Genomic DNA, 57,671 nt, shown 5'->3' with positions numbered 1-57,671 from the left:
GCAAGACCCTGTGGCGGCTCTTCGACGGCACGCTCGTCGAGTCCGTCCTGATGCGCTACCCGGACCGGGTCACCATGTGCATCAGCTCGCAGGCGGGCTGCGGAATGAACTGCCCGTTCTGCGCCACGGGACAGGCCGGCCTCGACCGGAACCTGTCGACGGGCGAGATCGTGCACCAGATCGTCGACGGCATGCGCGCGCTGCGCGACGGCGAGATCCCGGGCGGCCCGGCGCGCCTGAGCAACATCGTCTTCATGGGCATGGGCGAGCCCCTGGCCAACTACAAGCGGGTCGTCGGCGCCATCCGCGCGCTCACCGACCCCGAGCCCGACGGCGTCGGCCTCTCGCAGCGCGGGATCACCGTCTCGACCGTCGGTCTGGTCCCCGCCATGCACCGGCTCGCCGACGAGGGCCTCAAGTGCCGTCTCGCCGTCTCGCTGCACGCCCCCGACGACGAGCTGCGCGACACCCTCGTCCCGGTCAACACGCGCTGGAAGGTCCGCGAGGTACTCGACGCGGCGTGGGAGTACTCCGAGAAGTCGGGCCGTCGCATCTCCATCGAGTACGCGCTCATCCGCGACATCAACGACCAGGCCTGGCGCGGTGACCGGCTCGGCCGCCTGCTCAAGGGCAAGCGGGTCCACGTCAACCTGATCCCGCTGAACCCGACGCCGGGCTCGAAGTGGACGGCCTCGCGCCCCGAGGACGAGAAGGCCTTCGTCGAGGCCATCGCGGCCCATGGCGTCCCGGTCACCGTCCGCGACACCCGTGGCCAGGAGATCGACGGGGCGTGCGGCCAGCTCGCCGCCACCGAGCGGTAACCTGACTGGCGTACGTACATCTTCATATTCCGACAGGGGAGCGCCACAGCGCTGAGAGTGCGGCATCGGCCGCAGACCCTCTGAACCTTGCCCAGGTCATTCTGGGTAGGAAGTTCGGTCGCCACTCAAGCTGTTGTGCCCTGCCCGGGAATCGTCCGCGATCCCGGGCAGGGCCGCGTCTCTTCCTGGTCACCCAGGAGGGAACTTAAGTGAGCATCACCATCAAGGCCACGGCCGTCGCCGTGACGGCCGGTCTCGGACTCGTCACGCTCTCCGCGTGCGGGGGATCCGGCTCCGGCAAGGACTCCGCGGACTCCAAGACCGTCACCCTCGTCAGCCATGACTCGTGGGCCGTCTCCAAGAGCGTGCTCAAGGACTTCGAGAAGCGCTCCGGCTACAAGGTCACGGTCCTGAAGGACGGTGACGCGGGCGAGGCCGTCAACAAGGCCATCCTGTCCAAGGACAATCCGCAGGGCGACGTCCTCTTCGGCGTCGACAACACGCTCCTGTCGCGAGCCCTCGGCAACGGCCTCTTCCAGCCGTACGAGGCCAAGGGCCTGGACCAGGTGGGGGCCGAGTACCAGCTCGACAGGGACAAGCACCGGGTCACCCCGATCGACACCGGCGACATCTGCGTCAACTACGACAAGAAGTACTTCGCCGATCACAAGCTGACGCCGCCCGCCTCGTTCGACGACCTCGCCAAGCCGGCGTACAAGAACCTGCTCGTCACGGAGAACGTGTCGACGTCGTCGCCCGGTCTCGGCTTCCTGCTCGGCAGCGCCGCGCAGTACGGCGACGAGGGCTGGCAGGGCTACTGGAAGAAGCTCAAGGCCAACGGCGTGAAGGTCGTCGACGGCTGGGAGCAGGCGTACAACGAGGAGTTCTCGGGCTCCGCCGGTGGCAGGAAGACGGGCGGTGACCGGCCGCTCGTCGTGTCGTACGCGTCGTCGCCGCCGGCCGAGGCCATCTACTCGGACCCGCAGCCGAAGACCGCCCCGACCGGGGTCGCGACCGGCACCTGCTTCCGCCAGACGGAGTTCGCCGGCCTGCTGAGCAACGCGAAGAACGAGAAGGGCGGCAAGGCGCTCCTCGACTTCCTGATCACGAAGGAGTTCCAGCAGGACATGCCGCTGAACATGTTCGTGGACCCGGTGACGAAGGACGCCGCCCTGCCCGCCGACTACGCGAAGTACGACGTCGAGGTCGACGCCCCGAAGACCATGGCGCCGAAGAAGATCGCCGACAACCGTGACGCCTGGGTCAAGTCGTGGACCTCACTCGTACTGAAGTGACGCCGCCCGCAGGGCCTTCGGTGAAGCAACCGGTAAATCCCCCGGTGAAGGCCCCGGTGAAGCCCTCGGCGAAGTCCCTCAAGGGGCGCGGGAGCGCGGCGCGGCTCGGCCTGATGGCTGTGCCCGTCGCGTTCTTCGCGCTGTTCTTCGCCTATCCGGTCGCGGCGATCGTCGCCCGCGGCCTGAAGGCAGGCGGCCACTGGCAGTTGGGGCGGATCGCCGATGTGCTGGGGCAGCCCGACATCCGGCACGTCCTGTGGTTCACGACCTGGCAGGCGCTCGCGTCGACGGCGCTCACGCTGCTGATCGCGCTCCCCGGCGCGTACGTCTTCGCGCGCTTCGAGTTCAGGGGCAAGCAGGTCCTGAAGGCCGCCGTCACCGTGCCGTTCGTGCTGCCGACCGTCGTCGTCGGCACGGCGTTCCTGGCGCTGGTCGGCCGCGGCGGGCTGCTCGACAGCCTGTGGGGCGTACGCCTCGACACCACCGTGTGGGCCATCCTGCTCGCCCATGTCTTCTTCAACTACGCCGTCGTCGTGCGCACCGTCGGCGGACTGTGGTCGCAGCTCGACCCGCGGCAGGAGGAGGCCGCCCGGATGCTGGGCGCCTCCCGCTGGACGGCCTGGCGGAAGGTGACGCTGCCCGCGCTCGGACCGGCCGTCGCGGCCGCCGCGCTGATGGTCTTCCTCTTCACGTTCACGTCGTTCGGCGTGGTCCAGATCCTCGGCGGGCCGACGTTCTCCACCCTCGAAGTGGAGATCTACCGGCAGACCGCGCAGATCTTCGACCTCTCCACGGCGGCCGTCCTCACGATCGTGCAGTTCGCCGCCGTCGGGATCATCCTCGCCGTGCACGCCTGGAGCGTGCGCCGCCGCGAGAGCGGGCTGCGCCTCGTCGACGCGGCGCACACCGCCCGGCGCCCGCGCGGCGCGGGCCAGTGGGCGCTGCTCGCCGGGGTGGTCGCCACGGTCGCGGTGCTGATCCTGCTGCCGCTCGGCGTGCTCGTCCAGCGCTCGTTCGACGGTCCCGACGGCTTCGGGTTCGCCTACTACAAGGCACTGACCTCGTCCGGCAGCGGCGTGTTCCTGGTGCCGCCGATCGAGGCGATCTGGAACTCTCTCGCGTACGCGCTCGCGGCGACCGCCATCGCGGTGGTCATCGGCGGACTCGCCGCCGCGGCCCTGACGTTCCCCCACTCTCGGCTCCGCTCGAGCGGGGGGACCCCCATGGCCGGCCGTCTCGTACGGGGTTTCGACGCGCTCCTCATGCTGCCGCTCGGCGTCTCCGCCGTCACCGTGGGCTTCGGATTCCTGATCACCCTGGACAAGCCGCCCCTCGACCTGCGCGGCGCGTGGATCCTGGTGCCGCTGGCCCAGGCCCTCGTCGGGGTGCCCTTCGTCGTCCGCACCATGCTGCCGGTCCTGCGCGCGGTCGACGGGCGGCTGCGCGAGGCCGCCGCCGTCCTCGGCGCCTCGCCGCTGCGGGCCTGGCGCGAGGTCGATCTGCCGATGGTGCGCAGGGCGCTGCTGATCGCGGCCGGGTTCGCGTTCGCCGTGTCGCTCGGCGAGTTCGGGGCGACCGTGTTCATCGCCCGCCCGGACAACCCGACCCTGCCGGTCGCCGTGGCGCGGCTCCTCGGGCGCGCCGGCGACCTCAACTACGGCCAGGCGATGGCCCTTTCGACGATTCTCATGGTGGTGTGCGCGGTGTCGCTGCTGCTGCTCGAACGCATCCGCACGGACCGTACGACGGGGGAGTTCTGATGGCCCTGCTGACTCTGGACGACGCGACCGTGCGGTTCGGCGGCCCGTCCGAAACGGCGCATGCGGCGCTCGACCGGGTCGGTCTGGAGGTCGCCGAGCACGAGATCGTGTGCGTGCTCGGCCCCAGCGGCAGCGGCAAGTCGACGCTGCTGCGGGTCGTGGCCGGGCTCCAGGGGCTCGACGGGGGCCGCGTGTTCCTCGACGGCCGCGACCAGGCGGGTGTGCCCGCGCACCGGCGGGGCGTCGGCCTCATGTTCCAGGACCACCAGCTGTTCCCGCAGCGCGACGTGGGCGGAAACGTCGCCTTCGGGCTGCGGATGCACGGCGCCTCCCGCTCCGAACGGCAAGACCGTGTACGGGAGTTGCTGGAGCTTGTCGGGCTGCCCGGCGCCGGGCAGCGCCCCGTCGTCTCGCTGTCCGGCGGCGAGCAGCAGCGCGTCGCTCTCGCCAGGGCGCTCGCTCCCCGCCCTCGTCTGCTCATGCTCGACGAGCCGCTCGGCCAGCTCGACCGCTCGCTGCGGGAGCGCCTGGTCGTCGAACTCAGGGAACTCTTCGGCGAGTTGGGTACGACCGTGCTCGCGGTGACGCACGACCAGGGCGAGGCCTTCGCACTCGCCGACCGTGTCGTGGTGATGCGCGACGGGCGGATCGCCCAGTCCGGCACGCCACTTGAGGTGTGGCAGCATCCTGCCGACGAGTTCGTGGCGCGCTTCCTCGGCTTCGACAACGTGGTCGACGCCACGATCGTCGGGGAGGCGGCCGATACTCCCTGGGGCAAGGTTCCCGTGCCCGCGGGGTCCCCGCAGGGCCGCGCCAAGATCCTCGTCAGGCCTCCGGGCGTACGCCTCGTGCCCGCCGCCGAGGCCCAGTTGACGTGCACGGTCACCGCGCGCACCTTCCGCGGCACGCATGTCGCCGTACACCTCCAGGCCGGACAGGCGCCCCGCCTCGAAGCGGCCTGCGCGCTGCGGGACGCGCCGGAGTCGGGGGGTGAGGTCGGGGTGGCGTTCGACGCGGGCGAAATCGTGGTGCTGGACGGTGTTGCTCCCACGTAGGGTCCGGCACATGACCGACACCGCTGCACTCGCGCCCTCACCTGCTCCAGGACTCCTGACGCATGACCGCTACTGCGACGAAATCATCGCCCAGACCGCCCTGTTGACGGACCACCTGACGGGCGCCGACCTCTCGGTGACGGTACCGACGTGTCCTGACTGGACCCTGCGCGACCTCGCCCTCCATGTGGGCCGCGCCCACCGCTGGGTCGAGACGATCGTGCGGACCAGGTCCGCCGGTCCGGTCTCGGAGGAGCAGGTGCCGCACTTCACCGGCGGCGACGACCCGGCCGCCCTCGCCGACTGGCTCACGGAGGGGGCCGCGCTGACCGCCGGCGCGCTGCGCGCCGCGGGTCCGGACACAGCCGTATGGACCTGGGCCTGGGAGCACTCCACCGGATTCTGGGCCCGCCGCATGACCCATGAGACCGTCATCCACCGCGCGGACGCGGCGCTCGCGGCGAAGACCGACTACGACGTGGTGCCCGAGATCGCGGCCGACGCGGTCGACGAATGGCTGCAGATCGTCCAGTACATCCAGCGTGCCGTCCCGTCGGACAATGCGGCGGAGCTGCGCGGCGCCGGCCGCAGCCTGCACCTCCACGCCACCGGCACTCCGGCGGGCCTCGACGCCGAGTGGCTGATCGACCTCGGTGAGGACGGCTTCACGTGGCGCCGCGGCCACGAGAAGGCGACCGTCGCGCTGCGGGGGCCGCTGACCGACGTGCTGCTCGCCTTCTACCGGCGCGCGCCCCTCGACGGCGGACGCGTGGAGGTCCTGGGGGAGCGGGAGCTGCTGGACTTCTGGCTGGAGCGGGCGACCTTCGGATAGGGCCGCCCGACTGACTTCTGCTCAGCCCAGCTTCGCGAGGGCGTCCGCCGCTTCCTCCACCGTGTCCACCAGCGTGATCCGCGCGTCCATCGAGCGTTCCCGGGCCAGGGACGTGAGCAGCGGCCAGGCGGGCAGGCGCTCCGTCCAGTGGGCGCGGCCGACGAGGACCATGGGGGTGGGCTCGCCCCGGGACTCGTAGTAGTTGGGCGTCGCGTTGTCGAATATCTCCTGGACGGTGCCGGCCGCGCCCGGCAGGAAGACCACGCCCGCGTTCGAGCGGGCCAGGAGGCCGTCCTCGCGGGTGGCGTTCGCGAAGTACTTCGCGATGTGCCCGGCGAAGGCGTTCGGCGGCTCGTGGCCGTAGAACCAGGTCGGGATGCCGACCGAGTCGCCGCCGCCGGGCCAGCGCGAGCGCACCGCGAAGGCGGCCGACGCCCACGCCGTGACCGACGGGGTGAACGAGGGTGCGGCGGACAGGAGCTGGAGCGCCTCGGTCAGCATTCCGTCGTCGAACCGTGCCGCGTACGCGCCCAGGTTCGCCGCCTCCATCGCGCCCGGACCGCCGCCCGTGGCGACGGTGACCCCGGACCTGGCGAGCGTCCTGCCGAGCCGTGCCGCGCCCGCGTACCCGTCCGTGCCGCGCGCCATCGCGTGACCGCCCATGACCCCCACCACCCTTGTGCCGGCGAGGAGTTCGTCGAGGGCGTCGGAGACGGAGTCGTCGTGCACGGCCCGCAGCATCGACGCGAAGACGTCGCGGTCGGCCTTGGTCTGCTGGAACCAATCGTACGCGCGGGCGTCCGGCGTCGACTCGTATCCGCCTTCCGCGAGACCCGCGAACAGCTCGTCGGGGGAGTAGAGACGACCCCGGTACGGGTCGAAGGGGAGGCCGGGGACCGGCGGGAAGACGAGGGCGCCGGTGGCGCGGATCCGGGCCGCGGCGTCGGGCCCTATCGGACAGCCGAGGAAGACGGCGCCCTCGGCGTCCAGGGTGAGCAGCTCGTCCGTACGCTCCGTCAGGTCGACGGCCTGCACGCGGCGCCCGGCGAGTGAGCCGTGCGCGGCCACGACCTCGTCGAACTCGTCGAGCGTCTCGATCTCATGGCCGGCGTCCGTGTGCGGGATCGCGGGCCTGCGCGGGGCGGGTTCAGGGGTCTGCACCCGCCCATGCTAGGCGGCGCGGCCGGCGGGGATCAGCCCTGGACGACCGCCGGGTCCATCCACATGATCTCGAACGTGTGGCCGTCCGGGTCGTCGAAGGCACGGCCGTACATGAAGCCGTGGTCCTGCTTCTCGCCGGTCTCGGTGCCGCCCGCCGCGATCGCCTTGTCGACGAGCTCGTCGACCTTCTCGCGGCTCTCGGCGCTCAGACACAGCAGCACCTCGGTGCTCTTGGCCGAGTCGACGATCGTCTTCTTGGTGAAGCCGGCGTACTTCTCCTTGGTGAGCAGCATGATCACGATGTGCTCGCTGACCACCACGGAGGCGGCGGTCTCGTCGGAGAACTGCGGGTTGATCGCGTACCCGAGCTCGGTGAAGAACTTCTTCGACGCGTCGAGGTCGTTCACGGCGAGGTTCGGGAAGATCATCTGCTGGTACATGGCGGGTCCGTCTCTTTCGCTCGCTGGTGTCGGTGCGGCGTCGCTGTGCCGTACGCAGAGTTAGACGGGCCGCCGACCGGTAACTCATCGCCCGCCGCGCACTTTCCTTCGATGTCCGAACGCAAGGCCCTGGAGGTGGTGCGGGCCTTCGGCTCAGGCGGCGAGCGGGAGCGCCGCCAGTTCCGCGACCACCCACGTCAGCGGGCCGAACACGGCGAGCAGTGCCGCCGCGCGCAGCCCGGCCGCACCCCGCAGGAGACTCGCGGGGGCGCCGAGCCGGAGCAGGGCGGCCATGGTGTCGGAGCGGGCGTGCTTGGCCTCGATCGCGGCCGTCAGGAGCGTGGCGACCGTACAGCCCATGACGAGGACGGCGCCGAGCGCGGACAGCGGACCGAGGTCGGGCTGACGTCCCGACCAGAGGGTGAGCCCCGCGTACGCGCCGGAGGCCACGGCGCAGACCACGCCCAGGGGGCGGCCGATGCGGCGGGCCTCTTCCTGGAGCACCCGGCCCGCCAGGAGCCGCGCCGCTCCGGGCCGCACCGCCTGAAGGGCCCGGCCGCACTGGTACGTGAGCCCGGGACCCGCGAGCGCGAGGCCGAGGGCCGTCAGCGTCCAGCCGGCCAGCACGCCTGCCGGGCTGCCGCCCAGACCGCCCGGCATGGGGAACCCCGCGGTGCCGTGCGCGCGGGAGGCGTACGTCTCCACGGCGAGGCCCGCAGCGAGCAGGGCCACGCCCCAGGGCAGACCGGTCGGCGCGGGCACCGGGGCGGCGGGATCGCGCGGATCCGGCTGCGGCTCGCCGGCCTTGACGGCGCGCGGGCGCAGCACGACGGCGGACGCGGCGGACGCGGCGAGCGGGACCAGGGCGAGCAGGGTCAGGGTGGCGCCCACGGGCAGGGGCCGGTCGGCGGCGAGGAGGCCGCGGGCGGCGCCGTCGAAGGGCAGCCCGGAGAGGTCGCCGCGCAGGTGCAGGAAGAACAGCAGCGCCAGCGTCGAGCCGAGCGTGCAGGCGACCGCGGTGGAGATCGCCGAGATGAGGGTGAGGCGCGCAGGCCCCAGGCCGACCGCGGACAGGCCGGGACGCGGCCGGGTGCCCGGGTCGGTGCGGGCGACGGCGACGGCGAGGTGGACGGTCGCGGCGATCGGCACCAGGCACCAGGCGAGGCGCAGTACGGATCCGGTGGAGGCGTCGGGATGGCCCATCGCGTAGCCGAGCGTGCACAGCAGGAGGAAACCGGTGCCGGCCGAGGCGGCCGCGACCAGGAGCCTGCGGAGCTGGACGACGGGCCGGCCCCGGCGGGCTAGACGGAGAGCGAGCACGCGGCCCGGCCTTCCGCGTCGGTGCCGCCGGGTACCCCGGGCAGATGGACCGTGTTCACGCGACGCCCGTCGAGGAGCGACACCGAGCGGTCGGCCAGGGCGGCCACCTCGGTGTCGTGCGTGGCGAGGACGACGGTGATGCCGTGCGAGCGGGCCGCGGCCATCAGGGTGCGCAGGACGTGGGCGCGGTCGGCGCGGTGCAGGGGCGCCGTGGGCTCGTCGGCGAAGAGCAGGGAGGGCGCGGTGACCAGGGCGCGGGCGATGGCTACGCGCTGGCGCTCCGACTGGAGCAGGGCGTGCGGGCGCTTGCGGGCGCACATGCCGATGTCGAGCCGCTCCAGCCACTCCAGGGCGGAGGCCTTGGCGGCGCGGCGGCTGCCGCCGCGCATCATCAGGGCGAGTGCCGTGTTCTCCCAGGCGTTCAGCTCGGGCACGAGGTGCGGCTCGGGGTCGATCCAGGCGAAGCGGTCGCGGCGCAGCCGTTCCCGGACGAGCGGGCCCATGGTGTGCACGGGGGTGCTGTTGAACCAGACCTCGCCCTGCTGCGGCAGGAGCTGGCCGGAGAGGCACTGCAGGAGCGTCGTCTTGCCGCTGCCGCGCGGTCCTGTGACGGCGAGGATCTCGCTCTCGCGGACACCGAGCGAAACGCCGGTCAGCGCGGGCGAGCCGTTGTGGGAGAAGTGCAGGGCGCGTGCCCAGAGCACGTCGTTGTCCGGCGGGGCCACCATGGCGAACACCTCGTTCAGAGACTGCAGATCAGAAATGCCGTAAGACGAGCCGTCCCCCTTACGGGGGAACGAAGGCAGGGCCGATCGGTCACTGGGCACGCTAGGTATTCGCCGGCGCGGGTCGGGAAATGACGCGGCCCGGCCGCCCCCATCTCACTCGGATGGGCGCAGCCGGGCCGCGGGAGCCGTCAGGCTCAGATCTTGCTCCAGGCCTCCGTGAGGACCTGGCGGATGATGCCCTCGATCTCGTCGAACGTGGACTGGTCCGAGATCAGCGGCGGCGACAGCTGGATGACCGGGTCACCACGGTCGTCGGCGCGGCAGTACAGGCCGTACTCGTAGAGCTTCTTGGACACGAAGCCGTAGAGCACGCGCTCCGACTCCTCGTCCGTGAAGGACTCCTTGGTGTCCTTGTCCTTGACGAGCTCGATGCCGTAGAAGAAGCCGTTGCCGCGGACGTCGCCGACGATCGGCAGGTCGTGCAGCTTCTGCAGCGTCTTGAGGAAGCTCGCCTCGTTGTCGAGGACGTGCTGGTTGAGACCCTCGCGCTCGAACAGGTCGAGGTTGGCGAGCGCCACGGCCGAGGAGACCGGGTGGCCACCGAAGGTGTAGCCGTGCAGGAAGGTGTTGTCGCCCTTGTAGAACGGCGCGGCGATCCGGTCGGAGACGATGGTCGCACCGATCGGGGAGTAGCCCGAGGTCATGCCCTTGGCGCAGGTGATGATGTCCGGGATGTAGCCGAACTTGTCACAGGCGAACATCGTGCCGAGGCGGCCGAAGGCGCAGATGACCTCGTCCGACACGAGCAGCACGTCGTACTGGTCGCAGATCTCGCGCACGCGCTGGAAGTAGCCGGGCGGCGGCGGGAAGCAGCCACCGGCGTTCTGCACGGGCTCGAGGAAGACCGCGGCGACGGTCTCGGGGCCCTCGAAGAGGATCTCCTGCTCGATCTGGTCGGCGGCCCAGCGGCCGAAGGCCTCGGGGTCGTCGCCGTGGATCGGGGCGCGGTAGATGTTGGTGTTCGGCACCTTGTGCGCGCCGGGGACCAGCGGCTCGAAGGGGGCCTTCAGGGCCGGCAGGCCGGTGATCGACAGGGCGCCCTGCGGGGTGCCGTGGTAGGCGACCGCGCGGGAGATGACCTTGTACTTGGTGTGGTTGCCGTTGAGCTTGTGGTACTGCTTCGCAAGCTTCCAGGCGGTCTCGACGGCCTCGCCACCACCGGTGGAGAAGAAGACCTTGTTGAGGTCACCCGGGGCGTAGTGGGCGAGGCGCTCGGCCAGCTCCACAGCCTTCGGGTGGGCGTACGACCACACGGGGAAGAAGGCCAGCTCGGTCGCCTGCTTGGCGGCGACCTCGGCGAGCTCCCTGCGTCCGTGGCCGGCCTGCACCACGAACAGGCCGGAGAGCCCGTCGAGGTACTTCTTGCCCTGGTCGTCGTAGATGTAAGTGCCCTCGCCACGCACGATGGTGGGAACGGGCGCGTTCTCGTACGACGACATGCGGGTGAAGTGCATCCACAGGTGGTCGTACGCGGTTCGGCTGAGGTCCTTGCTCACGGCTATCGGGTTCCCCACATATAGGTCTGCTTCTTGAGCTTGAGGTAGACGAAGCTCTCGGTGGAGCGCACGCCGGGAAGGGTCCGGATGCGTTTGTTGATGACGTCCAGGAGCTGGTCGTCGTCCTCACACACGACCTCCGCGAGGAGGTCGAACGAGCCTGCGGTCATGACCACGTACTCGACTTCCGGCATGGCTGTCAGCGCTTCGGCGACGGGATCGAGGTCACCCTCCGCGTTGATGCCGACCATCGCCTGGCGTCGGAAGCCCACGGTGAGCGGGTCCGTGACGGCGACGATCTGCATCACGCCCTGGTCGAGCAGCTTCTGGACGCGCTGTCGCACGGCCGCCTCGGAGAGGCCGACGGCCTTGCCGATAGCTGCGTACGGCCTACGGCCGTCTTCCTGGAGCTGTTCGATGATGGCGAGGGAAACGGCGTCGAGAGGCGGGGTGCCGGTGCCGTTCCTCGATCCTTTTGGGTCTGCGCTGCGACTGGCCACGTCCCCCACCATGCACGAGGAGTCGACAGTTCCGCAAGCCCCGATCGATGAAATCCGTTGTTTGAGGGCTCGAAGTTCACGGATTTCGCAGATCTGGCGCGGTGGGGGGTGTTGAAAGCGTGGGACTACGGATTAGGGTGGTATCTCATCCAATGGACATCCGACCAGGAGGGCCGCCTCAGTGACCAGCGAGCTGCGTCGTCTGCGCAATTACATCGACGGTGAGTTCCGGGACGCCGCCGACGGACGGACCACCGAGGTGGTCAACCCGGCCAACGGTGAGGCGTACGCGACCGCCCCGCTGTCCGGCGACGCCGATGTGGACGCCGCCATGGCCGCCGCCGAGGCCGCGTTCCCGGCCTGGCGCGACCTCACGCCCAGCGAGCGCCAGAAGGCCCTCCTCAAGATCGCGGATGCGTTCGAGGAGCGGGCCGAGGAGCTCATCGCCGCCGAGGTCGAGAACACCGGCAAGCCGACCGGTCTGACCCGGTCCGAGGAAATCCCGCCCATGGTCGACCAGATCCGCTTCTTCGCGGGTGCGGCGCGCATGCTCGAGGGCCGCTCGGCCGGCGAGTACATGGAGGGCCTGACCTCGATCATCCGCCGCGAGCCCATCGGCGTCTGCGCCCAGGTCGCGCCGTGGAACTACCCGATGATGATGGCCGTCTGGAAGTTCGCCCCGGCGCTCGCCGCGGGCAACACGGTCGTCCTGAAGCCGTCGGACACCACCCCGGCGTCCACGGTCCTGATCGCCGAGATCATCGGCTCCATCGTCCCCAAGGGCGTCTTCAACGTCATCTGCGGTGACCGCGAGACCGGCCGCGCGATGGTCGAGCACAAGACCCCGGCGATGGCCTCCATCACCGGCTCCGTGCGCGCCGGCATCTCGGTCGCCGAGTCCGCCGCCAAGGACGTCAAGCGCGTCCACCTGGAGCTCGGCGGCAAGGCCCCGGTCGTCGTGTTCGAGGACACCGACATCGCCAAGGCCGTCGAGGACATCTCGGTGGCGGGCTTCTTCAACGCGGGCCAGGACTGCACCGCCGCCACCCGCGTCCTCGTCCACGAGTCCATCCACGACGAGTTCGTCCAGGCCCTCGCCAAGGCGGCGGCCGACACGAAGACCGGCCAGCCGGACGACGAGGACGTGCTCTACGGGCCCCTCAACAACCCGAACCAGCTCGCCCAGGTCACCGGCTTCATCGAGCGCCTCCCGGCGCACGCCAAGGTCGAGGCCGGCGGCCACCGCGTCGGCGACAAGGGCTACTTCTACGCCCCGACCGTCGTCTCGGGCGTCAAGCAGGACGACGAGATCATCCAGAACGAGGTCTTCGGCCCTGTCATCACCGTCCAGTCCTTCGCGGACGAGGCGCAGGCCGTCGAGTGGGCGAACGGCGTGGAGTACGCGCTGGCCTCCTCGGTCTGGACGAAGGACCACGCGCGCGCGATGCGCATGTCCAAGATCCTCGACTTCGGCTGTGTCTGGATCAACACCCACATCCCGCTGGTCGCAGAGATGCCCCACGGCGGCTTCAAGAAGTCCGGCTACGGCAAGGACCTGTCGGCGTACGGCTTCGACGACTACACGCGCATCAAGCACGTCATGACGTCGATCGAGGGCTGATCAGCGGCACCGATCCGCTCCCACCGCCCCCGCGTGGCTCCGGCCGCGCGGGGGCGGCGGCGTGTCCGGGGGCGCTGCGGCGCGGCGGGCGCCGGGTGATCGACAGTGTGTCGGCTCTCACCCCGTCGGCTCGACGCAGCGTCCATTGTCCGGGTCCGCCGGGCGCGGGCATCCTGCACAGGTGCGAGCGACCCCGAGGAACCCCAAGCCGTCCCTGTCCCGCCGTTCCCTGATGCGTGCCCTGGGCGGTGGCGCCACGGCCGCCGCGGTCGGCGCGCTCGCCTCGGGGTGCGGTGTGCCCGCCGCCTACGTCGCGCCGGGAGACCGCGCCGCGACCGACCGGTCCGGCAGCGACAAGCGGCTCGTCTTCGCCAACTGGCCGCTCTACATCGACGTGGACGACGACGATCCGTCGAAGCGGCCCACGCTCGACGCGTTCCGGAAGCAGACCGGGATCGACGTCAAGTACACCGAAGAGATCAACGACAACGACGAGTTCTTCGGCAAGATCAGCCCGTCCCTGATGAACCATCAGAAGACCGGCCGGGACCTCATCGTCATCAGCGACTGGATGTGCGCCAAGTTCGTGACGCTCGGCTGGGTCCAGGAGATGGACCGCGCCCGTCAGCCCCACGTGACCAAGTACCTCGACCCGCTGCTGCGTTCACCGCACTTCGACCCCGGCCGCAAGTACACCGTGCCGTGGCAGTCCGGCATCACCGGCATCGCGTACAACAAGCGCAGGGTCGGACGCGAGATCAGGCACGTGTCCGATCTGTGGGCGGCCGACCTCAAGGGCAAGGTCACCCTGTTGTCCGGGCTCGACGAGTCGTTCGCGCTGCTCATGCAGGGCAACGGCGTCGACATCACCCGGTGGACCCCGGACGACTTCCACCATGTGTGCGACCAGGTCGAGAAGCTCGTCAAGAGCCACCACATCCGCCGCTTCACCGGCAACGACTACATCAAGGACCTCTCCAGCGGCGACGTCCTCGCCTGCCAGGCCTACAGCGGTGACGTCATCCAGCTCCAGGCCGACGACCCGGACATCGAGTTCGTCGTGCCCCAGGAGGGCGGTGAGCTGTGGGCCGAGTCGCTGATGATCCCCAACCTCGCCGACCACAAGCGCAACGCCGAGCGCCTCATCGACTTCTACTACCGGCCGGAGGTCGCCGCCGAGCTGGCCACCTGGGTCAACTACGTGAGCCCTGTGCCGGCCGCCCGCGAGATCCTCGCCGGCTCCAAGGACAAGGACACCGCGGCCCTCGCCGAGGACCCGCTGATCTTCCCCGACGACACGATGCGCGCGCGGCTCGCCATCGCGCGCGACATCACGTCGAAGGAACGCCCGGAACTCGCCAAGCGGTGGAACGCGATCGCTGGGCTGTGAGAGGGCCGGCCGGTTCCGGCGCCGTCAGTTCCACAGGGGCGTGGTCATGACCCGATGGGACGCGGCCGGGTGGCCCTGCGGGTAGGTGAGCGTGATGCGCGAGTAGTGCCGGCGGTCCTGGTGCTTGGTCCAGTACTCCGGCCGGTCGAGGCGGACCGTGACGCGGTACGAGCGGAACTTGCCCGCCGCGCAGTACGGCTTGCAGTCGTTGACCACGCTCGTACCCGTGGCCATCGCCGTGGACGTGCCCCAATGCGACCACTTGAGCGAGGTGAGGAGGCTGTTGCCGTCCCCGCACGCGAGCATGAAGTCGGTGGGCCGCACCTGTGGGTGCCAGGTGCAGTCGACGAGCACGGTGTCGGTGTTCTTCTGCTGCGGTTTCGGCGCCGCGGTGGACGCTGAGGCCGGAACCATGGCTGCTGCGAGGGTGCCGGCCGCACAGAGTGTGAGTGCCGTCTTCAGTGTTTTGCTCCTCAAAGTACCCTCCCGGCAGATCGGGGGGCCCTGGGCCCCGTGGTGCTCGTTCCGACGCTAAAGGGGTCCCGTGAGATGCGCCACTCGAACGGGTCAGCACCGCACGGACGGGGTACTCGCGGGCCGGTCAGCCCTTGACCGCCGCCATGATGATCCGCTCGGCGACGGGATTCATCGCGTCGCCCTTGGCGTCCGTCGCGCCGACGGAGTAGACCACGGTCCGTGACAGATCGCGGGTCGCGGCGACCCCGGTCACGTACCCGTAGCGGGATCCGGACTTGCCCCAGTACACCGAGCCGCCGGCCACGATGCGCTGGAGGCCCGCGCTCATGGTCGCCCCCGGCACGTCCGACGGCACCGTGAACATCTCCTTGAGCTGGGGCGCGGGCACGAGCCGGCCGCGGAAGAGCGCCCGCAGCAGCCGCTCCAGGTCCGCCGTCGTGGAGATCATGTCGCCGGCCGCCCACCGGTCGGACTGGTTCCACTCGGTCACGTCGACGAACCGGCCGCCGTCCAGCTGGTAGCCGCGGTTGTGCGGGCCGTGGATCACGGGGTCGGCGCCGGGGAACGACGTGGCGCGCATCCCGGCGGGACGCAGGACGCGCCGGGTGGCCTCGTCCGCGTACGTGTGGCCCGTGACCTTCTCGATCAGCATGCCTAGAACCGTGTAGTTGATGTTGAGGTACTGCTGTTGCCCGCCCGGGTCGAACGACGGTCCCTTCGCGAGTGCCGACGCCACGACGGCCTGCGGGGTGAGGGTGTCGAAGCGGTGCGCGCAGGCGTCCTCGAAATCGTCGCCGAAGCCGTCACCGGCCTGGATGCCGCTGGTGTGGTTCAGCAACCGGCGTACGGATATGGGCCGGAAGCCCTTCCCCTTGAAGAGGTCCGGCAGATAGTGCTGCACCGGCGCGTCCAGACTCACGCGGCGCTCGGCGGCGAGCTGGAGCACGACCGCCGCCGTGACGACCTTCGTCGTCGAGCCCGCGCGGAACCGGCCGCCGTCGAGCGCGGCACGGCCCGAGGCCAGGTCACGCACGCCGGAACTGCCGCGCCACGTGCCGTCCGTGCCGCCGACCCGCACGAGCGCGGCAGTCGCGTCCGCATCCGGCAGCCCGGAGATCGCCTCGCGCAGCGCGGCCGCGTCCGGGCGGTCCGCCGCGGCCGACGCGCGGGCGGGTGCGTCCGCCAGGGCCGGTACGGCGAGCGGGCCCGCGGCGAGGCCGAGGACGAGGGCGCAGGCAAGGACGGTACGGCGGGTGCGTGCGGGCATGCGGCGCTCCTGGTGAGGTGAGGCGGTCCTGCGGACACGACCATCCTGCGGGGGCCGAAAGAGCTCCGGATCGTCGGTGAGGAGGGCGCCTCCCCTGGAGTCGGCCAGGGTCAACCGGCCCCGGAGCGAAGGAAGTTGTCGGGGTTCACCCCTAGGGCCGTGGTGCGGGTGGTCAGTTGCCGCGCAGCCCGCACAGCACGTCGATGCGGTTCGTCGTGATCGAGTCGACGCCGAGGTCGAGGAGGCGGCGCATCGCCGACTTCGTGTCCGGGGTCCACGAGGAGACCAGCAGGCCCTGGCGGTGCACATGGGCCGCCAGCTCCCGACTGACCAGCGGGAAACGGTAGTTGAGCCAGGCCGGCCTGACCGCTTCGAGCACCCCGGGCCGCGGCGGGGCCAGCGTCGTCCACGTCAGCGCGATCTCGGCGGCCGGGTCCGCGCGCCGCACCGACAGCATCGTCTCCGTGCCCGCGCAGTAGTAGGCACGCTCGTCGGCGCCGCAGTCCCGGATGACCCCGACGACCGTACGGACCGCGCGCGCGTCCGCGCCCGGCAGGTCCACCATCACCCGCCGCTCGGCCAGTACCTCCATGGCCTGTTCGAGGGTGGGCACGCCGCCCGCGGTGAGGCCGCGCACCTCGTCGTACGAGAGCGCGGAGAGCGGGCGGTCGTGGTCCCACAGCCGCTTGAGAGTGGAGTCGTGCAGCAGCACGGGCACGCCGTCGCGGGTCAGCCGGACGTCGATCTCGACCGCGTCCGCCCCCTGCTCCAGTGCGGAGCGCAGGGAGGCGAGGGTGTTCTCACGGACGCGGTAGGGGTCGCCCCGGTGGGCCACGGCAGTCACGGTATGCATGGCCCCATTGTGGTCAGCCGGTCAGGCCCCGGCGAGCCACGTGTCCGTGTACGTCTCGATCTCCGCGGCGATACGGGCCTTGCCCGGCTCGTCGAGGAACGACGCGTCCACCGCGTTCCTGGCGAGCGCGGCCACGCCCCGCTCGTCGAGGCCGAGGAGGCGGGCGGCGACGGCGTACTCCTTGTTGAGGTCCGTGCCGAACATCGGCGGGTCGTCGGAGTTGACCGTGACGACGACCCCGGCGTCGACGAACTGCTTGATGGGGTGCTCCTCCAGGGTGCTCACGGCGCGCGTCGCGATGTTCGACGTCGGGCAGACCTCGAGCGGGATGCGGTGCTCGGCGAGGTGGGCGAGAAGCTCCGGGTCCTGCGCGGACGTCGTGCCGTGGCCGATGCGTTCGGCGCCGAGGTGGACCAGGGCGTCCCAGACCGTGCCGGGGCCCGTGGTCTCGCCGGCGTGCGGCACGGAGTGCAGGCCCGCGGCGATCGCCCGGTCGAAGTACGGCTTGAACTGGGGCCGAGGCACGCCGATTTCGGGCCCGCCGAGCCCGAAGGAGACGAGGCCCTCCGGACGGATCGTGTCGGTGGTCGCGAGCCGCACGGTCTCCTCGGCGGACTCGAGCCCCGCCTCGCCGGGGACGTCGAAGCACCACCGCAGGATGGTGCCGAACTCGGCCTCGGCCGCCTTGCGGGCGTCCTCGATCGCCTCCATGAAGCCGTACTCGTCGATGCCGCGGCGGACGGAGGAGTACGGGGTGATGGTCAGCTCGGCGTACCGCACGTTCTGACGGGCCATGTCCCGCGCGACCTCGAACGTGAGGAGGCGGACGTCCTCCGGCGTGCGCACGAGGTCGACGACCGAGAGGTACACGTCGATGAAGTGCGCGAAGTCCGTGAACGTGAAGTAGTCGGCCAGCGCCTCGGGGTCCGTCGGGACCTTGGAGTCCGCGTGGCGGGCCGCGAGCGTGGAGACGATCCGGGGGGACGCCGAGCCGACATGGTGCACATGCAGTTCTGCCTTTGGCAGTCCGGCGATAAAGGCATGCAGATCGGTCACGGATTCCTCCCCAGGAACTTGGATGATCGGCTGATCGGGTGGGTCGCAGTCATCGTAGGCGGGCCACGGACGCGACCTGGCGGCGGCCGTAGCATGACGGGACGTCCGGGTGGGAGAAGAAGGGGGACGAGCGAGCGATGTCCGAGGACACAGAGGGCAGAGAGGGCGCCGAGGGCGCTGAGGGTGGCTACGGTTCGGCGGCCGCGCCGGAGCGGGGGCCGGGGGATCAGCCTGGGGGCAGGGTGTCCCTGGGGAAGCGGGAACCGGACCCGTGGGCGGCTCCGGCGGAGACGGGCCCGCGGGACGCCGTGCCGGGGGATGCGGCACAGGAGGCCGGGCCGGTCACTCCGGCGCCGGTGAACCCGTTCGCGCCGCCGTCCCACGCGGAAACGCAGGTGGACCCCTTCGCCGCGCCCTCTGCACCCACGTCGCCCAGCGAGCCGTACAACCCGTTCGCCCCGCCCTCCCCGGGCGCCGCGACGGCCCCCGGCCGCTGGTCACAACAGCCGCACCAGCCATACCAGCCGCAAAGCCCGCACCCGCACGCCCAGCCGCCGGGTGCCGCCTACGGCATGCCCCCCGGCTATCCGGCGGCGCAGGCCGGGGCCCCCTGGGCGCCGGGGGCCAACCCCTTCGCGCCGCCCGGTGAGCCCGTGCCCCCGCCGCCCGTCTCGCCCGACGGGCCGGGGCAGATGCAGTACGGCTACCCGGCCGCCCCGTACGGCTACGGCTACGGCCGGCACGCGGCGACCGGTCCGGGCTCGACGGCCCACGGCGTTCCCGGCTACGGCTGGCCGGGGATGCAGCCGCAACCCGCCAACGGCATGGGCGTCGCCGCTCTGACGCTCGGGATCATCTCGGCCGCCGCCTTCATCCTGTGGCCGATCGCGATCATCGTCGGCATCCTCGCCATCATCTTCGGCGCGATCGGCCGCGCGAAGGCGAGCCGGGGCGAGGCCACCAACCGGGGCCAGGCCCTGGCCGGACTGATCTGCGGCATCGGCGGTCTGGTGCTCGCGCTGGTCATGATGTTCTTCGTCATCGCCTACAGCGACTCGTCGAGCGACAGCGACAGCAGCGACGACAGCGGCTACTCCGCCACTCTGTAGGACACCGCCAACGGGGGCCGGGCCGTCAGGCCCGGTCCGCCAGCCGCTCACGCGCCGCCATCAGCGCGAACCCCAGCAGGTTGAGCCCGCGCCACCGTCTCGGATCGGCGGCCGCCTCCGCGTCGGCCGCGAGCCCGATGCCCCACACGCGGTCGAGCGGGCTTGCCTCGACCAGGACCCTCCCCCAGCCTTCGGCCGGGGGGACCCCCCTCTCGCTTCGCTCGCCCGTCCCGAGCAGGAACTCCCGCAGATCCGCGTGGGCCGCGAACTTGTGCACGCTGCCCTCGACGACGATCCCGAACCGCTCGCGCGCCCAGACGTCCTCGTCGAAGCCGCGCACGAGGCGCCCCGCTTTCTTGGCCTGCGAGGGATGCGCCGCCCCGACGGCTCTGCGCTCGGCCTCCGCGTCCCCGAACAGCCGGGCCTTCGCGGCCATCATCCAGTGCTCGGCCGTCGCGTACTCGACGTCGTCCACCGTGAACGGCGCCGGCCACCACTGACTGAGGCAACTCGCCCCGACCGTGCCGTCCGCCCGCGGTGTGTGCCCCCAGAAGTGCAGGTACTTGACCCGTACACCCGCTTCCACCGCCCTGACCAGCGAGTCCTGATCGTGGATGGTCGCGTTCCCCTCAAGCTTGTCGATCTTCCCCATGCACGCGAGTCTGGCACGCACCACGGACACTCCGTCCTTGGTTTTTCAGGGGGACTCGACACCTGGTCGACAGATTCCGTCGCGTAACCAAAAGGCAACAACGGAATCACTTGTTGCAGTACATCGCCTCTGTCAGGATCGGCACTCAAATCGAGCTGGAGCTACGCCGGCCTCGCGGGACGGGGCTTTGGCGGAGGAGAGCGATAATGCACAACCCTGGCAACAGCACCCGCTTCCAGGCCCAGGACCGGTTCGCCGAAGGCGCCCAGTACATCGCGGGCCGCCTCACCAAGGGCACATCCGGCCGCACCCACGCAGTCGTCGACCCGGCCACCGGCCAGGACGTCTACACGTACGAGCTGGCCGGCACCGAGGACGTCGACGCCGCGGTGGCCGCGGCCCGCGAGGCCTTCCCCGGCTGGGCCGGCGCCACGCCGGGCGAGCGTTCCGACGCGATGCACCGCTTCGCGGGCGTCCTTGCCGAGTGCGCCGAGGACCTCGCGCAGGCCGAGTCTCTGCAGTGCGGCAAGCCCCTCAAGCTGAGCCGCGAGTTCGACGTCCCCGGGACCGTCGACAACACCGCGTTCTTCGCGGGCGCCGCCCGGCACCTCCAGGGCCAGTCCGCCGGCGAGTACAGCGGCGACCACACCTCGTACGTGCGGCGTGAGCCCATCGGTGTCGTCGGGTCCATCGCTCCCTGGAACTACCCGCTCCAGATGGCCGCCTGGAAGGTCCTTCCGGCGATCGCCGCAGGCAACACCATCGTGCTCAAGCCCGCCGAGCTGACCCCGCTCACCTCCCTCCTGTTCGCGCAGGCCGCGACCGAGGCGGGCATCCCCGACGGTGTCGTCAACATCGTCACGGGCGCGGGCAGGGACGCCGGCGAGCACCTCGTCGGACACCCCGACGTCGCCATGACCTCCTTCACCGGGTCGACGGGCGTCGGCAAGCGCGTCGCCGAGATCGCCACCTCCACCGTGAAGCGGCTGCATCTGGAGCTGGGCGGCAAGGCGCCGTTCGTCGTCTTCGACGATGCCGACCTGGAGGCCGCCGTGCACGGCGCGATCGCGGGCGCCCTGATCAACACGGGCCAGGACTGCACAGCCGCCACGCGCGCGTACGTGCAGCGCCCCCTCTACGACGCCTTCGTGCAGGGCGTCGCGGACCTCATGGAGGGCATCCGGGTCGGCGACCCGTTCGCGCCGGACACCGACCTCGGTCCGCTGATCTCGCACGCCCAGCGCGACCGCGTCGCCGGATTCGTCGACCGGGCCCGCTCCTACGCGCGCGTGGTCGCCGGCGGCGTCATCCCCCGGGGCGACCTCAAGCAGGGCGCGTACTACCGGCCGACCCTCGTCGCGGACGCCGCCCAGGACAGCGAGATCGTCCAGGCCGAGATCTTCGGCCCGGTGCTCGTCGTGCTGCCCTTCGACAGCGACGACGAGGGCATCCGCCTCGCCAACGACACCCCCTACGGCCTGGCCGCCTCGGCCTGGACCAGGGACGTGTTCCGGGCGAACCGCGCCACCCGCGAGATCAAGGCGGGCTGTGTCTGGGTCAACGACCACATCCCGATCCTCAGTGAGATGCCGCACGGCGGCTACAAGGCGTCCGGCTTCGGCAAGGACATGTCTGCCTACTCCTTCGAGGAGTACACGCAGATCAAGCACGTCATGTTCGACAACACGGCGGTCGCCCGGAAGCACTGGCACCGCACGATCTTCGGGGACCGATAGTCGTCAGGCCGCCCTCGGGGCGGCCGCACCCTCTCCCGTAAGGGACCCTCCCGAAAGGGCAACCAAGCGCATGGAGCAGTACGAGCCCGACAGCATGTCCCCGGTACAACTCGCCGCCATGCGGCGCAGTTTCCAGAGCGGCAGGGCGGCCATGACCCGCCGTTCCCTGCTGCGCGCCTCCGCGGGCGGCGCGCTGGCCGTCGGCGGGATCGGGGCGCTGAGCGCCTGCGGCATCCCCGCGGCGAGCAAGAGCCAGGGCGGCGTCTCGTCCGAGGACCACTCGGCCGACGAGAAGGTGATCAACTTCTCCAACTGGACCGAGTACATCGACCTCAGCGACGACGAGAAGCACCGGCCCTCCCTGGAGGCGTTCACCAAGCGCACCGGGATCAGGGTCAAGTACACCGAGGACATCAACGACAACGTCGAGTTCTTCGGCAAGATCAAGCCGCAGCTCGCGGCGGGCCAGGACACCGGCCGGGACATCATCGTCCTGACCGACTGGCTGGCCGCCCGGCTGATCCGCTTCGGCTGGGTGCAGAAGCTCGACCCGGCCAACCTGCCCCACGCGTACGCGAATCTGTCCGCCCAGTTCCGCAGCCCCGACTGGGACCCGGGCCGTGCCTACTCGTACCCGTGGCAGGGCATCGCCACGGTCATCGCGTACAACTCCAAGGCCACGAACGGCAAAGAGGTCACCTCCGTCTCGCAGCTGCTCGACGACCCCAAGCTCAAGGGCAAGGTCGGCCTGCTCTCCGAGATGCGCGACAGCGTCGGCATGACCCTGCTCGACATGGGCAAGGACCCGGGCACCTTCACGTCCGACGACTTCGACGCGGCGATGGCCCGGATGCAGAAGGCCGTCGACAGCAAGCAGGTCCGCCGCTTCACCGGCAACGACTACATCGCCGACCTGAGCAAGGGCGACCTCGCGGCCTGTCTCGCCTGGGCGGGCGACATCGTCCAGCTCCAGGCGGACAACCCGGACGTCAAGTTCCATATCCCCGACGCCGGTTACATCTCGTCGACCGACAACATGCTGATCCCCAACAAGGCCCGTCACAAGACGAACGCCGAGAAGCTCATGGACTACTACTACGAGCTGCCGGTCGCCGCCGAAGTCGCCGCCTGGATCAACTACGTGACGCCCGTGGACGGCGTGAAGCCCGAACTGGCCAAGATCGACAAGAGCATCGCGAACGACCCGCTGATCGTTCCCGACAAGACCATGAGTGCCAAGGCGCACGGTTTCCGCTCTCTCACCTCCAAGGAAGAGACGGCGTTCGAACAGAAGTTCGCCCAGCTCACCGGCGCGTGAGACCCGCAGCACCGAGCCCCCCGCCCCCTCGACTCCTTGGACTGCACCATGACGACAGAAAACGGCGGCGACGTCCGCCTTGCCGGGATCAGTAAGACCTACGGCTCCTTCACCGCCGTCCATCCGCTGGACCTGACCGTGCCGCAAGGCTCCTTCTTCGCCCTCCTCGGCGCCTCGGGCTGCGGCAAGACCACGACCCTGCGGATGATCGCCGGGCTCGAGGAGCCCAGCTCCGGGACGGTCATGCTCGGCGACCAGGACGTCACCGCGCTGCCCCCCTACAAGCGCCCCGTGAACACCGTCTTCCAGTCGTACGCGCTCTTCCCGCACCTCGACATCTTCGAGAACGTCGCCTTCGGCCTGCGCCGTCGCGGCATCAAGTCCGTGAAGAAGCAGGTCGGGGAGATGCTCGACCTGGTCCAGCTCGGCGAGCAGGCCCGCAAGAAGCCGCACCAGCTCTCCGGCGGCCAGCAGCAGCGCGTCGCCGTGGCGCGCGCCCTGATCAACCACCCCAAGGTGCTGCTCCTCGACGAGCCGCTCGGCGCCCTCGACCTCAAGCTGCGCCGCCAGATGCAGCTCGAACTCAAGCGCATCCAGACCGAGGTGGGCATCACGTTCATCCACGTCACGCACGATCAGGAGGAGGCCATGACCATGGCCGACACGGTCGCCGTGATGAACGCGGGCCGCGTCGAACAGCTGGGCGCCCCGGCGGACCTGTACGAGAACCCGGGGTCCACGTTCGTCGCCAACTTCCTCGGCACGTCCAACTTCATCGAGGCCGAGGTCGCCGGCCGCAGCGGCGAGGACCTCACCCTGAAGGCCGGCGACGGCAAGCTCGTACTGCCCGCCGCCCGCTGTACGGCCGCCGCCACCACGGGCGGGAAGGTCCTCGTCGGGGTGCGCCCCGAGAAGATCTCCCTCACCCACGCCGATGACGCGGGCTCCATACCCGACGGCCGCAACCGCATCACCGGCCGTGTCGCCGACAGCAGCTTCATCGGCGTCTCCACGCAGTACGTCGTCGACAGCCCGCTCTGCGACGCCTTCGAGGTCTACTCCCAGAACATCGAACGCGACATTCGGCTCACCCCCGGTGCCGAGGTCGTCCTGCACTGGAACCCCGCGCACACCTTTGGCCTCGACGCCGCCCAGTCCATGCTTGCTGGAACAACGGGCTCGGCGGGCGCCGCGAAGGTCGAGGAGGACGCCGCCGCATGACGACCGTCACCAAGACGCCGGAGGCGGCGCTCGACGCCCCGGCCGAAACACCCCGCAGGCCCCGCAAGCGCGGCCGTCTCGTCCCCTACTGGCTGCTGCTGCCGGGACTGCTCTGGCTGGTCGTCTTCTTCGCCCTGCCGATGGTCTACCAGGCGTCCACGTCGATCCAGACGGGTTCCCTGGAGGACGGCTTCAAGGTCACCTGGCACTTCGCGACCTACTGGCACGCACTCGACGACTACTGGCCGCAGTTCCTGCGCTCGGTGCTCTACGCGGGCGCCGCCACGATCCTCTGCCTGGCGCTCGGCTACCCGCTGGCCTACCTCATCGCCTTCCGCGCGGGACGCTGGCGCAACGTCGTCCTCATCCTCGTCATCGCGCCGTTCTTCACCAGCTTCCTGATCCGCACGCTGGCCTGGAAGACGATCCTGTCCGACGGTGGCCCGGTCGTCAGCACGCTGAACACCCTGCACATCCTGGACGTCACGAGCTGGATCGGCATGACGGACGGCGACCGCGTCCTCGCGACCCCGCTCGCCGTGATCTGCGGACTCACGTACAACTTCCTGCCGTTCATGATCCTGCCGCTCTACACCTCGCTGGAGCGCATCGACGGCCGGCTGCACGAGGCGGCGGGCGACCTGTACGCCTCGCCCGCCACCACCTTCCGCAAGGTGACGTTCCCGCTCTCCATGCCGGGTGTCGTCTCCGGCACACTGCTCACCTTCATTCCCGCCGCCGGTGACTACGTCAACGCGGACCTGCTCGGCTCCACCGACACCCGCATGGTCGGCAACGTCATCCAGACGCAGTTCCTGCGCATCCTGGACTACCCGACGGCGGCGGCGCTCTCCTTCATCCTGATGGCCGCGATCCTGATCATGGTCACCGTCTATATCCGCCGGTCTGGAACGGAGGACTTGGTCTGATGCCCTTCGTACGCTGGCTGCGCCGCAATCTCGTCGTCATCGCGGGTCTGGTCACCCTCGGCTATCTGCTCCTGCCCAACGTCATCGTGACGGTGTTCTCCTTCAACAAGCCGAAGGGGCGCTTCAACTACGAGTGGCAGCAGTTCTCCCTCGACGCGTGGACGAACCCGTGCGGCGTCGCCGACATGTGCGGCTCGCTGTCCCTGAGCCTCCAGATCGCCCTGTGGGCGACGATCGGCGCCACCGTCCTCGGCACGATGATCGCCTTCGCCCTGGTCCGCTACCGCTTCCGGGCCCGCGGCGCCGTGAACTCGCTGATCTTCCTGCCGATGGCGATGCCCGAGGTCGTCATGGCCGCCTCGCTGCTCACGCTCTTCCTCAACATGGGCGCGCAGCTGGGCTTCTGGACGATTCTCATCGCCCACATCATGTTCTGCCTCAGCTTCGTCGTGACGGCCGTCAAGGCACGCGTCATGTCGATGGACCCGCGCCTCGAACAGGCCGCCCAGGACCTCTACGCCGGTCCCGTCCAGACCTTCGTACGGGTCACCCTGCCGATCGCCGCGCCGGGCATCGCCGCGGGCGCGCTGCTCGCCTTCGCGCTCTCCTTCGACGACTTCATCATCACCAACTTCAACGCGGGCTCGACCGTGACCTTCCCCATGTTCGTCTGGGGATCGGCGCAGCGCGGTACGCCCGTGCAGATCAATGTCATCGGTACGACGATGTTCATCGTCGCCGTGCTGCTGGTCCTTGCCGCCATGCTGATCGGCAAGCGAAAGAACAAGGCAGTTTGAGGGAGTTGAAATCATGGCCGCACGTGCCATGAACCGTGGTACCGACTGGATCAAGTCACTGGCGGACGCCAAGCCGCTGTCCTACTGGCTGGACGACCCCGGCCGGCCCGGGGCCCAGCCGGCGCTCACCGGCGACGAACACTGCGACCTGCTCGTCGTCGGCGGCGGCTACAGCGGCCTGTGGACCGCGCTCCTCGCCAAGGAGCGCGACCCCGGGCGCGACGTGGTCCTGCTCGAAGGGCAGGAGGTGGGCTGGGCGGCGTCCGGCCGCAACGGAGGATTCTGCGCCGCCTCCCTGACGCACGGCGTCGCGAACGGGCTGGCCCGCTGGCCCGGCGAGATCGCGAAACTGGAGGAGCTCGGCAACCGCAACCTCGACGCGATCGAGGAGGCGGTCGCCCGCTACTCCATCGACTGCGACTTCGAGCGCACCGGCGAGCTGGACGTGGCCACCGAGCCGCACCAGGTCACCGAACTCCGGGAATTCCACCAGGAGCTGACCGAGGCGGGCCTCGCCGGCGGCACCGAGCTCCTCGACGCCGACGCGACCCGCGAACAGGTCGACTCGCCGACCTTTCTCGGCGCCCTGTACGACCGGCGCGGTGTCGCGATGCTGCACCCCGCCAAGCTCGCCTGGGGCCTCAAGCAGGCCTGCCTCGACCTCGGCGTGCGCTTCTACGAGCACACCCCGGCGCTCGAACTCTCCTCGTCCGGCGCCGGGACCGCGGCCCGCACCCCCTACGGGCGCGTCTTCGCCCAGCACGTCGCGCTCGGCACGAACGTCTTCCCGTCCCTGGTCAAGCGCGTGCGCTCGTACACCGTCCCGGTCTACGACTATGCGCTGATGACCGAGCCACTCGACCACGACCAGCTGGCCTCCATCGGCTGGAAGAACCGCCAGGGCCTCGGCGACTCGGCCAACCAGTTCCACTACTTCCGGCTCTCGGCGGACAACCGGATCCTGTGGGGCGGTTACGACGCGATCTATCCGTACGGCGGCCGGGTACGCGCCGAGTACGACCACAGGCCCGAGACGTACGCGAAGCTCGCCGGCCAGTTCTTCACCTGCTTCCCGCAGCTGGAGGGGGTGCGCTTCAGTCACGCGTGGGGCGGCGCCATCGACACGTGCTCCCGCTTCTCGGCGTTCTTCGGCACGGCCCACAAGGGCCGCGTCGCGTACGCCGCCGGGTACACCGGCCTCGGCGTGGGCGCGACCCGCTTCGGCGCGGACGTGATGCTCGACCTGCTCTCCGGTGAGCGCACGGAGCGTACGGAGCTGGAGATGGTCCGCACGAAGCCGCTGCCCTTCCCGCCCGAGCCGTTCGCCTACACCGGGATCGCGCTCACCAAGTGGTCCCTGGCGCGCGCCGACGACAACGGCGGCCGGCGCAACCTGTGGCTGAAGGCGATGGACAAGGCGGGGCTCGGCTTCGACAGCTGACACGTCCCGAACCACCGGTCCGGATCGACAAGCCCGGAACAACTGGTGGGCAGAACCCGCGTAATGCTCGCGGCCCGGCCTCCTCTTCCTGGTGACACGCACAGCTTTCGGCAACTGCGTACCAGGAAGAGGAGGTCCCGCCATGACTGGCTCGGGGGCGAAGTCGGCGGTCGAGTGGCTGGCGTCCGTGGCACCTGACCCGGACGCCTGCCGCTGGGAATGGGAGCGCAACCCCCTCGGGGTCGCGCTCCTTCCCGCGGGCAGGCTCTGGGACGTACTGATCCTTACCGGCGAACTGGGCTATCCGACGCTCGACGTGCTCACCCGTGTCATCGACCGGCCGGGCCCCGTGCTCGCCGACTTCGGTGACGCCCGCATGGGCTTCTTCGTGCCCTCCGGCACGGCCGCCCGCTGGCTCGGCACGGGGGTGCGCGGCGCGGGCCGCGGCACCTGGATCGTCGTGCCGCATCCCCTTCCCGGCCGCGCCGCCGGCGGGGTCCGCTGGCTGATCCCGCCCGACGGCTCGGGCACCCTCACCGACCCGACCGTCCTGGAGCTGGCGATGCACGAGGCGGCCGCGCAGCTCGCCCGGGACGACATCCACGAGTAGCCCGATGGGCCGGGCGGGTCAGCCGCGGGGCGCCCGGCCCGCCCACACCGCGCACATGACGTACAGCAGGACCACCGAGAGGCACCAGCCGCCGACGACGTCCAGCGGCCAGTGGTAGCCGCGCCGCACCAGACCGAGGCCGACGGCCGCGTTCAGGGCCGTGCAGCCGATGACGAGTTCGCGGCGCGCGTAGGCGCCGCGCACGTACGGCAGCAGGAGGAGCAGGCAGGCGCCGTACGCGACCGCCGCCGTCGTCGCGTGGCCCGACGGGTAGAAGCCGGTGCCGGGGCCCATCACGGCCGGGCCCGTCCGGGCGACGGTGTCCTTGACCGGGACGACCAGGAGCGGGACGGCGGCCATCGTCAGCGCGGCGGTGACCGGGGGCTTCCACCAGCGGGGCGCGCCGTCGCGACGTGCGCGCCAGGCGGCGTAGCCGAGGACGGCGGCGAGGACCGGGAGGGCGACGGCGACGCTGCCGAGGTCGGCGAGGAGTTCGGCGGCCCGGTTCGGCAGGCGGCTGGATCCGATCGCGTCACCGAGGCGTTCGTCCGCGCGGCGCAGCGCACCGCCGACGGCGATCTGCCAGGTGAGGAAGAGGAAGAGCAGGGCGCTCAGAACGGCGGCCCAGCGGAAAACGGTCGGCCGCCCCGGAACAGGGGGGGTAGTTCCGAGGCGGCCGATCTGATCGGTTTGCCGCACGCCCCGGGGGGTCTGGGGCGGGCGGCCATCCGATCGGTGAGGAGTTCCGGAGCCGGAAGCTCCGGGTGTGTGCGCGAGGGCACGACCAGGGCGGGGCTGGGGAGGCTCCGTCCCGGTTTCGCCCACAGTCCCCTGTGGGCGGGGTGTTTCTCTCATCTGCAGGAACCGTACGGCAGGGCGTGGGCGTCCGACAGCGGGTACAGCAACCCGTCATCGGCCCCGCACACGTTCTTCACACGCCCTGACCGTTGCCTGGAGTCGCCGTCGCGGCTCAGACGCCCGCGAACGCGGTCTCGATGATGTCCAGGCCCTCGTTGAGCAGGTCGTCACCGATGACGAGCGGGGGAAGGAAGCGCAGCACGTTGCCGTAGGTGCCACAGGTGAGGACCAGCAGACCCTCGGCGTGGCAGGCCTTGGCGAGCGCGGCGGCGGCGGCCGGGTGCGGCTCCTTGGTGGCCTTGTCCTTGACGAGCTCGATGGCGATCATCGCGCCGCGGCCACGGATGTCGCCGATGATGTCGAACTTCTCGGCCATGGTCGCGAGGCGGGCCTTCATGACGGCCTCGATGTTCTTCGCCTTGGCGTTGAGGTCGAGCTCCTTCATGGTCTCGATGGCGCCGAGCGCACCGGCGCAGGCCACCGGGTTGCCGCCGTAGGTGCCGCCGAGGCCGCCCGCGTGCGCGGCGTCCATGATCTCGGCGCGGCCCGTCACGGCGGCGAGCGGCAGGCCGCCCGCGATGCCCTTGGCGGTCGTGATCAGGTCGGGGACGATGCCCTCGTCCTCGCACGCGAACCACTGGCCGGTGCGGCAGAAGCCGGACTGGATCTCGTCCGCGACGAAGACGATGCCGTTGTCCGCGGCGAACTGGCGGATCGCGGGCAGGAAGCCCTTCGCCGGCTCGATGAAGCCGCCCTCGCCGAGGACCGGCTCGATGATGATCGCGGCGACGTTGTCGGCGCCGATCTGCTTGGTGATCTGGTCGATCGCCTGGGCGGAGGCCTCGGCGCCCGCGTTCTCCGCGCCGGTCAGCCAGCGGTAGCCGTAAGCCACCGGCACGCGGTAGACCTCGGGCGCGAACGGGCCGAAGCCGTTCTTGTACGGCATGTTCTTGCTGGTCAGCGCCATCGTCAGGTTCGTACGGCCGTGGTAGCCGTGGTCGAAGACGACGACGGCCTGGCGCTTGGTGTACGCACGGGCGATCTTGACGGCGTTCTCGACGGCCTCGGCGCCCGAGTTGAACAGCGCGGACTTCTTGGCGTGGTCACCCGGCGTGAGCTCGGCCAGCGCCTCGGCGACGGCGACGTATCCCTCGTACGGCGTGACCATGAAACAGGTGTGGGTGAAATCCTGCAGCTGGGCGGAGGCGCGGCGCACGACGGCCTCGGCGGAGGCGCCGACCGAGGTCACGGCGATGCCGGAACCGAAGTCGATCAGGCGGTTGCCGTCGACGTCCTCGATGATGCCGCCGCCGGCGCGGGCGGTGAAGACCGGCAGCGTGGAGCCCACGCCGGCCGCGACCACGGCGGCACGTCGGGCCTGCAGCTCCTGCGACTTCGGACCGGGGATGGCGGTGACGACGCGGCGCTCCTGCGGGACTGCGCTCATGCGGGGCTCCTGGTTCTGTGTTCGGGCCCGGTTTCGCCGGGTTGATGCGGGGGTTCCCTCGCAGGTTAGGTGCGGGGTCGGGGGGCGGTCATGCTCCATCGGGGTGGTGTCCGGGAGGGATGTTGTCCACAGTGGACACTTGGGTGCGCCGCCACCTACGAGCCCGCAGGGCGCGTAGTCGGTGAACTCCCTTGGTCCTGCGACTAGATTGAGGCCGGACCGAGGCGCTGAGCACGGACGGACCGGCAGGTCAGGGGGCACGGGCAGATGGACACCGAGGGAACGCACGAGGCACGCGAGGGACAGCGGGCCCCCACACCGGTGCCGCGCCCCGCCCAGCCTGCGGCCGCAGCGCCCGCCGCCCTGGCCCCGCCGATGCCCCGGCAGCCGCCCGCCGCCCGCGCCGCGTCCGTCGCCGACTGGCTGGCCACCCCCCGGCCCGAGACGGCGCCCGGCATCTGGCGGTTCGGGTACCGGCCGCCGGCGCCCGAGCCGGACCTCGAGGGCGACCGGCGCAGGCGCGTCCTCGGACTCGTTGTCTCGACCGTGCTCGGCCTGCTGTTCTGGTCGCTGTGGCGGCACGGCAGCATCCCCTACCAGTGGGCCCTGCTGAGGCTGTTCACGCCGGGCGACTGGTGGTGGGGCGGCAGCGCCCAGCCCAAGCAGTGGCAGGGCAACGACGCCCTCGCGGTCTACGACGGACTGGTCTTCGGCGCGCTCGTCTACGCCGTAGGCCGGCTCGGCGCCTGGCCGGAGGCGATCCGGCACTTCGTGGTGCGCCGACCGCAGCCGTCCCGCGCTCTGATCGCCTCGTTCGGCGCCGTCGCGGTCCTCGTCTTCGTGTGGCCGGGCTCCCTCGGCCTGGACTGGCGGCCGCTGCCCGTCGTCAATCCGGTCCTCTCCCTGGTGGCGCTCGTCGCGGGCGGCTACGACGTGTTCACCTCCGCGATCGTCACCGACGTCATCTACACCGTGATCACGGTCGCCGTGCTGTGGCCCTTCGCCCGGCTCGGCGGCTGGTGGGGGGCGCTGCGCTCCGCCCGCCGCGGCACGACCCCCGCCCGTCCGCCCCGCAGGCCCACGCCCCCGCCCCCGCCCGCCGCGGAGACCGGCCGGGCGCACTGGCCCGCGCTGCGCGCCGCGGGACAGGACGAGGCGGCCGACCTGCTCTCCGCCGAACTGCTCGGCGGGCGCATGAACGACGTCGACTGCGCCCGCGTCAGCCATGTCTGGCAGGCCGCCACCGGACCGGCCGCCCGCGACTCGTTCGCCGCCACCGTCGCCCGCCACGGCGCCGCCGCCTGGGCCCACCCCTCGGGGCGGCGCGACCTGCCCGCCCGCAGCGCCGCCCACGACCTGCTCGTCGGCCAGGTCAGGATCGGCCGCTACGCCAAGGACAAGCGCAACCCGTACCCGGTCCGCGGCGCCTACGCCGCCCTCGAACCCGCCCTGCTCGGCACGTCGCTGCTGGCCGTCGGCCCCTCCGGGTCCGGCAAGACCGGCCGCCTCATGCGCCCTGTCGTCGAGGCGCTCACCCTGCAGTCCCTCACCGGGCGGGCCGCCGTCGTCGCCGTCTGCGCGGCGGGCACGGACCTCGGACCCGACGACGCGTACGACGTCGTCGTCAGGCCCGGCGACCCGGCATCGGCGTACGACCTGGACCTCTACGCGAGCTGCACCGACCCGGACGAGGCGGCCGCCTTCCTCGCCGAGGGACTGGTCGGCGACCTCGAAGCCGTCGACACCCGGCGCGCGGCGACCGCGCTCGCCCAGCTGCTCGGCCCCTACCGCAGCGCCCACGGCCGCTTCCCCTCCGTCCCCGTGCTGCGCGAACTGCTCGAAGGGGAGCCCGCCGCCCTCGCCGCTCTCAAGGCGGACCTGGCGGAAGGGAACGCCGCCATGCGCCGCGAACTCGACGCCCGGATGCGGCAGTCGGGCACGGCCGGCGACCCTGGGCCCGCGCTCGCCGACCGGCTCGCGGTGCTCGACCGCCCCGCCTTCGCCGAGTTCTTCGACACCAGCGGCGAGGGCCGCCCCTTCTCGCTGCGGGCCGTCGCCCACCATCCGGTCAGCGTCCGCGTCGACCTGCCCGAGCAGGGCCACGAGGAGGCGTCGCGGCTCCTCGCCCGACTGCTGCTCGCCCAGTTCTCGTACGTCGCACGCGGCGGCGCGAGCCGGCAGCACTTCGCCTGCCTGGTCCTCGACGACGCGGCCCGCACCCTGACCGCCGAGAGCGTGCGCGCCGTGCAGCGGCTGCGGTCGCTGAACGCGGGCGTCGTGCTCGGCCTGCGCACGATCGGCGAGGTGCCCGAGCCGCTGCAGGGACCGCTGTACGCGGCGGCCGGCTGCCGGATGGCGTTCGCGGGGGTCACGACATGGGACGGGCGGCGGTTCGCCGAGGCCTGGGGCACCGAGTGGGTGGAGACGACGGAGGTCGCCCGTCACACCGTCTTCGCCGACCAGCCGATGACCCGCGCCCTGCACTCGCTGCGCAAGTTCGTCACCGGCAAGGCCGTCACCACCGACGCCGTCACGGTCCGCAAGGTCGAGCGCGAGCGCTGGTCCGCCTCCGACCTGGCGCACGCCGTGCCGCCCGGCCACGCCGTCCTGTCCGTGACGACGGTGCGGGGCGAGCACGCGCCCCCGCTCCTGGTGGACCTGCGCGACTGAGGCGGTCCGGTGTGCGGGGAGGCCGCAGACGTACGTACGGTGAGGCAGAATCGACACTGGTCGTTCATACGTACCGGCCAAAAGATCCACGGGATCCACCCCTCACCCGAGCATCACCTGTCGCACACCTGAAGGCCTCATGCCGCCCACGCTCGCCTCCCTCGTCCATCACTCCGCGCTCAAGCTGACCGTGCGCGCCGGGGAGGAACGGCTGGACACCGCTGTGCGCTGGGCCCACGTCAGTGAGCTCGCCGACCCCGTGCCGTACATGGAGGGCGGCGAACTGCTCCTGTTCACCGCGCTCAAGCTGGACGCGGAGGACCCGGAGACGATGCGCCGCTATGTGAAGCGGCTCGCGGGCGCCGGAGTCGTCGGGCTCGGCTTCGCCGTCGGCGTCAACTACGACGCCGTCCCGCGGGCGCTCGTCGACGCGGCGCGCGAGGAGGAGTTCCCGCTCCTCGAAGTGCCGCGCCGCACCCCCTTCATCGCCATCAGCAAGGCCGTCTCCGCCGCCATCGCCGCCGACCAGTACCGCGCCGTCACCGCCGGGTTCGCCGCCCAGCGCGAGCTGACCAAGCAGGCGCTGAGCGGCGGGCCCGAGGGGCTGCTCGGCGCGCTCGCCGGCCAGGTCGACGGCTGGGCCGCGCTGTACGACGCCTCGGGCGCCGTGGTCGCGGCCGCGCCGGAGTGGGCCGGGCGCCGGGCGGCCCGGCTGGTCGGCGACGTCGAGCGGCTGCGCGAGCGGCCCGCCCCGGCCAGCGCCGTCGTCGGCGGCAGCGAACAGCACGGCGGCGGGGACGAGGACCGCGTAGAACTGCACTCCCTCGGCACCGGACGCAGGCCCCGCGCCGCCCTCGCCGTGGGCACCGCCGCGGCCCTCGGCACCGCCGAGCGTTACGCGCTGCACTCCGCGATCGCCCTGCTCACCCTCACCACCGAGCGCTCCCGCTCGCTGCACGCGGCCGAGCAGCGGATCGGCGCGGCGGTCCTGCGGATGCTGCTCGCGGGGGAGCCCGAGCACGCCAGGACCGTCGCCGGTGACCTGTACGGAGGGCTGCTCGACGCGCCCTTCCGGATGATCGTCGCCGAGGTCGCGTCCGCGTCGGCGGGCCGCGCGCACGCCGACGGGCACGCGCGCGTGGCCCTCGACAAGCCGGAGCGGCCCGCGCCGGGCACGGGGGCGGCGGCCGTCGGCGCCTGTGGGGACCCGCTCACCGGGCTCGCCGACGTCGTGGAGGCCGCCGCGGCCCGCTCCGGGGAGGCCGTCCTCGTGGTGCCCGACGGTGACCGGCTCGTGCTGCTCGCCGCCGACGGCGGGGCGGCGACGGGCGCCTGCACCCAGTACGCCGAGGCCCTGGAGACGGCCCGCCTGACGCAGCGCGAGCAGGGCTGCGCGGGCGAGGACGACGAACTCGTGGTGGGCCTGTCCGCACCGGCCGGGCCGATCGCCGCCGCGACCGCCTACAAGCAGGCCGAACAGGCCCTCTCCGTCGCCCGGCGGCGCGGGCGCGCCCTCGTCGAGCACGAGGAGGTCGCGGCGGGCTCCGTCCTGCCGCTGCTCGCCGACGACGCCGTACGCGCCTTCGCCGACGGTCTCCTGCGGGCCCTGAAGGACCACGACGCGACCGGCCGCGGCGACCTCGTGGCGTCGCTGCGCGCCTGGCTCTCGCGGCACGGCCAGTGGGACGCGGCCGCCGCCGACCTCGGTGTGCACCGGCACACCCTGCGTTACCGGATGCGGCGCGTCGAGGAGATCCTCGGCCGCTCGCTGGACGATCCGGACGTGCGCATGGAGCTGTGGCTGGCCCTCAAGGCGACGGCCGCGGGCGGCGAATAGGCCCGCCGGGCCCGCCCTTCAGGAGCAGACCCGCGCCCGCCTCTGCCAAAGCGGCGCGCCGCACTCGCGGACTCCGACAGGTCGGACAAACACGGCTCCGCCTCCGCCCGCCTACCGTTGGTCCGGAAAGACCCCCAGTACACACCCACTGCGGAAGGGCCGGGACCGACTATGACCGCCACTCACGCCTTCTGGCTCGCGGGCCGCGAGGCCACCGGTGACGCCACCTTCGACGTCACCAACTCCTACGACGGTCGGCTGGTCGGCAAGGTCAGCGTGCCCACGGACGCGCAGGTCGAGGAGGCCGTCGCCGCCGCGTACGCCGTCCGCGACGAGTTCGCCGCCACCCCCGCCCACGTACGGGCCAAGGCCCTCAACCACGTGGCCGACCGGCTGACCGAGCGCACCGAGGAGATCGCCCAGCTGATCTCCGCCGAGAACGGCAAGCCCATCAAGTGGGCGCGCGGTGAGGTCGGCCGTGCCGTCTCCGTCTTCCGCTTCTCCGCCGAGGAGGCCCGCCGCTTCAACGGCGGCGAGGCCCAGCGCCTCGACACCGACGCGGGCGGCACCGGCCGGCTCGCCCTGACCCGCCGCATTCCGCACGGCGTGGTCCTCGGCATCGCGCCGTTCAACTTCCCGCTGAACCTCAGCGCCCACAAGGTCGCCCCGGCCATCGCCGTCGGTGCCCCGATCATCCTGAAGCCGGCCCCGGCCACGCCGATCTCCTCGCTGATCCTCGGCGAGCTGCTCGCCGAGACCGAGCTCCCGGCCGGCTCCTGGTCCGTCCTCACGGTCCCGAACGACCGCATGCCCGCCCTGGTCCAGGACGAGCGCCTGCCGGTCATCTCCTTCACCGGCTCGGGCCCCGTCGGCTACGCGATCATGGACAGCGTGCCGCGCAAGCACTGCACGCTGGAGCTCGGCGGCAACGGCGCGGCCGTCGTCCTCGGTGACTGGGCCTCGGACGAGGACCTGGACTGGGCGGCGACCCGCATCGCCACCTTCTCCAACTACCAGGGCGGCCAGTCCTGCATCTCCGTGCAGCGCGTCATCGCCGACGCCTCCCTGTACGAGCGGCTCCTGCCGAAGATCGTCGCAGCGGTCGAGGCGCAGGTCACCGGTGACCCCGCGGACGACGCCACCGACGTCGGCCCGCTGGTCAGCGAGGACGCCGCCAAGCGCGTGGAGTCCTGGGTCGACGAGGCCGTCGCCGCGGGCGCCTCGCTGCTCGCGGGCGGCAAGCGCGAGGGCGCCACGTACGCCCCGACCGTCCTCGCCGACGTGCCGGCCGACGTGACGATCTCCTGCGAGGAGGTCTTCGGACCGGTCCTCACGGTGAAGAAGGTCGACGGCGAGGCCGAGGCCTTCGCCGCGGTCAACGACTCCAAGTACGGCCTCCAGGCGGGCGTGTTCACGCACGACCTGCAGACCGCCTTCCGCGCCCACCGCGCCCTCGAGGTCGGCGGCGTGGTCATCGGCGACGTCCCGTCCTACCGCGCGGACCAGATGCCGTACGGCGGCGCCAAGCAGTCCGGCGTGGGCCGCGAGGGCGTGCGCTACGCGATGGACGACTACACGTACGAGCGCGTCCTCGTCCTGACGGGCCTCGCCCTGTAGGACCCGGCAAGACCCCGGCGTACGCCTGATCCGTACGCCGGCCATGGACGGCCGGAGCCCACTGTGCGGGGGCTCCGGCCGTCCGCGTTCCCGTGGCCCGCCATTTGACGGCGGGCCCGCCGGACCCTTGTCCCCCGAATGCCGGTACTGATGACCCGATCGGTGCGCGAGGGGTGGTCGGGTTGCCTGTTTTCGGGTACATACGACCGAGTAGCACCCGTCGGTAGCCGATGCCGAACGGCCCCTACTCGCGTCGAGGTGAGCCCCCATGGCGGCCCCAACTTCCCAGAAGCCATCCGTATCGGAACGCGAGGCCCGGCAGGTCGCCGAGGCCGCGCGCGAACAGGGCTGGCGCAAGCCGAGCTTCGCCAAGGAGCTCTTCCTCGGGCGCTTCAGGCTGGACCTGATCCACCCGCATCCCCAGCCGGCGGGCGAAGACGTCCGGCGCGGCGAGGAGTTCCTCGCCAAGCTGCGCGACTTCTGCGAGACACGCATCGACCCGGCCCGCATCGAGCGCGAGGCGCAGATCCCCGACGAGGTGATCAACGGGCTCAAGGAGCTCGGCGCCCTCGGTATGAAGATCGACACCAAGTACGGCGGCCTCGGCCTCACGCAGGTCTACTACAACAAGGCCCTCGCCCTGGTCGGCTCCGTGAACCCCGCGATCGGCGCCCTCCTGTCGGCCCACCAGTCCATCGGTGTGCCGCAGCCGCTGAAGATCTTCGGGACGCAGGAGCAGAAGGACACCTTCCTGCCGCGCTGCGCCAGCACCGACATCACCGCGTTCCTGCTGACCGAACCCGACGTCGGCTCGGACCCGGCGCGCCTCGCCACGACCGCGGTGCCCGACGGGGACTCGTACATCCTCGACGGCGTGAAGCTGTGGACGACGAACGGCGTCGTCGCCGATCTGCTCGTCGTCATGGCACGGGTGCCGAAGGCGGAGGGGCGCAAGGGCGGCATCACGGCCTTCGTCGTGGAGGCCGGCTCCGAAGGGATCACGGTCGAGAACCGCAACGCCTTCATGGGCCTGCGCGGCCTGGAGAACGGCGTGACCCGCTTCCACCAGGTCAGGGTCCCGGCCGCGAACCGCATCGGCCCCGAGGGTGCCGGCCTCAAGATCGCCCTCACCACCCTCAACACGGGCCGGCTCTCGCTGCCCGCGATGTGCGTGGGCGCGGGCAAGTGGTGCCTGAAGATCGCCCGCGAGTGGTCCGGCGCCCGCGAGCAGTGGGGCAAGCCGGTCGCGTTCCACGAGGCGGTCGGCCAGAAGATCTCGTTCATCGCGGCGACGACCTTCGCGCTCGAAGCCGTCGTCGACCTGTCCTCGCAGATGGCCGACGAGGACCGCAACGACATCCGCATCGAGGCCGCCCTCGCCAAGCTCTTCGGCTCCGAGATGGGCTGTCTGATGGCGGACGAGCTGGTCCAGATCCGCGGCGGCCGCGGCTTCGAGACCGCCGAGTCGCTCGCCGCGCGCGGCGAACGCGCCGTCCCCGCCGAGCAGCTCCTGCGCGATCTGCGCATCAACCGCATCTTCGAGGGCTCGACGGAGATCATGCACCTCCTCATCGCCCGCGAGGCCGTGGACGCGCACCTGTCCGTCGCCGGTGACCTGATCGACCCCGACAAGTCCCTGTCCGACAAGGCGAAGGCGGGCGCGAAGGCCGGCGGCTTCTACGCGCGCTGGCTGCCGAAACTCGTCGCCGGACCCGGCCAACTCCCCAACTCCTACAGCGAGTTCCACCCCGCGGGCCACGCCGACCTCTCCGGCCATCTGCGCTACGCGGAGCGCTCGGCGCGCAAGCTGGCCCGCTCCACCTTCTACGCCATGTCCCGCTGGCAGGGAAAGATGGAGACCAAGCAGGCCTTCCTCGGCCGGATCGTCGACATCGGCGCCGAACTCTTCGCGATGAGCGCGGCCTGCGTACGGGCCGAGCACCTGCGCGGCAGCGGCGAACACGGCCGCGAGGCCTACCAGCTCGCCGACGTGTTCTGCAGCCAGTCCCGCGTCCGCGTCGACGAGCTCTTCGGGCGCCTGTGGCACAACACCGACGGACTGGACCGCAAGGTCACCAAGGGCGTCCTCGGCGGTTCCTACACCTGGCTGGAGGAGGGCGTCATCGACCCCAGCGGCGACGGCGCGTGGATCGCGGACGCGACCCCCGGCCCCTCGAAGCGGGAGAACGTCCGCCGTCCCATCCGCTGAACCGCGCCCCGGGGCCCGCGGGTATCTTGCTCACCGCAAGTCCCAAAGGCCCCGGGGGAGACGGCAGCCATGCGTGACGAGCGCACGTACCGCAACGACCTGGAACGACGGTTCCGCGACCACGCGCTGAAGACGCGCACCCGCGGCTTCTGGCTGCTCGTCCTCGCCGCGCTGCCGTGGCTGTACGTCCTGGCCCGGCTCCTGCTCCCGTCGGGCGTCCTCCTCGCGTCCGGCGGCGAACACGGCGCCGGCTGCGACGACCCGCTCCTGTTCGAGGAGATCCGCAGGAGCTACGACGTCAGCATCTCCGACACCTGCGTCCTTGAGCCCTGGCCGATGATCTTCGCCGTCCTCGCGCTCTCGCTCCCCATCGGGCCGGCCGGCGCGATCCTCTACGTGCGCGGCGTCCTCGGCGCCGACCTCAGTCACTACATCCGGTCCATGACCGGGCAGTGAACGGTCCCGCCTCCTTGCCTCAAAGGGCGACGAGGCGGACATTGGGTACAGGGGGGAGGCTCCTGTGCCGAGTACCGGATTCGACCGCATCACCTCCAGGATCATGCGCGCAGGCGAAGGCAGGATCCTGCACAAGCTCCAGCGCATCGCCGACCAGGTCAACTCGGTCGAGGAAGACTTCGTCGCGCTCACCGACGCCGAGCTCCAGGCCCTCACCGCCGAGTTCCGGCAGCGCCTGACCGAGGGTGAGAGCCTCGACGACCTCATGCCCGAGGCCTTCGCCGCGATCCGCGAGGCCGCGCGCCGCACGCTCGGCATGCGCCACTTCGACGTACAGGTGATGGGCGGCGCCGCGCTCCACCTCGGCAACATCGCCGAGATGCAGACCGGCGAGGGCAAGACCCTGGCCGCGACCCTGCCCGTCTACCTCAACGCGCTGGCCGGGAAGGGCGTCCACCTCGTCACCGTCAACGACTACCTCGCCGAGCGCGACGCCGCCTGGATGGGCCGGGCCTACCGGTTCATGGGCCTCACCGTCGGCGTCGTCAGGACCGACATGGACCCGGCCGCCCGGCGCGCCGCGTACGCCTGCGACATCACGTACGGCACCAACACCGAGTTCGGCTTCGACTACCTGCGCGACAACATGGCGTGGTCGAAGGACGAACTGGTACAGCGCGGCCACCACTTCGCGATCGTCGACGAGGCGGACTCGATCCTCATCGACGAGGCCCGCACACCGCTGATCATCTCCGGCCCGGCCGACCAGCCCACCCACTGGTACGGCGTCTTCGCGGGACTGGTCAGGAACATGAAGGGCGTCCCGGTCCAGGACGAGCATTTCACCACCCAGGCCGACAAGGACCGGCTCGCCGAGCTGCGGGCCACGTACGACTACGAGTACGACCTGAAGAAGCGGACCGTGGCGATCCTGGACCGTGGGGTCGCCTACCTGGAGGACCAGCTCGGCATCGAGAACTTCTACGAGGCGGCCCACACCCCGCTCATCGGGCACCTGAACAACGCGCTCAAGGCCAAGGAGCACTACAGGAACGACAAGGACTACGTCGTCATCGACGGCGAGGTCCTCATCGTCGACGAGCACACCGGCCGCATCCTCATGGGCCGCCGCTACAACGAGGGCCTGCACCAGGCCATCGAGGCCAAGGAAGGGGTGGACATCAAGGACGAGAACCAGACGCTCGCCACGATCACCCTGCAGAACTTCTTCCGCCTCTACGCCAAGCTCGGCGGCATGACCGGCACGGCCATGACCGAGGCCGCCGAGTTCCACCAGATCTACAAGCTGCACGTCGTGCCCATCCCCACCAACCGGCCGATGGTCCGCCGCGACGACCCCGACCTGATCTACCGCACCGAGAGCGCCAAGTTCGACGCGATCGTCGAGGACATCGCCGAGAAGCACGCCGCCGGCCAGCCCGTCCTCGTGGGCACCACCTCCGTGGAGAAGTCCGAGCTCCTGTCCGAACAGCTCCGCAGGCACGGCATCCGGCACGAGGTGCTCAACGCCAAGAACCACCGCCGCGAGGCCCAGATCGTCGCCCAGGCGGGCCGCAAGGGCGCCGTCACCGTCGCCACCAACATGGCGGGCCGCGGCACCGACATCATGCTGGGTGGCAACCCCGAGGCGATGACCGCAGCCGCACTGGAAGAACGCGGCCCCGCCGAGGACGACGACCCCGACCGGCGCCGCGCCGTCGAGGAGCGCGTCGCCGCGTCCGCCGCCGCCGAGCACGACGAGGTGAAGAAGCTCGGCGGGCTCTACGTCCTCGGCACCGAACGGCACGAGTCCCGGCGCATCGACAACCAGCTGCGTGGCCGCTCGGGACGCCAGGGAGACCCCGGGTCGTCCCGCTTCTACCTGTCCCTGGAGGACGACCTGATGCGCCTGTTCCGCGCCCAGGCCGTCGACCGGGTCATGGCCATGGCGAACGTCCCGGCGTCCGTGCCCATCGAGAACAAGATGGTCACCCGCGCCATCGCCTCCGCCCAGTCCCAGGTCGAGCAGCAGCACTTCGAGTCCCGCAAGGACGTCCTCAAGTTCGACGAGGTACTCAACCGGCAGCGCACCCTCATCTACCGCGAACGCCGCCGCGTCCTGGAGGGCGAGGACCTGCGCGCCCAGATCCTCCGCTTCATGGACGACACCGTCGAGGCGTACATCACCCATGAAACCGCCGAGGGCTACCCGGAGGAGTGGGACCTCGACGTGCTCTGGGCCGCCTTCCGCGAGCTCTACCCGTGCGGCATCACCGTCGGCGAGCTCGACGAGGCGGCCGGCGGACGCGCCGAGCTGACCGCCGGCCTCCTCGTCGACGCCGTCACCGAGGACATCCACGCCCGCTACGAGGAGCGCGAGAGCGAGCTCGGCGCCGACGCCCTGCGCGACCTGGAACGCCTCGTCGTCCTCGCCGTCCTCGACCGCAAATGGCGCGAACACCTCTACGAGATGGACTACCTCCGCGACGGCATCGGCCTGCGCTACACCCTGGGCCGCGAGCCGATCTTCGAGTACGAACGCGAGGGGTTCGACCTGTTCGCGGCCATGATGGACGCCATCAAAGAGGAGTCGGTCGGCTACGTCTTCAACCTCGCTACCAATGCCGACGTGCCGCCCTCCGACGCCCTCGACGCGGCCCGGCGCCCCGACCGTCTCCACTTCAGCGCGCCCACCCTGGACACCGCCGGGGGCAGACAGGAAGGCCGCTTCAACGCCGCCCCCGACCAGGACGCACCGCGCGACGCGGAGCCGCCCGGACCCTCCCCGCGGCCGTCCGCCTGAGCGAAGGGCCGCCGCCGGCGCAGGCGATGACGAACCGCCGGGGGACGCGCTGTCCGAGGCGCCCGGCGGCCACGCCACAATGGGAGGCATGAGCGACAGCGCATCCCCCCTCGCGGACCCGCACCTCGTCTACGACCCCTCCGGCACGGACGGCCCGCGGGACGTCGTCATCCTCGGCTCCACGGGCTCGATCGGCACCCAGGCCATCGACCTGGTGCTGCGCAACCCCGACCGCTTCACGGTCACGGCGCTGTCCGCCGCGGGCGGCCGGGTCGGCCTGCTCGCCGAACAGGCCAGGCAGTTGCGCGTACGGACCGTCGCGGTCGCCCGCGAGGACGTCGTGCCCGCCCTGCGCGAGGCCCTGAGCGCGCAGTACGCCGACGGCGAGCCGTTCCCCGAGATCCTTGCCGGACCCGACGCGGCCACCCAGCTCGCCGCCTCCCCCTGCCACACGGTGCTCAACGGCATCACCGGATCCATCGGCCTCGCCCCGACGCTCGCTGCCCTGGAGGCAGGGCGCACCCTCGCCCTCGCCAACAAGGAGTCGCTCATCGTCGGCGGCCCCCTCGTCAAGGCGCTCGCGAAGCCGGGTCAGATCATCCCGGTCGACTCCGAGCACGCGGCGCTCTTCCAGGCCCTCGCGGCCGGCAAGCGCGCGGACGTCCGCAAGCTCGTCGTCACCGCGTCCGGCGGCCCCTTCCGGGGACGGACGAAGGCGGACCTCGCACACGTCACACCCGAGGACGCGCTCGCGCACCCGACCTGGGCGATGGGCCCGGTCATCACCGTCAACTCCGCGACCCTCGTCAACAAGGGCCTGGAGGTGATCGAGGCGCACCTCCTCTACGACATCCCGTTCGAGCGCATCGAGGTCGTCGTGCACCCGCAGTCCTACGTGCACTCCATGGTCGAGTTCACGGACGGCTCTACCCTCGCCCAGGCCACGCCGCCCGACATGCGCGGACCCATCGCCATCGGCCTGGGCTGGCCCCAGCGGATCCCCGACGCGGCGCCCGCGTTCGACTGGACGAAGGCGTCGAGCTGGGAGTTCTTCCCCCTCGACACCGAGGCCTTCCCCTCGGTCGGGCTCGCCCGGCACGTGGGCAAGCTCGCGGGGACGGCCCCGGCAGTGTTCAATGCCGCAAACGAGGAGTGCGTGGACGCGTTCCTGAACGGCGCGCTGCCGTTCAACGGCATCATGGACACCGTTACGAAGGTCGTCGGGGAACACGGCGCGCCTTCGGCAGCGACGGCGGGAACCTCCCTGACCGTCGCGGACGTCCTCGAAGCGGAAACCTGGGCACGCGCCCGGACCCGTGAACTGACGGCACAGGCGACATCGACCGCGGAGGCTCGTGCATGACGACCCTGATGATGATCCTCGGCATAGTCGTCTTCGCGATCGGGCTGCTCGTCTCGATCGCCTGGCACGAGCTGGGACATCTCTCGACCGCGAAGCTCTTCAAGATCCGCGTGCCGCAGTACATGGTCGGCTTCGGCCCGACCGTCTGGTCGCGCAAGAAGGGCGACACGGAGTACGGCGTCAAGGCGATCCCGCTGGGCGGCTACATCCGCATGATCGGCATGTTCCCGCCCGGCCCGGACGGGAAGATCCAGTCCCGCTCCACCTCCCCGTTCCGCAGCATGGTCGAGGACGCCCGGGCGGCGGCCTTCGAGGAGCTCAAGCCCGGCGACGAGACGCGCCTCTTCTACACGCGCAAGCCGTGGAAGAGGGTCATCGTGATGTTCGCGGGCCCCTTCATGAACCTGATCCTCGCGGTCGGCCTGTTCTTCACCGTCCTGATGGGCTTCGGCATCACGCAGCAGACCACCACGGTCAGCTCGGTCCAGCAGTGCGTGGTCAAGCAGAGCGAGAACCGCGACACGTGCAAGAAGTCCGACCCCGCCTCCCCGGCCGCCGCGGCCGGACTGCGGGCCAAGGACAAGATCGTCTCGTTCAACGGCGTGAAGACCGACAAGTGGAACACCCTCTCCGACGAGATCCGCGCCAACCCCGGCAGGACGGTCGACATCGTCGTCCAGCGCGACGGCCAGGAGAAGGTCCTGCATGCCAAGATCGCCACCAACCAGGTGGCGAAGAAGGACGGCAGCGGCCAGATCGTCCAGGGCGAGTACATCAACGCCGGATTCCTCGGCTTCAGCGCCTCGACCGGTGTCGTGCGCCAGGACTTCGGCGACTCCGTGACCTGGATGGGAGACCGGGTCGGCGACGCCGTGCACTCGCTCGCCGCCCTGCCCGGCAAGATCCCGGCCCTGTGGGACGCCGCCTTCGGGGACGGCCCGCGTGAGCCGGACTCGCCGATGGGCGTGGTCGGCGCGGCCCGCGTCGGCGGGGAGATCTTCAACCTGGACATCCCGGCGACCCAGCAGCTCGGCATGGCCCTGATGCTCGTCGCGGGGTTCAACCTGTCGCTGTTCCTCTTCAACATGCTGCCGCTGCTGCCCCTGGACGGCGGGCACATCGCCGGCGCCCTGTGGGAGTCGCTGCGACGGAATGTGGCGAAGGTCTTCAAGCGGCCCGACCCCGGCCCGTTCGACGTGGCGAAGCTGATGCCGGTCGCCTACGTCGTGGCCGGAATCTTCGTCTGCTTCACCGTCCTCGTACTGATCGCGGACGTCGTCAACCCGGTCAAAATCACCTAGTAACCGGCCGTTCATGGTGGCCGGGCATGCTCTGTGCCCGGCCGCCCACCTTTGGGTGGACTTCCGGACGTGATGTGCTCGGCGCCGGGCCGGTGCCGTAATCTCGAAGCCTGGAGCCCGCTCACCACGGGACCCCGATCCGTGTCTTCTTCTCGGGTCTCGATTCCACACCTTGGGGTTGCACAGCAGATGACTGCGATTTCTCTCGGCATGCCGTCCGTTCCGACCAAGCTCGCCGAGCGCCGCAGGAGCCGGCAGATCCAGGTCGGCACCGTGGCGGTCGGCGGAGACGCACCGGTGTCGGTGCAGTCCATGACGACGACCCGTACGTCCGACATCGGCGCCACGCTGCAGCAGATCGCCGAGCTCACCGCGTCCGGCTGCCAGATCGTCCGTGTGGCGTGCCCCACGCAGGACGACGCCGACGCGCTCGCGACGATCGCGAGGAAGTCGCAGATCCCCGTCATCGCGGACATCCACTTCCAGCCGAAGTACGTCTTCGCCGCCATCGAGGCGGGCTGCGCCGCGGTCCGGGTGAACCCGGGCAACATCAAGCAGTTCGACGACAAGGTCAAGGAGATCGCGCAGGCGGCCAAGGACCACGGCACCCCGATCCGCATCGGCGTGAACGCGGGCTCGCTCGACGCCCGGCTCCTGAAGAAGTACGGCAAGGCCACCCCCGAGGCGCTCGTCGAGTCCGCCCTGTGGGAGGCGTCCCTCTTCGAGGAGCACGGCTTCCGCGACATCAAGATCTCGGTCAAGCACAACGACCCGGTCGTGATGGTGAACGCCTACCGCCAGCTCGCCGCCCAGTGCGACTACCCGCTGCACCTCGGCGTCACCGAGGCGGGCCCGGCGTTCCAGGGCACCATCAAGTCCGCCGTCGCCTTCGGCGCGCTGCTCTCCGAGGGCATCGGCGACACCATCCGCGTCTCCCTCTCGGCCCCGCCGGTCGAGGAGATCAAGGTGGGCAACCAGATCCTGGAGTCGCTCAACCTCAAGCCGCGCCGCCTGGAGATCGTCTCCTGCCCGTCCTGCGGCCGCGCCCAGGTCGACGTCTACAAGCTCGCCGAAGAGGTCACCGCGGGCCTCGACGGCATGGAGGTCCCGCTGCGCGTCGCCGTCATGGGCTGCGTGGTGAACGGACCGGGCGAGGCCCGCGAGGCCGACCTCGGCGTCGCGTCGGGCAACGGCAAGGGCCAGATCTTCGTGAAGGGCGAGGTCATCAAGACCGTCCCCGAGTCGAAGATCGTCGAGACCCTCATCGAAGAGGCGCTGAAGATCGCCGAGCAGATGGAACGGGACGGCGTGATGAGCGGTGAGCCCGAGGTCTCCGTCAGCTGACGCACAACGTGGCGCAAGGGACCCGGGTGCCCCTCCGGAGGTGGCGCCCGGGTCCCTTGCGCGCGGTGTGCTGCTCAGATTCTCCGGCTAAAGTACGGAGATCGGCAGACCGTGTGACTCCGCCCCGCGGGGCTTCTCGCCGTGACGCGACGGTCAAGCCCTGACCGGTGCTCGCGAGCGAGCACGCGGCGAAGCTAGCAGGGTGTTCGACGGGTTGTCGTTGCCCGCAAGGAGTGATGGAGCCGCCCCGTTGTTGACTCAGACCACCACCCGGGTCCTCGAACCGAGTGACCTCGACGCCGCGCTCGCCGTGCTCGACCGCGAGCCGGTTGCCAATGCCTTCGTCGCGTCCCGCGTCCAGGTCGCGGGCCTCGACCCGTGGCGCCTGGGCGGCGAGATGTGGGGCTGGTACGAGGACGGGATGCTCGAGTCCCTCTGCTACGCGGGCGCGAACCTGGTCCCGATCTGTGCCACCCCGAGGGCCGTGCGCGGGTTCGCCGACCGCGCCCGCCGGGCCGGGCGCCGCTGCTCCTCCATCGTCGGCCCCGCCGAGCCCACCGCCCAGCTGTGGCGGCTGCTCGAACCGAACTGGGGCCCGGCCAGAGACGTACGCGCCCAGCAGCCCCTCATGGTCACCGACCGGCTCCCCGACGACATCGCCCCCGATCCGTACGTCCGCCGCGTCCGCAAGGACGAGATGGAGACGATCATGCCGGCGTGCGTGGCGATGTTCACTGAGGAGGTCGGCGTCTCGCCGCTGGCCGGTGACGGGGGCCTGCTGTACCAGGCACGGGTGGCCGAGCTGGTCGGCTCGGGGCGCGCGTTCGCCCGGCTCGACGAGCACGGCAAGGTGATCTTCAAGGCGGAGATCGGCGCCGCGACGACGCGGGCCTGCCAGATCCAGGGCGTGTGGATCGCCCCCGAACACCGCGGCCGCGGCCTCGCCGCCCCGGGCATGGCGGCGGTCCTGCGCTATGCGCTCGCGGATTTCGCGCCGCTGGTCAGCCTGTACGTGAACGACTTCAACACCCCGGCGCGGGCCGCGTACCGCCGGGTCGGATTCGAGGAAGTCGGCGCGTTCATGAGCGTCCTGTTCTGAGGCGCTCGCGCGCTCCGTGTGGCACCTGTCTCACATTTCTGGCGCCATTTGACATTAGTGACCCTTATGGAAGATAAAGAAGCTCCTTTGGTTCAAGCTTCACACAGTGTGAACAACCTCCGTGCGCACCGGTGTGGATGCTGACGAGTTTCTACGCGAATGAGTGCCGCCATGTCCGACCGTGCCAGTGCCCCCTCCCAGGCCTGGGAGGAGTGGCGTGCCGGGCGGCACCGCTCCGTCACCGGTCCCACCGGGAACCTCGCCCTCGTCGAGACCCGCTGGTTGCCCGCGGGCGAGCGCCCCGACCTCACGGCGGCCCGCGCCGGACAGCGCGACAGTGTGACCGTCACCACCGTCGAGCGCACCGACCTGGTGACCGGCGAGCCCGAGTACGCGCTGCGGTTCTGGGACGCCGAGTCCCCCGCGATCCAGAACTTCGAGCGCACCGACGCGTTCCCGTTCGACCCGGCCTGGGTCCTGGACGCCACGTACACCCCCGTCGAGGACGGCCGCCGCGTCGCCTTCGAGCACATCCGGGACAACGGCGGCACCCGCGACCTCGCCGTCCCCGGCGACATCGCGCTCACCGTCGACGGCACCGACTACACGCTCAGCGCCTTCGACGACGACGGCACGCTGCTGCTCGTCTTCGGCGACCCGACCAACGGGGCGGCCACCTACGGCGCGGGCCGGTTCCTCTTCGTCGAGCACACCGGTGAGGGGCGGGTGCGGCTCGACTTCAACCGCGCGTTCGTCCCGCCCTGCGGGTTCTCCGATCAGTACAACTGTCCGATGCCGCCGCGGCAGAACCGCTTCCATCTGCCGGTGGAAGCCGGCGAGAAGCTCCCGGTCTTCCGCGCCGGCTTCGCCGACCAGCACTGATCTCCCGCGCGCCCCTCCCGCGCCCACACGAAGGCAGCCTCCATGAACCTCCCCAAGAAGCCCCTGTCCGCCGGTGTGCTCACCGTCGCCCTCGCCGTGACGCTCGCCGCGTGCGGTGGCTCCGGTGACAACAACAGCAACGGCGGCAGTGGCGCGTACGACAAGAACGCCACGGTCAACATCGGCTCCCTGTACGAGCCGCAGAACCTGGACAACACCGGGGGCGGCGGCCAGGGCGTCACCGAGGCGCTCAACGGCAATGTCTACGAGGGCCTGTTCAAGCTCACCGACGACGGCAAGGTCGAGAACCTCCTCGCCAAGGACTACAAGGTCTCCGGCGACGGGCTCACCTACACCTTCACCCTGCGCGACGGCGTGAAGTTCCACAGCGGCAAGGCGCTGACCGGCAAGGACGTCAAGTACAGCCTGGAGAAGGTGATCGCGCCGGACTCGCAGTCCGCGCGCAAGAGCAACCTTGAGGTCATCAAGTCGGTCGACACCCCCGACGCGAAGACCGTGAAAGTCACGCTGAAGCAGAAGTCGATCTCCTTCGTCTACAACCTGTCCTACGTCTGGATCATCAACGACCAGGCGAAGAACCTGAAGACGGCCGAGGACGGCACGGGCCCGTACAAGCTGGGCAAGTGGACGCGCGGTTCCGCGCTCAGCCTCGACCGCTTCTCCGGCTACTGGGGCACCGCCGCCACGAACAAGCAGGTCGTCCTCCACTACTACAAGGACGCGACCGCGCTAAACAACGCGCTCCTGACGAACGCCGTGGACGTCGTCACCAGCGAGCAGTCGCCCGACGCCCTCGACCAGTTCAAGTCCAACCAGAACTACAAGGTCAACGACGGCAACTCGACGACCAAGCTCCTGCTCGCCTTCAACGACAAGGCCAAGCCCTTCACGGACGTCAAGGTCCGCAAGGCCGTCTCGTCCGCGATCGACGACAAGAAGCTCCTCGAGTCCGTCTGGGGCGGCTACGGCAAGGAGATCGGGTCGATGGTGCCGCCCACCGACCCCTGGTACGAGGACCTGACCAAGGTCAACGCCTACGACCCGGCCGAGGCCAAGAAGCTGCTCAAGGAAGCCGGTTACGCCAAGGGCTTCAGCTTCACGCTGGACACCCCGAACTACGACCCGCACCCGACGGCCGCCACCTTCATCAAGTCGCAGCTCGCCAAGGTCGGCATCACCGTCAAGATCAACACGATCACGCCCGACGAGTGGTACACGAAGGTCTACAAGAACCACGACTTCTCGGCCACGCTCCAGGAGCACGTGAACGACCGCGACCTCGTCTGGTACGGCAACCCCGACTTCTACTGGGGCTACGACGACAAGCAGGTCACCAAGTGGGTCGAGGACGCCGAGAAGGCGTCGTCGACGCAAGCGCAGACCGACCTCCTCAAGAAGGTCAACCGCAAGACCGCCGAGGACGCCGCCAGCGACTGGCTGTACCTGTACCCGCAGATCGTGGTGGCGAGCAGCAAGCTGTCCGGCTACCCGGTCAACGGCCTGAACTCGCAGTTCTTCGCGTACGACATCAAGAAGGGCTGATGACCGGCTATCTCCTGCGCCGCCTCGCCTTCCTCGTCGTCTCCCTGGCCCTCGCGAGCGTCGTCCTTTTCGTACTCCTGAGGATGCTGCCCGGCGACCCGGCGAACGCGCTCACCTCCGTGGGCGCCTCGCCGGAGCAGATCGCGGCGGCGCGGCACTCCATAGGCTCCGACAAACCGCTGCCCGAGCAGTTCACCCACTGGATAGGGCAGCTCGCGACCGGCGACCTCGGCACGTCCTTCGTCAGCTCGCTGCCCGTCGGACCCGAGGTCACCCAGCGCCTGAGCGTCACCGTGCCGCTGACCCTGTCCGCGTTCGTGCTCGCCGTGCTGATCGCGGTCCCGGCCGGCTTCGTCGCCGCGTACAGGCGCCGGACCTGGTACGGCGCCCTGCTCAGCGGAGTGTCCCAACTGGGCATCGCCGTCCCGGTGTTCTGGCTCGGCATGATCCTCATCGCCGTGTTCGCGCTCAACGCGGGCTGGCTGCCGTCCGGCGGCTTCCCGCCGGACGGCTGGTCCGACCCCGCACAGGCGATCCGCTCCCTCGTGCTCCCCGTCGTCACCATCGCCCTGGTCATGTCGGCGTCCCTGATCCGCTACGTCAGATCGGCGACGCTCGACGTCCTCGACAGCGACTTCCTGCGCACCTCGCGCGCCCTCGGCTCCTCCTTCGGAGGGGCCATGTGGCGACACGGACTGCGCAACGCCTCCGTGCCGGTCATCTCGATCCTCGGCATCGAACTGGCGTCGACCCTGCTCGGCGCGGTCGTCGTCGAGTCCGTGTTCGCGCTGCCGGGGCTCGGCTCCCTGCTCGCCACCGGCATCGCCCAGCACGACTACCCCGTCATCCAGGGCGTCCTGTTCGTCTCCACCCTCGCCGTGCTGCTCATCGGCTTCGCCGCCGACCTCGTGCAGCGGATCGTCGACCCACGGCTACGCCACCGGCTCTCGGGAGGCGCCCGATGAAGCGTTCCGCGACCCTGTGGACGGGGTGCGTCCTCGCCGGACTCATCGCCCTCATCGCGCTCGTCTCCCTCTTCTGGCTGCCGTACGACCCCTCGGACACCTCCGGCGGACGGCTCGCCGGCCCCGGCGACGGACACCTGATAGGCACCGACAAACTCGGCCGCGACCTGCTGACGCAGCTCATCACCGGGTCCAGGATCGCGATCGCGGCCGGGCTCGGCTCCGTCGTGATCGCGGCCGTCGTGGGCATCACGCTCGGCCTCATGGCCGCGTTCGCGCAGGGCTGGTTCGACGACACCGTCTCGGCCCTGCTCGACATCCTCATCGCGTTCCCCACGCTGCTGCTCGCCATGCTGATCGTCTCCGCCCGCTCGGCGACCCTCACCTCGGCCGTCCTCGCGATCGGAATCGCGCAGAGCGCGATCGTCGCCCGGCTGACCCGTATCCTGGTCAAACGGGTCCTGGCGCAGGACTACATCACCGCGTCCCGCACCTCCGGCAGCTCCTGGCCGCGGATCGTCGGCGCGCACGTCCTGCCCAACATCTGGCCGACGCTCGTGGTCAACCTGGCGCTCCAGTTCGGCCTCGCCGTCCTCGCCGAGGCGAGCCTGTCCTACCTCGGCCTCGGCGCCCCGCCGCCCAACGCCTCATGGGGACGCATGCTCCAGGAGGCCCAGGCGACGTTCACGACCGCGCCGGCGGGAGCGCTCGCGCCCGGCATCCTCCTCGTCCTGCTCGTCATCGGCGTCAACCTCGTCGCCGACGGCCTGCGCGACACCTTCGACCCGGCCCGGCGCAGGAGGACGGCGGCATGAGCCTGCTCGACGTACGCGACCTCACCATCCGCACCGGCGACGGCCGCGACCTCGTCTCCGGCCTCAGCTTCTCCCTCGACCGGGGCGAACGGCTCGGCCTCATCGGCGAGTCGGGGTCCGGCAAGTCACTCACCACCCTCGCCGTGCTCGGCCTGCTCCCCGACGGGATGACCGCCACGGGCAGCGTCGAACTCGACGGCACCCAGATCGTCGGCGCGAGCGAGAAGCGGCTCGTCGGCGTCCGCGGCAGCGCCGCCGCGATCGTCTTCCAGGAGCCGCTGACGGCGCTCGACCCGCTGATGCGCGTGGGCAGACAGCTCGCCGAACCGCTGCGCCACCGCGGCCTCAAGGGCGACGCGCTCCGCAAGGCCGTCGCCGAAGCCCTCGAACAGGTCAGACTGCCCGAACCCGGGCGCATCGCCCGCGCGTTCCCGCACGAGATCTCCGGCGGCCAGCGCCAGCGCGTGGCCCTCGCCATGGCGCTCGCCTGCGACCCGGACGTGCTCATCGCCGACGAGCCGACCACCGCCCTCGACGTCACCGTGCAGTCCGAGATGCTCGTCCTGATCGACACCCTCGTCGGCGAGCGCGGCATGGCCGTCCTCTTCGTCAGCCACGACCTGGCCGTCGTCTCACGCGTCACCGACCGCGTCCTGGTGATGAAGGACGGGCGCGCGGTCGAGGACGGGACGGTACGCGACCTGGTGCGCGCGCCACGGCAGGCGTACACGAAGGCGCTCGTCGACAGCGCGCGGAAGCTCGAATCCGCCCTGGACCTGGGAGGGCCCCGATGACCGCAGTACTCGAACTCGACTCGGTCGGACACACCTACCGGGGGGCCGCGGCGCCGGTCGTCGAGGACGTCTCCCTCACCGTCGACGCGGGCCACAGCCTCGCGCTCGTCGGCGAGTCAGGGGCCGGCAAGACGACCCTGCTCCGCCTGCTCCTCGGCCTCGCCCGCCCCACCACCGGAACCGTCCGCTTCGACGAGGACCCGCTGAAGCTCGGCGACCGCGCGCAGATGCGGCGCTTCCGCCGCTCCGTGCAGTGCGTCTTCCAGGACCCGTACGCCTCCCTCGACCCGCGCCAGCGCGTCAGCCGCATCGTCGCGGAGCCGCTGCGCTCGCTCGGCGTGGCCACCGGCGCCGCCGTGCACGCGAAGGTCGCCGAGGCGCTCGAACAGGTCGGACTCCCGGCGGACGCGGCGGCGCGCTACCCGCACGAGTTCTCCGGCGGCCAGCGCCAGCGCATCGCCATCGCCCGGGCCACCGTGTGCGACCCACGCGTCCTGCTCGCCGACGAACCCGTCAGCGCGCTCGACGTCACCACCCGCGTCAAGGTCGTCGACCTGCTCGGCGAACTCAAGCAGGATCGGGGCCTGACCATCGTCATGGTCTCCCACGACCTGTCCGTGGTGGCCGCCCTGTGCGAACGGACCGCCGTACTCGAACGCGGACGCGTCGTCGAGCAGGGCCAGACCCGTGACGTGCTCGGATCGCCCGAACACCCCTACACACGGCGGCTGCTCGACAGCGTTCCCAGGCTGCCCGTTTGATCAGCTGAGCGCCGCCGGACGGCCCTGTAGTCTCCCCGTCATGACCCAGGACGACGTCGTCACCATCGGGCCTCTCGACCTCGCGGAACACGTGGACGAGGCACTGGCCGTGCAGGCGTACGCCTTCGGCCTGAGCGACGACGAGATCGCCGTGCGCCGCCAGATCGTGCTGCGGCACCTCACCTACCCCGGAGCGCGCGCCCTCGGCGCCCACACCCCGGGCGGCCGACTCGTCGGCTTCGTGTACGGCATGCCGAACGACCGCGCCCACTGGTGGTCCACCGTGGTCGAGCCCTATCTGCGCTCGCGCTCGCTGGACGGATGGCTCGACGACTCCTTCGTGATCACTGAGCTGCACGTCCATCCCCGCTACCAGAACCGCGGCATCGGCCGCTCCCTCATCACGACCATCACGGACAGCGCCGCCGAGCCCAGGTCGATCCTTTCCGCCATCGACTTCGACAGCCCGGCCCGCGGCCTGTACCACTCGCTCGGCTACGAGGACCTCGCCCGGCAGGTCGTCTTCCCCAGCGCTCCCCGGCCCTACGCGGTCATGGGCGCACCGCTCCCGCTGCGCCGCTGAAGGCAGCCGATTTCCGGGCGCGGGACGGACCCGGCTAACCTCCTGCACATCCCTATCTTTCGCAGCAGGAGTCAAAATCATGGCCCAGGTCCAGCGCATGTCCCGGTTGATGGTCAAGACACTGCGTGACGACCCGGCCGACGCCGAGACGCTCAACCACAAGCTGCTCGTCCGGGCCGGGTACGTGCGCCGCACGGCCGCCGGCATCTGGTCCTGGCTGCCGCTGGGCAAGAAGGTCCTCGAGAACGTCGCCCGCGTGGTCCGCGAGGAGATGGACGACATGGGCGGCCAGGAGGTCCTGCTCCCGGCCCTGCTGCCCAAGGAGCCCTACGAGGCGACGGGACGCTGGGAGGAGTACGGCCCCGAGCTGTTCCGCCTCAAGGACCGCAAGGGCGCGGAGTACCTCCTCGGCCCGACCCACGAGGAGATCTTCACGCAGCTGGTCAAGGACCAGTGCTCGTCCTACAAGGACCTGCCCGTGATCCTCTACCAGATCCAGGCGAAGTACCGCGACGAGGCCCGCCCGCGCGCCGGCATCCTGCGCGGCCGCGAGTTCCTCATGAAGGACTCGTACTCCTTCGACACCAGCGACGAGGGCCTGGCCGAGTCGTACGCCCTGCACCGCGAGGCGTACATCAAGATCTTCGAGCGCCTCGGCCTCGACCACCGCATCGTCTCCGCCGTCTCCGGCGCGATGGGCGGCTCGGCCTCCGAGGAGTTCCTCGCCCCGGCCCCGGCCGGCGAGGACACCTTCGTCGACTGCCCGGCCTGCGACTACGCCGCCAACACCGAGGCCGTCACCTTCGCCGCCCCGGCCCCCGTGAGCGCCGAGCACCCGGCCGTCGAGGAGCTCGACACCCCCGATACCCCGACCATCGAGACCCTCGCCGCCCACCTCGGCGTCGAGGCCTCACAGACCCTGAAGAACCTCCTGGTCAAGGTCGACGGCGAGATCGTCGCCGTGGGCGTGCCCGGCGACCGCGAGGTGGACCTCGGCAAGCTCGGCGAGCACCTCTCCCCGGCCGTCGTGGAGCTCGTCACGGCCGAGGACTTCGAGGGCCGCGACGACCTCGTACGCGGCTACGTGGGCCCGCAGGGTCTGGAGAAGGTCCGCTACATCGCCGACCCGCGCATCGCCGCCGGCACCGCGTGGATCACCGGCGCCAACAAGCCCGGCAAGCACGCGAAGAACGTCGTCGCGGGCCGCGACTTCGAGGTCGACGACTACCTCGACGTCGTCGTGGTCGAGGCGGGCGACCCCTGCCCTAAGTGCGGCACCGGCCTGCGCCTCGACCGCGCCATCGAGATCGGCCACATCTTCCAGCTCGGCCGCAAGTACGCGGACGCCTTCCAGCTCGACGTCCTCGGCAACCAGGGCAAGCCGGTCCGCGTGACCATGGGCTCGTACGGCATCGGCGTCTCCCGCGCCGTGGCCGCCCTCGCCGAGCAGACCGCGGACGACAAGGGCCTGTGCTGGCCCAAGGAGATCGCCCCGGCCGACGTCCACGTGGTCGCCGCCGGCAAGGCCCTCCAGACGGAGCTGGCGCTCGACGTCTCCCAGAAGCTGGGCGCCGCCGGCGTCCGCGTCCTGGTCGACGACCGCGCCGGTGTCTCGCCGGGCGTGAAGTTCACCGACGCCGAACTGATCGGCGTCCCGCAGATCCTCGTCGCCGGCCGCCGCTCGGCCGAGGGCATCGTGGAACTGAAGGACCGCAAGACGGGCGAGCGCGAGGAAGTGACGGTCGAAGAGGCCATCGCGCGCCTCACGGCGTAGTCAGATCGCCGGACGGGCTGAAATCTTCAGCCCGTCCGGCGATCGAGGATCGGGGTCCGGGGCGGAGCCCCAGTTCGGGAAGGGGCGGGCTGGGAGTGAAGAAACGCCCCTACGGCCGGGCCGCTACAGCCACCCCGCGAATTCCAGCAAAAGCTCCGCGTCCCGCTCACGCCCCACGCGCAGTGCCCGTACGCCGGACTCCACCGCCCGGAACAGCGTCCACCCGCGCAGCCGCTCCTGGTCCACATCGAGGGACTCCGCGAGCCGCTTCACGCGCCGCCGCGTCGTCGCCGCACCGGACGGTGACGCGATCAGGTCCTCCACCCGGTCCCTGACGAGCCGCGCGAGGTCGAAGGCGCACTCGCCGACCACCGGGTCGGGACCGACCGCGAGCCACGGCGTCCGCTCCCCGGCCAGCACCTTGCTCTGCCGGAACGTCCCGTGCAGCAGCCGTAGTTCAGGCGGTGCCACGAGCAGTTCGTCCCGCGCCGTGAGCGCCGCGTCGACCAGCGGCACGACATCCGGCTCCGCGGCAGCGGTGGCGCGCATCGCCTCGGCCTGACGGCCCGTCCGGTCGGCGACTGTCTCGCAGGAGCGCCACGACGGCGGTTCCACCCAGAGCCTGCGCAGCGTGCCGGCCGCCTCGAGGAGCGCCTTCGCCTCGGGCAGCGAGCGCACCGACACCTCGGGGTGCAGCCGTTCCAGGAGCAGGTCACCGCCATCGCCCAGGAGTTGCACCGCCCCGAACCCGTTCCAGTGTGTGAGAGCCGCGTGCTCGGCCTCCGGACGGAAGCGCTCCGGCGCCAGTTTGAGGACTGCGGGCGTGTGGTCGGCCCGTCGCACCAGGACGACGAGACTGCTGCGCCCGCCCGGCACATGCACCCGCTCGACCGTCAGCTCAAGCCGTTCCACGGCCTCCCGAAGAATCTCCGGCACCCTCGCCAGCCACGCGGACGCCCCGTCGTCCCGCACCTCGCCGAGCGCGTTGACCAGCCGCTTCGGCGGTTCGAAAGACATGTGCGAGTAACTCCCTTCCCCGTGACGGCGGACGGTACGTGTGACCGTGGCGGCTACGCCTGCGGTGTCGCGGACGCCTGGGGCGCCGCGGCCCGCTCGGCGAGACCAGGGAAGGCTACGCTGCCGCCGCGCCACCGCACCGCGCGCACCGCCGCCTCCCGCAGCGCGTCCGCCGCGCCCCTGCGCCGCGCCCCCTCGGAGGCCCGCACCAGGTCCGAGTAGACGCCGGCGACGCGGTCCTCGATGTCCGCCGCGAGCCGCGCCGCCGCCGCCGAGTCCGGCACGGGGAAGGGCAGTGCGTAGGCACCTGCCGACGGCTCGGGCTCGCCGTCGAGGTCGCGGACCGTGCGCCGCAGGTCGTCACGGCGGGCTCGGTGGGAGTCGTACGCGGTGCGCGCCTCGGACCTGCGGCTCTCGCTGATCCGGCCGCCGACGACGCCGTACCCGTACACAGCCGCGTGCTCGGCGGCCAGTGCCGCCTGGACCGCGGAGAGAAGCTGCTTGTCGCTGTCGTCCTTGTCGGCCATGTCAGTCCTTCGTCAGCAGATACGCGTGTCCGGCGCCCGCGGCGGCCACCGAGGCGAGCAGGCGCGCCAGTTCGGCGGGGGCGTCGACCAGGGCCGCCGCACGGCGGTCGGCGAGCTGCCGCTCGGCCTCCGCCAGCGCCCGCACGGTGTCCTTCTCGGAGGCCGGTGAGGCGGACGGCGACGGCGACGCAGACGGGGAGGCCGGTGCGGCCGGGCGCGCCGGCGCACCGAAGCTCTTCGCGTGCCGGGCCACTTCGTCGCGGAGCGGGCCGAGCCGCGCGGCCAGGGCCGGATGGGCCGCGAGCGCGGCCTCGTACCGGTCGAGCAGGTCGCCGCTGTCGCGGGCCGCGCGCGCCTTGATCCGCTGCGCGGCGGACACGCTGCGCGCGCCCCTGGCACCGTCCGAGTCGGGGTCCTCGCCGTCGGAACAGCCCGTCAGGAGCGCGGCCCCGGCCACCGAGGCCAGCAGGCTCCTTCTACGCGGCCCCGCGGGGGCCCCAGTGGTCAACGGCACGGCAGACGTCCTCGGCAGGAAGGATGGCAGGAAGGATTCAGCAGGAGCGGCGGGCGGCAGGCCCGGTGATCACCGTACCTTCGGCCCATGTCGGGTGGACGGCAACACCCCCCTGGACCGGATACCCTTTGACCTGACGCACGACGAGACCACAACAGCACACGCGGCCGAGGAGTCACCCGGATGAGCACCACCCAGAGCGAGAGGCTGCGGTCACTACTGGAACCGCTGGTGAGCTCTCAGGGCCTCGATCTCGAAGAGATCGAAGTGGCATCGGTCGGACGTAAGCGAGTGCTGCGAGTCGTCGTCGACTCCGATTCCGGAGCCGATCTGGACCAGGTCGCCGATGTGAGCCGCGCGCTCTCGGCGAAGCTCGACGAGACGGACGCCATGGGTGAGGGCGAGTACGACCTCGAGGTGGGCACCCCCGGCGCCGAGCGGCCGCTGACCGAGCACCGGCACTACGTGCGCGCGGTCGACCGCCTGGTGAAGTTCCAGCTGGCCGACGGCGCCGACACCGAACTCGT

Annotated in this window: 50 protein-coding genes (2 of these 50 cut by a window edge); 34 read left to right on the top strand and 16 right to left on the bottom strand. The window is 70.9% G+C overall.

Annotated elements, in window-relative coordinates; translation table 11 throughout:
* The 5 genes from rlmN to ACWIGU_RS40715 all read left to right on the top strand — a co-directional run.
* Positions 1-821, top strand: the 3' portion of a protein-coding gene (gene rlmN / locus ACWIGU_RS40735; protein WP_127829924.1) for a 23S rRNA (adenine(2503)-C(2))-methyltransferase RlmN. Its footprint begins 286 nt before the window's first position; the window shows 821 of its 1,107 coding nt (coding positions 287-1,107); its start codon lies beyond the left edge, outside the window; its stop codon occupies positions 819-821.
* A gap of 209 nt (positions 822-1,030) precedes the next feature.
* Complete coding sequence (locus ACWIGU_RS40730) at positions 1,031-2,116, top strand: thiamine ABC transporter substrate-binding protein (protein ID WP_454406873.1); 1,086 nt, start codon at positions 1,031-1,033, stop codon at positions 2,114-2,116.
* A 113-nt stretch (positions 2,117-2,229) separates the two neighbouring features.
* Positions 2,230-3,876, top strand: coding sequence for an ABC transporter permease (locus ACWIGU_RS40725; RefSeq protein ID WP_454406942.1), 1,647 nt, complete (start codon positions 2,230-2,232; stop codon positions 3,874-3,876).
* The gene (locus ACWIGU_RS40720; RefSeq protein WP_454406871.1) at positions 3,876-4,931 is read left to right on the top strand and encodes an ABC transporter ATP-binding protein; all 1,056 of its coding nucleotides are present in this window, start codon (positions 3,876-3,878) and stop codon (positions 4,929-4,931) included. The genes ACWIGU_RS40725 and ACWIGU_RS40720 overlap by 1 nt, the downstream gene beginning before the upstream one ends.
* 10 nt (positions 4,932-4,941) lie before the next feature.
* Positions 4,942-5,763 (top strand): maleylpyruvate isomerase family mycothiol-dependent enzyme, encoded by an 822-nt coding sequence (locus ACWIGU_RS40715; protein WP_454406870.1) that lies wholly within the window; start codon positions 4,942-4,944, stop codon positions 5,761-5,763.
* Positions 5,764-5,784: 21 nt separating this feature from the next.
* On the opposite strand, the gene ACWIGU_RS40710 is transcribed toward ACWIGU_RS40715, so the two are convergent.
* The 6 genes from ACWIGU_RS40710 to ACWIGU_RS40685 all read right to left on the bottom strand — a co-directional run bounded on the left by ACWIGU_RS40710 (position 5,785) and on the right by ACWIGU_RS40685 (position 11,468).
* Entirely contained in the window at positions 5,785-6,924 is a 1,140-nt protein-coding gene (locus ACWIGU_RS40710; protein WP_454406868.1) for an LOG family protein, read from the bottom strand.
* Between the two features lie 32 nt (positions 6,925-6,956).
* Positions 6,957-7,364, bottom strand: coding sequence for a VOC family protein (locus tag ACWIGU_RS40705; protein WP_454406867.1), 408 nt, complete (start codon positions 7,362-7,364; stop codon positions 6,957-6,959).
* A 153-nt stretch (positions 7,365-7,517) separates the two neighbouring features.
* Positions 7,518-8,684 (bottom strand): hypothetical protein, encoded by a 1,167-nt coding sequence (locus ACWIGU_RS40700; RefSeq protein WP_454406865.1) that lies wholly within the window; start codon positions 8,682-8,684, stop codon positions 7,518-7,520.
* The gene (locus tag ACWIGU_RS40695) at positions 8,666-9,412 is read right to left on the bottom strand and encodes an ABC transporter ATP-binding protein (protein WP_454406864.1); all 747 of its coding nucleotides are present in this window, start codon (positions 9,410-9,412) and stop codon (positions 8,666-8,668) included. The genes ACWIGU_RS40700 and ACWIGU_RS40695 overlap by 19 nt, the downstream gene beginning before the upstream one ends.
* A 194-nt stretch (positions 9,413-9,606) precedes the next feature.
* Positions 9,607-10,986: an aspartate aminotransferase family protein gene (locus ACWIGU_RS40690; RefSeq protein WP_329569844.1), complete on the bottom strand. Its 1,380-nt coding sequence runs from the start codon at positions 10,984-10,986 to the stop codon at positions 9,607-9,609.
* Positions 10,971-11,468, bottom strand: coding sequence for an Lrp/AsnC family transcriptional regulator (locus ACWIGU_RS40685; RefSeq protein ID WP_100595184.1), 498 nt, complete (start codon positions 11,466-11,468; stop codon positions 10,971-10,973). The genes ACWIGU_RS40690 and ACWIGU_RS40685 overlap by 16 nt, the downstream gene beginning before the upstream one ends.
* A 181-nt stretch (positions 11,469-11,649) precedes the next feature.
* Between ACWIGU_RS40685 and ACWIGU_RS40680 the strand changes: the two genes are divergently transcribed.
* Together ACWIGU_RS40680 and ACWIGU_RS40675 are read left to right on the top strand one after the other, a co-directional pair.
* Complete coding sequence (locus ACWIGU_RS40680; protein ID WP_453777138.1) at positions 11,650-13,089, top strand: gamma-aminobutyraldehyde dehydrogenase; 1,440 nt, start codon at positions 11,650-11,652, stop codon at positions 13,087-13,089.
* Positions 13,090-13,321: 232 nt separating this feature from the next.
* Positions 13,322-14,479 carry a polyamine ABC transporter substrate-binding protein gene (locus tag ACWIGU_RS40675; RefSeq protein ID WP_454406941.1) on the top strand — a complete coding sequence of 386 codons (1,158 nt, stop codon included), beginning with the start codon at positions 13,322-13,324 and terminating at the stop codon, positions 14,477-14,479.
* Positions 14,480-14,503: 24 nt separating this feature from the next.
* On the opposite strand, the gene ACWIGU_RS40670 is transcribed toward ACWIGU_RS40675, so the two are convergent.
* The 4 genes from ACWIGU_RS40670 to ACWIGU_RS40655 form a co-directional block, all read right to left on the bottom strand.
* Positions 14,504-14,893: a hypothetical protein gene (locus ACWIGU_RS40670; protein ID WP_454406863.1), complete on the bottom strand. Its 390-nt coding sequence runs from the start codon at positions 14,891-14,893 to the stop codon at positions 14,504-14,506.
* Positions 14,894-15,080: 187 nt separating this feature from the next.
* Entirely contained in the window at positions 15,081-16,223 is a 1,143-nt protein-coding gene (locus ACWIGU_RS40665; RefSeq protein WP_454406861.1) for a serine hydrolase domain-containing protein, read from the bottom strand.
* 172 nt (positions 16,224-16,395) lie between these two features.
* Positions 16,396-17,076, bottom strand: coding sequence for a glycerophosphodiester phosphodiesterase (locus ACWIGU_RS40660; RefSeq protein ID WP_454406860.1), 681 nt, complete (start codon positions 17,074-17,076; stop codon positions 16,396-16,398).
* Between the two features lie 21 nt (positions 17,077-17,097).
* Complete coding sequence (locus tag ACWIGU_RS40655) at positions 17,098-18,159, bottom strand: adenosine deaminase (protein WP_454406940.1); 1,062 nt, start codon at positions 18,157-18,159, stop codon at positions 17,098-17,100.
* 110 nt (positions 18,160-18,269) lie between these two features.
* Between ACWIGU_RS40655 and ACWIGU_RS40650 the strand changes: the two genes are divergently transcribed.
* On the top strand, positions 18,270-19,241 hold the full coding sequence (locus ACWIGU_RS40650) for a DUF4190 domain-containing protein (protein ID WP_454406948.1): 972 nt from the start codon (positions 18,270-18,272) through the stop codon (positions 19,239-19,241).
* Between the two features lie 25 nt (positions 19,242-19,266).
* On the opposite strand, the gene ACWIGU_RS40645 is transcribed toward ACWIGU_RS40650, so the two are convergent.
* A complete protein-coding gene (locus ACWIGU_RS40645) occupies positions 19,267-19,893 on the bottom strand; it encodes an NADAR family protein (RefSeq protein ID WP_454406859.1) in 627 nt (208 codons plus the stop codon).
* 206 nt (positions 19,894-20,099) lie between these two features.
* On the opposite strand from ACWIGU_RS40645, the gene ACWIGU_RS40640 reads away from it, so the two are divergent.
* From ACWIGU_RS40640 to ACWIGU_RS40610, 7 genes are all read left to right on the top strand, one after another.
* Positions 20,100-21,629, top strand: coding sequence for a gamma-aminobutyraldehyde dehydrogenase (locus tag ACWIGU_RS40640; protein ID WP_454406858.1), 1,530 nt, complete (start codon positions 20,100-20,102; stop codon positions 21,627-21,629).
* Positions 21,630-21,699: 70 nt separating this feature from the next.
* The gene (locus tag ACWIGU_RS40635) at positions 21,700-22,947 is read left to right on the top strand and encodes an ABC transporter substrate-binding protein (RefSeq protein WP_454406856.1); all 1,248 of its coding nucleotides are present in this window, start codon (positions 21,700-21,702) and stop codon (positions 22,945-22,947) included.
* Between the two features lie 48 nt (positions 22,948-22,995).
* A complete protein-coding gene (locus tag ACWIGU_RS40630; RefSeq protein WP_454406855.1) occupies positions 22,996-24,168 on the top strand; it encodes an ABC transporter ATP-binding protein in 1,173 nt (390 codons plus the stop codon).
* Positions 24,165-25,097 (top strand): ABC transporter permease, encoded by a 933-nt coding sequence (locus ACWIGU_RS40625; RefSeq protein WP_454406854.1) that lies wholly within the window; start codon positions 24,165-24,167, stop codon positions 25,095-25,097. Before ACWIGU_RS40630 ends, ACWIGU_RS40625 begins: the two co-directional genes overlap by 4 nt.
* Positions 25,097-25,894: an ABC transporter permease gene (locus ACWIGU_RS40620; protein ID WP_356282189.1), complete on the top strand. Its 798-nt coding sequence runs from the start codon at positions 25,097-25,099 to the stop codon at positions 25,892-25,894. Before ACWIGU_RS40625 ends, ACWIGU_RS40620 begins: the two co-directional genes overlap by 1 nt.
* A 13-nt stretch (positions 25,895-25,907) precedes the next feature.
* A complete protein-coding gene (locus ACWIGU_RS40615; RefSeq protein ID WP_454406853.1) occupies positions 25,908-27,335 on the top strand; it encodes an NAD(P)/FAD-dependent oxidoreductase in 1,428 nt (475 codons plus the stop codon).
* Positions 27,336-27,477: 142 nt separating this feature from the next.
* Positions 27,478-27,945, top strand: coding sequence for a hypothetical protein (locus ACWIGU_RS40610; protein WP_454406852.1), 468 nt, complete (start codon positions 27,478-27,480; stop codon positions 27,943-27,945).
* Positions 27,946-27,963: 18 nt separating this feature from the next.
* Here the strand turns inward: ACWIGU_RS40610 and ACWIGU_RS40605 are convergent, their stop codons facing one another.
* Entirely contained in the window at positions 27,964-28,644 is a 681-nt protein-coding gene (locus tag ACWIGU_RS40605; protein WP_454406851.1) for a phosphatase PAP2 family protein, read from the bottom strand.
* A gap of 271 nt (positions 28,645-28,915) precedes the next feature.
* Positions 28,916-30,250 (bottom strand): 4-aminobutyrate--2-oxoglutarate transaminase, encoded by a 1,335-nt coding sequence (gene gabT, locus ACWIGU_RS40600; RefSeq protein ID WP_356282200.1) that lies wholly within the window; start codon positions 30,248-30,250, stop codon positions 28,916-28,918.
* Positions 30,251-30,517: 267 nt separating this feature from the next.
* On the opposite strand from gabT, the gene ACWIGU_RS40595 reads away from it, so the two are divergent.
* The 18 genes from ACWIGU_RS40595 (at position 30,518) to ACWIGU_RS40510 (ending at position 55,086) form a co-directional block, all read left to right on the top strand.
* A complete protein-coding gene (locus ACWIGU_RS40595; protein ID WP_454406850.1) occupies positions 30,518-32,920 on the top strand; it encodes an ATP/GTP-binding protein in 2,403 nt (800 codons plus the stop codon).
* A 139-nt stretch (positions 32,921-33,059) separates the two neighbouring features.
* Positions 33,060-34,757, top strand: coding sequence for a PucR family transcriptional regulator (locus ACWIGU_RS40590; RefSeq protein ID WP_454406848.1), 1,698 nt, complete (start codon positions 33,060-33,062; stop codon positions 34,755-34,757).
* Between the two features lie 171 nt (positions 34,758-34,928).
* On the top strand, positions 34,929-36,374 hold the full coding sequence (locus ACWIGU_RS40585) for an aldehyde dehydrogenase family protein (RefSeq protein ID WP_454406847.1): 1,446 nt from the start codon (positions 34,929-34,931) through the stop codon (positions 36,372-36,374).
* A gap of 268 nt (positions 36,375-36,642) precedes the next feature.
* Positions 36,643-38,583 (top strand): acyl-CoA dehydrogenase family protein, encoded by a 1,941-nt coding sequence (locus ACWIGU_RS40580; RefSeq protein ID WP_454406846.1) that lies wholly within the window; start codon positions 36,643-36,645, stop codon positions 38,581-38,583.
* Positions 38,584-38,652: 69 nt separating this feature from the next.
* A complete protein-coding gene (locus ACWIGU_RS40575) occupies positions 38,653-39,039 on the top strand; it encodes a hypothetical protein (RefSeq protein WP_454406845.1) in 387 nt (128 codons plus the stop codon).
* A gap of 103 nt (positions 39,040-39,142) precedes the next feature.
* Positions 39,143-41,842: a preprotein translocase subunit SecA gene (gene secA, locus ACWIGU_RS40570; protein ID WP_454406939.1), complete on the top strand. Its 2,700-nt coding sequence runs from the start codon at positions 39,143-39,145 to the stop codon at positions 41,840-41,842.
* Positions 41,843-41,930: 88 nt separating this feature from the next.
* Complete coding sequence (dxr, locus tag ACWIGU_RS40565) at positions 41,931-43,205, top strand: 1-deoxy-D-xylulose-5-phosphate reductoisomerase (RefSeq protein WP_454406844.1); 1,275 nt, start codon at positions 41,931-41,933, stop codon at positions 43,203-43,205.
* Entirely contained in the window at positions 43,202-44,506 is a 1,305-nt protein-coding gene (locus tag ACWIGU_RS40560) for a M50 family metallopeptidase (protein ID WP_454406843.1), read from the top strand. The genes dxr and ACWIGU_RS40560 overlap by 4 nt, the downstream gene beginning before the upstream one ends.
* Before the next feature lie 189 nt (positions 44,507-44,695).
* Positions 44,696-45,850 carry a flavodoxin-dependent (E)-4-hydroxy-3-methylbut-2-enyl-diphosphate synthase gene (gene ispG, locus ACWIGU_RS40555; RefSeq protein WP_454406842.1) on the top strand — a complete coding sequence of 385 codons (1,155 nt, stop codon included), beginning with the start codon at positions 44,696-44,698 and terminating at the stop codon, positions 45,848-45,850.
* A gap of 250 nt (positions 45,851-46,100) precedes the next feature.
* Positions 46,101-46,949 carry a GNAT family N-acetyltransferase gene (locus ACWIGU_RS40550; RefSeq protein ID WP_454406841.1) on the top strand — a complete coding sequence of 283 codons (849 nt, stop codon included), beginning with the start codon at positions 46,101-46,103 and terminating at the stop codon, positions 46,947-46,949.
* A gap of 171 nt (positions 46,950-47,120) precedes the next feature.
* Positions 47,121-47,831, top strand: a complete 711-nt coding sequence (locus tag ACWIGU_RS40545; RefSeq protein WP_454406839.1) for a DUF1684 domain-containing protein — start codon at positions 47,121-47,123, stop codon at positions 47,829-47,831.
* A 42-nt stretch (positions 47,832-47,873) separates the two neighbouring features.
* Positions 47,874-49,394: an ABC transporter substrate-binding protein gene (locus ACWIGU_RS40540; protein ID WP_454406837.1), complete on the top strand. Its 1,521-nt coding sequence runs from the start codon at positions 47,874-47,876 to the stop codon at positions 49,392-49,394.
* Positions 49,394-50,359, top strand: coding sequence for an ABC transporter permease (locus ACWIGU_RS40535; RefSeq protein WP_454406836.1), 966 nt, complete (start codon positions 49,394-49,396; stop codon positions 50,357-50,359). Before ACWIGU_RS40540 ends, ACWIGU_RS40535 begins: the two co-directional genes overlap by 1 nt.
* Entirely contained in the window at positions 50,356-51,174 is an 819-nt protein-coding gene (locus ACWIGU_RS40530) for an ABC transporter permease (RefSeq protein ID WP_454406835.1), read from the top strand. The genes ACWIGU_RS40535 and ACWIGU_RS40530 overlap by 4 nt, the downstream gene beginning before the upstream one ends.
* The gene (locus ACWIGU_RS40525; protein ID WP_454406834.1) at positions 51,171-51,968 is read left to right on the top strand and encodes an ATP-binding cassette domain-containing protein; all 798 of its coding nucleotides are present in this window, start codon (positions 51,171-51,173) and stop codon (positions 51,966-51,968) included. Before ACWIGU_RS40530 ends, ACWIGU_RS40525 begins: the two co-directional genes overlap by 4 nt.
* Positions 51,965-52,729, top strand: a complete 765-nt coding sequence (locus ACWIGU_RS40520) for an ABC transporter ATP-binding protein (protein WP_454406833.1) — start codon at positions 51,965-51,967, stop codon at positions 52,727-52,729. Before ACWIGU_RS40525 ends, ACWIGU_RS40520 begins: the two co-directional genes overlap by 4 nt.
* Positions 52,730-52,769: 40 nt before the next feature.
* Positions 52,770-53,312: a GNAT family N-acetyltransferase gene (locus ACWIGU_RS40515; RefSeq protein WP_356282244.1), complete on the top strand. Its 543-nt coding sequence runs from the start codon at positions 52,770-52,772 to the stop codon at positions 53,310-53,312.
* A gap of 79 nt (positions 53,313-53,391) precedes the next feature.
* Entirely contained in the window at positions 53,392-55,086 is a 1,695-nt protein-coding gene (locus ACWIGU_RS40510) for a proline--tRNA ligase (protein ID WP_454406832.1), read from the top strand.
* A 123-nt stretch (positions 55,087-55,209) separates the two neighbouring features.
* On the opposite strand, the gene ACWIGU_RS40505 is transcribed toward ACWIGU_RS40510, so the two are convergent.
* Genes ACWIGU_RS40505 through ACWIGU_RS40495 form a run of 3 tightly spaced genes read right to left on the bottom strand, consistent with a single transcriptional unit; the run spans position 55,210 to position 57,144 of the window.
* Complete coding sequence (locus ACWIGU_RS40505) at positions 55,210-56,103, bottom strand: aminoglycoside phosphotransferase family protein (RefSeq protein ID WP_454406831.1); 894 nt, start codon at positions 56,101-56,103, stop codon at positions 55,210-55,212.
* 53 nt (positions 56,104-56,156) lie between these two features.
* Positions 56,157-56,630 (bottom strand): ferritin-like domain-containing protein, encoded by a 474-nt coding sequence (locus tag ACWIGU_RS40500; RefSeq protein ID WP_454406830.1) that lies wholly within the window; start codon positions 56,628-56,630, stop codon positions 56,157-56,159.
* 1 nt (position 56,631) lies between these two features.
* Positions 56,632-57,144 carry a hypothetical protein gene (locus tag ACWIGU_RS40495; RefSeq protein WP_454406829.1) on the bottom strand — a complete coding sequence of 171 codons (513 nt, stop codon included), beginning with the start codon at positions 57,142-57,144 and terminating at the stop codon, positions 56,632-56,634.
* 183 nt (positions 57,145-57,327) lie between these two features.
* Between ACWIGU_RS40495 and rimP the strand changes: the two genes are divergently transcribed.
* On the top strand, positions 57,328-57,671 hold the 5' portion of the coding sequence (gene rimP / locus ACWIGU_RS40490) for a ribosome maturation factor RimP (RefSeq protein WP_227297568.1). 169 nt of this gene lie beyond the right edge of the window; only the first 344 of its 513 coding nucleotides appear in the window; the start codon lies at positions 57,328-57,330; the stop codon falls past the right edge of the window.

This window comes from Streptomyces sp. NPDC055400 (assembly GCF_053644375.1).
This window is presented reverse-complemented; position numbering and strand designations above follow the sequence as displayed.

Bases quoted from the DNA above. Each gene is read 5' to 3' on its own strand.
- ACWIGU_RS40510 (WP_454406832.1), top strand. From the start codon at position 53,392: ATGGCCCAGGTCCAGCGCATGTCCCGGTTGATGGTCAAGACACTGCGT.
- ACWIGU_RS40715 (WP_454406870.1), top strand. From the start codon at position 4,942: ATGACCGACACCGCTGCACTCGCGCCCTCACCTGCTCCAGGACTCCTG.
- ACWIGU_RS40595 (WP_454406850.1), top strand. From the start codon at position 30,518: ATGGACACCGAGGGAACGCACGAGGCACGCGAGGGACAGCGGGCCCCC.
- ACWIGU_RS40630 (WP_454406855.1), top strand. From the start codon at position 22,996: ATGACGACAGAAAACGGCGGCGACGTCCGCCTTGCCGGGATCAGTAAG.
- ACWIGU_RS40615 (WP_454406853.1), top strand. From the start codon at position 25,908: ATGGCCGCACGTGCCATGAACCGTGGTACCGACTGGATCAAGTCACTG.
- ACWIGU_RS40500 (WP_454406830.1), bottom strand. From the start codon at position 56,630: ATGGCCGACAAGGACGACAGCGACAAGCAGCTTCTCTCCGCGGTCCAG.
- ACWIGU_RS40560 (WP_454406843.1), top strand. From the start codon at position 43,202: ATGACGACCCTGATGATGATCCTCGGCATAGTCGTCTTCGCGATCGGG.
- ACWIGU_RS40620 (WP_356282189.1), top strand. From the start codon at position 25,097: ATGCCCTTCGTACGCTGGCTGCGCCGCAATCTCGTCGTCATCGCGGGT.
- ACWIGU_RS40610 (WP_454406852.1), top strand. From the start codon at position 27,478: ATGACTGGCTCGGGGGCGAAGTCGGCGGTCGAGTGGCTGGCGTCCGTG.
- ACWIGU_RS40650 (WP_454406948.1), top strand. From the start codon at position 18,270: ATGTCCGAGGACACAGAGGGCAGAGAGGGCGCCGAGGGCGCTGAGGGT.
- ACWIGU_RS40525 (WP_454406834.1), top strand. From the start codon at position 51,171: ATGAGCCTGCTCGACGTACGCGACCTCACCATCCGCACCGGCGACGGC.
- ACWIGU_RS40635 (WP_454406856.1), top strand. From the start codon at position 21,700: ATGGAGCAGTACGAGCCCGACAGCATGTCCCCGGTACAACTCGCCGCC.
- ACWIGU_RS40575 (WP_454406845.1), top strand. From the start codon at position 38,653: ATGCGTGACGAGCGCACGTACCGCAACGACCTGGAACGACGGTTCCGC.
- ACWIGU_RS40545 (WP_454406839.1), top strand. From the start codon at position 47,121: ATGTCCGACCGTGCCAGTGCCCCCTCCCAGGCCTGGGAGGAGTGGCGT.
- ACWIGU_RS40505 (WP_454406831.1), bottom strand. From the start codon at position 56,103: ATGTCTTTCGAACCGCCGAAGCGGCTGGTCAACGCGCTCGGCGAGGTG.
- ACWIGU_RS40520 (WP_454406833.1), top strand. From the start codon at position 51,965: ATGACCGCAGTACTCGAACTCGACTCGGTCGGACACACCTACCGGGGG.
- ACWIGU_RS40695 (WP_454406864.1), bottom strand. From the start codon at position 9,412: ATGGTGGCCCCGCCGGACAACGACGTGCTCTGGGCACGCGCCCTGCAC.
- ACWIGU_RS40665 (WP_454406861.1), bottom strand. From the start codon at position 16,223: ATGCCCGCACGCACCCGCCGTACCGTCCTTGCCTGCGCCCTCGTCCTC.
- ACWIGU_RS40625 (WP_454406854.1), top strand. From the start codon at position 24,165: ATGACGACCGTCACCAAGACGCCGGAGGCGGCGCTCGACGCCCCGGCC.
- ispG (WP_454406842.1), top strand. From the start codon at position 44,696: ATGACTGCGATTTCTCTCGGCATGCCGTCCGTTCCGACCAAGCTCGCC.
- ACWIGU_RS40590 (WP_454406848.1), top strand. From the start codon at position 33,060: ATGCCGCCCACGCTCGCCTCCCTCGTCCATCACTCCGCGCTCAAGCTG.
- ACWIGU_RS40640 (WP_454406858.1), top strand. From the start codon at position 20,100: ATGCACAACCCTGGCAACAGCACCCGCTTCCAGGCCCAGGACCGGTTC.
- ACWIGU_RS40725 (WP_454406942.1), top strand. From the start codon at position 2,230: ATGGCTGTGCCCGTCGCGTTCTTCGCGCTGTTCTTCGCCTATCCGGTC.
- ACWIGU_RS40580 (WP_454406846.1), top strand. From the start codon at position 36,643: ATGGCGGCCCCAACTTCCCAGAAGCCATCCGTATCGGAACGCGAGGCC.
- ACWIGU_RS40720 (WP_454406871.1), top strand. From the start codon at position 3,876: ATGGCCCTGCTGACTCTGGACGACGCGACCGTGCGGTTCGGCGGCCCG.
- dxr (WP_454406844.1), top strand. From the start codon at position 41,931: ATGAGCGACAGCGCATCCCCCCTCGCGGACCCGCACCTCGTCTACGAC.
- ACWIGU_RS40585 (WP_454406847.1), top strand. From the start codon at position 34,929: ATGACCGCCACTCACGCCTTCTGGCTCGCGGGCCGCGAGGCCACCGGT.
- ACWIGU_RS40670 (WP_454406863.1), bottom strand. From the start codon at position 14,893: ATGGTTCCGGCCTCAGCGTCCACCGCGGCGCCGAAACCGCAGCAGAAG.
- ACWIGU_RS40515 (WP_356282244.1), top strand. From the start codon at position 52,770: ATGACCCAGGACGACGTCGTCACCATCGGGCCTCTCGACCTCGCGGAA.
- ACWIGU_RS40535 (WP_454406836.1), top strand. From the start codon at position 49,394: ATGACCGGCTATCTCCTGCGCCGCCTCGCCTTCCTCGTCGTCTCCCTG.
- ACWIGU_RS40530 (WP_454406835.1), top strand. From the start codon at position 50,356: ATGAAGCGTTCCGCGACCCTGTGGACGGGGTGCGTCCTCGCCGGACTC.
- ACWIGU_RS40645 (WP_454406859.1), bottom strand. From the start codon at position 19,893: ATGGGGAAGATCGACAAGCTTGAGGGGAACGCGACCATCCACGATCAG.
- gabT (WP_356282200.1), bottom strand. From the start codon at position 30,250: ATGAGCGCAGTCCCGCAGGAGCGCCGCGTCGTCACCGCCATCCCCGGT.
- secA (WP_454406939.1), top strand. From the start codon at position 39,143: ATGCGCGCAGGCGAAGGCAGGATCCTGCACAAGCTCCAGCGCATCGCC.
- ACWIGU_RS40660 (WP_454406860.1), bottom strand. From the start codon at position 17,076: ATGCATACCGTGACTGCCGTGGCCCACCGGGGCGACCCCTACCGCGTC.
- ACWIGU_RS40540 (WP_454406837.1), top strand. From the start codon at position 47,874: ATGAACCTCCCCAAGAAGCCCCTGTCCGCCGGTGTGCTCACCGTCGCC.
- ACWIGU_RS40675 (WP_454406941.1), top strand. From the start codon at position 13,322: ATGCGTGCCCTGGGCGGTGGCGCCACGGCCGCCGCGGTCGGCGCGCTC.
- ACWIGU_RS40705 (WP_454406867.1), bottom strand. From the start codon at position 7,364: ATGTACCAGCAGATGATCTTCCCGAACCTCGCCGTGAACGACCTCGAC.